A 45,952-nucleotide genomic window follows, 5' to 3' on the forward strand; every position below is an offset into this window, starting at 1 on the left:
GCGGTGATGTACGAGAACATCGACGCGAACGCCATCCCGCCGCACAGCATGTGCCCCCACGCGACCGGATCGGACAGGATGCGCCCGTACGACGCGAACGACGCGAGCACGGCCGTGCTCTTGCGCCGCTCCTTCGGCCAGGTTTCGGGCACGCGCAGGTACGCGGTCGCCGCGCACAGCGCGCCGAACGCGGCCAGCACGACGAACACGCCGCGCCAGCCGGCGAAGCGCAGGATCTGGCCGCCGATCAGCGGCGCGAGCAGCGGCCCGACCGCGGTGACGATCGCGACCATCGACAGCACCTTCGCCGCATCGGTCGGCTCGTGCGCGTCGCGCGCGATCGCACGGGCGAGCACCGACGCGGCGCCCGCGCCGAGCGCCTGCAGGAAGCGCACGAGGATCAGCATGTCGATCGAGCCCGACACGAAGCAGCCGACGCTCGCGAGCGTGAACAGCGCGATGCCGCCGAGCAGCACGGGCCGGCGGCCCCATGTGTCGGACAAGGGGCCGTACAGCAGCATGCCGATCGAGAAGCCGGCCATGAAGCTCGTCAGCGTGCGCTGCGCGGCGCCGGGGCTCACCGAGAAACCGTCGGCGATCGACGGCAGGCTCGGCAGGTACATGTCGGTGGCGATCGGCCCGCAAGCCGCGAGCGCGCCGAGCAACAGGATCAGCCGGGCATCGGGCCGGCGCCGGACGACGTGGGACATGGGTATCCGCAATGGAGGCCCGCGCGCATCGGGGCACGCGTGGCGGTGAAGACGGGAGGCTACGCCGCAAGCGGCGCGTTCAAGCACATGATTGTACGCGCAACTTTTTCGCGTGCCGCGCGCGGTCTGCCGCGCCAGGCTGGAACACGCGCGCATGACCGGCGTCGCGGCAGACCGCGCGCGGATTCGATTAAGCTTGCTGCTCCCCGCCTCTCTTGTCTGATCAATCCGACGCACGACCGACCCGATGACCGCCTTCCTGCTGATCTGGAGCCCCAAGAAATGGCCGTGGCTCGAGCTGCCCGACGTCGCCGCGCGCGTGAAGGCCGGCGATGCCGTGCACGACGTGTGGGGCTGCGGCTTCGCACGCGGCATCCTGCCGGGCGACCGTGTGTTCCTGCACCGCGTCGCGCAGGAGCCGAAGGGCGTGTTCGGCTCGGGCTACGTGACGCGCGCGCCCTACGAGGTGCCCGACCCGGCGACGAAGCGCGGCTACCGGCTGTGCATCGATTTCGTCTACGACTGGCTGGTCGACGCCCACCAGGACGTCGTGATCCCGCGCGACGCGCTGCGCGCGCATCCGTACTCGGTGCAGACCTGGGACGCGCAATCCTCCGGGACGTCGATCAAGCCGATGGTCGAAGGCCCGCTCGAGAAGCGCTGGGCCGCGCTGACCGGCAAGCGCCGGTCGCCACGATAAGCGGGCCGGATCGGCCGCGCGCCGTTCGCGCCGGCCAATCCCCCACGCGCGCAAAGGCCGCAGACCCGGCCGCAGGCCCGCCGGGCGCGTCTCCGGTACAATCAGACGATCGTTCCGCTCAGGCGCCGCGGCCCGTGCACAGGCCCCCGCGCCCTTCTCTCGCAGGTTTCGCACATGTCCAACAATCAGATCCTCTTCGAACGCGCCCAGAAGACCATCCCGGGCGGCGTCAACTCGCCGGTGCGCGCCTTCCGTTCGGTCGGCGGCACGCCGCGCTTCGTGTCGCGCGCGCAAGGCCCGTACTTCTGGGATGCCGACGGCAAGCAGTACATCGACTACATCGGCTCGTGGGGCCCGATGATCGTCGGCCACGTCCATCCGGAAGTGCTGTCGGCCGTGCAGAACGTGCTCGCCGACGGCTTCTCGTTCGGCGCGCCGACCGAAGCGGAAATCGAGATCGCCGAGGAAATCTGCAAGCTGGTGCCGTCGATCGAGCAGGTGCGGATGGTGTCGAGCGGCACCGAGGCCACGATGAGCGCGCTGCGTCTCGCGCGCGGCTTCACGGGCCGCAGCCGCATCGTCAAGTTCGAGGGCTGCTACCACGGCCACGCGGACAGCCTGCTGGTCAAGGCCGGCTCGGGCCTGCTGACGTTCGGCAACCCGACGTCGGCCGGCGTGCCGGCCGACATCGCGAAGCACACGACCGTCCTCGAATACAACAACGTCGCCGCGCTGGAAGAAGCGTTCGGCGCGTTCGGCGACGAGATCGCCGCGGTGATCGTCGAGCCCGTCGCGGGCAACATGAACCTCGTGCGCGGCACGCCCGAGTTCCTGAACGCGCTGCGCGCGCTGTGCACGAAGCACGGCGCCGTGCTGATCTTCGACGAGGTGATGTGCGGGTTCCGCGTCGCGCTCGGCGGCGCGCAGGCGTACTACGGGATCGCGGCCGACCTCACCTGCCTCGGCAAGGTGATCGGCGGCGGGATGCCGGCTGCCGCGTTCGGCGGCCGCCGCGACATCATGGCCCACCTCGCGCCGCTCGGCGGCGTGTACCAGGCCGGCACGCTGTCGGGCAACCCGATCGCGGTCGCCGCGGGCCTGAAGACGCTGCAGCTGATCCAGGCGCCCGGCTTCTACGACGCGCTCACCGCGCAGACGAAGCGCCTCGCCGACGGCCTCGCGGCCGAAGCGCGCGCGGCCGGCGTGCCGTTCGCGGCCGACTCGATCGGCGCGATGTTCGGCCTTTACTTCGCCGAGCGCGTGCCGACCAGCTTCGCGGAAGTCACGAAGAGCGACACCGAGCGCTTCAACCGCTTCTTCCACCTGATGCTGGACGAAGGCGTGTACTTCGCGCCGTCCGCGTACGAGGCCGGCTTCGTGTCGAGCACGCACGACGACGCGGTGATCGACGCGACGCTCGCGGCCGCGCGCCGCGCGTTCGCGGCGCTGGCCGCCTGACCCGGGTCCGCGCGCATGTTCTCGGATACCGATTTCGCCCACATGCAGCGCGCGCTGACGCTCGCGGCGCGCGGCATGTATACGACCGCACCGAACCCGCGCGTCGGCTGCGTGATCGTCAAGGACGGCGACGTGATCGGCGAAGGCTTCACGCAGCCGGCCGGCCAGGACCACGCGGAAGTGCAGGCGCTGAAGGACGCGCGCGCGCGCGGCCACGACGTCGCCGGCGCCACCGTGTACGTGACGCTCGAGCCGTGCAGCCACTTCGGCCGCACGCCGCCGTGCGCGAACGCGCTGATCGACGCGCGCGTCGCGAAGGTCGTCGCGGCGATGGAAGACCCGAATCCTCAGGTGTCCGGGCGCGGCCTCGGGATGCTGCGCGACGCGGGCATCGACGTGCGCTGCGGGCTGCTCGCGCATGAAGCGGGCGAACTGAACATCGGCTTCGTGTCGCGGATGACGCGCGGCCGCCCGTGGGTGCGGATGAAGACGGCCGCGTCGCTCGATGCACGCACCGCGCTGCCGTCCGGCGAAAGCCAGTGGATCACCGGCGAGGCCGCGCGCCTCGACGGCCACGCCTGGCGCGCGCGCGCGTGCGCGATCCTCACCGGGATCGGCACCGTACGCGAGGACAACCCGCTCCTGACCGTGCGCGGCATCGACACGCCGCGCCAGCCGCAGCGCGTGCTGGTCGACAGCCGCCTCGACCTGCCGCTCGATGCGCGCCTGCTCGAAGGCGCGCCGCTGCTGATCTTCTGCGGCCGGCTCGATGCCGCCGGCGAAGTGCGCGCGAACGTGCTGAAGTCGCGCGGCGCGGAAATCGTGCCGCTCGCGAATGCGCACGGCAAGGTCGACCTGCCCGCGATGCTGGCGGCGCTCGGCGCGCGCGGCGTCAACGAGCTGCACGTCGAGGCCGGCCACAAGCTGAACGGCTCGCTGCTGCGCGAGCAGTGCGTCGACGAGCTGCTGGTCTATCTCGCGCCGAGCCTGCTCGGCAGCGACGCGGCCGGCATGTTCGACCTCGCCGCGCCGGCGAGCCTCGACGCCCGCACGCGGCTCGCGTTCCACAGCGTCGAGCGGATCGGCGACGATCTGCGGATCCTGGCGCGTGTCGCGCCGCCCCCTGCCACGCATTGAACGGAGCCGTCACGATGTTTACCGGAATTGTCGCGGCCGTCGGCCGCATCGAATCGATCACCCCGCTCGGCGCGTCGCCCGACGCGGGCGTGCGGCTGACCGTACAGGCCGGCGGGCTCGACCTCGCCGATGTCGCGCTCGGCGACAGCATCGCGATCCAGGGTGCGTGCATGACGGTGATCGCCAAGACCGGCACCCGATTCGACGTCGACGTGTCGCGCGAAAGCCTGAACCGCACGGTCGGGCTCGCGCAACCCGGCGAAGTGAACCTCGAGAAGGCGCTGCGCGCGCACGACCGCCTCGGCGGGCACATCGTGTCGGGCCACGTCGACGGCCTCGGTACCGTGACGCGCTTCGCGCCGGTCGGCGAGTCGCACGAGCTGCGCATCGTCGCACCGCGCGAGCTCGGCCGCTATCTGGCGTACAAGGGCTCGATCACGGTCAACGGCGTGAGCCTGACCGTCAACACGGTCGACGATCGCGCCGACGGCTGCGAATTCTCGATCAACCTGATCCCGCATACGGTCGAGGTCACGACGCTGCGTCACGTGACGGCCGGCGACAAGGTCAATCTCGAAATCGACATGATCGCGCGGTATGTCGAGCGGATGATGTCGGCATCGCAGGGCGTGCATCAGGACTGATCGGGCGGTTCCGCCCCCTGGGCAGGGATTGGCGGCTGGCGGCTCGGCGCGGCACCTGGCCTGATGGCCAACGACGCGCACGCGCCATCCCGTCGCGCTAAGATGCAACGGCAGCGTTTTCGGCGCCGCGACGCACGGTGCGCCGCGTACCGGCTGCCCCTTTTCCTCCAGGAGTCGTCCCCATGTCCATCTCGATGTACCAGGCTTCGCTGCCCGTCCTGATCCGCGGCCTGACCAACCTGCAGCACATCCTCGGCAAGGCGCAGGCGCATGCGGCCGAGAAGCAGATCGACCCGTCGGTGTTCATCGGCGCACGCCTCTATCCGGACATGCTGCCGCTCGTCCGCCAGGTGTACATCGCGACCGACACGGCCAAGGGTTGCGCCGCCCGGCTCGCCGGCGTCGACATCCCGAGCTTCCCCGACGTCGAGCAGACGTTCGACGAACTGCATGCGCGCATCCAGAAGACGATCGACTACCTGAAAGGCTTCGACGCCGCGCAGATCGACGGCAGCGAAGAACGCCAGGTCGTGCTCAAGATGCGTGTCGGTCCGATCGAGTTCACCGGGCAGTCGTACCTGCTGAACTTCGTGCTGCCCAACTTCTTCTTCCACGTGACGACGGCGTACGACATCCTGCGTCACAGCGGCGTCGAACTCGGCAAGCTCGACTACCTCGGCGGCCGCAACGACCACGCGTGACGCACGGCGGGGCCCCGGCCAGCCTGCGGCTGCCTGACATCGGGCGGGCCGCGGCGGCCCGGGCAGGCCCGCCTCGCAGGCCGGTCGCGCCGCGTTTCGGCGCGCTCGCCGGCCGCGCGCAGCCGGTGCCAGCCGAAACGCGGCCCGGCTGGCGTAAAATACGCACTTTCCTCTTTCTCGCCCCCTTATGACGCTCGCCTCCACGCTCGACATCATCGCGGAGTTGAAAGCCGGCCGGATGGTGATCCTGGTCGACGAAGAAGACCGCGAAAACGAAGGCGACCTCGTGATCGCCGCCGAATTCGTCACGCCGGAAGCGATCAACTTCATGGCCAAGTACGGCCGCGGCCTGATTTGTCTGACGTTGACGCAGGAACGCTGCAAGCAGTTGCACCTGCCGCTGATGACCTACCGCAACGGCACCCAGTACGGCACCGCGTTCACGGTCAGCATCGAAGCGGCCGAAGGCGTGACGACCGGCATCTCGGCCGCCGACCGCGCGCATACGATCGCCACGGCGGTCGCGCACGACGTCCGTCCCGAGCACATCGTGCAGCCGGGCCACGTGTTCCCGATCATGGCGCAGCCGGGCGGCGTGCTGGTGCGCGCCGGCCACACCGAGGCCGGCTGCGACTTCACCGCGCTCGCCGGGCTCACGCCGGCCGCGGTGATCTGCGAGGTCATCAAGGACGACGGCACGATGGCGCGCCTGCCCGACCTGCTCGAGTTCGCGAAGGAACACGGCCTGAAGATCGGCACGATCGCCGACCTGATCCAGTACCGCAGCCGCACCGAATCGATCATCGAGCGAATCGCCGAGCGCACGATGCAGACCGCGCACGGCACGTTCCGCGCGGTGCTGTACCGCGACCAGCCGAGCGGCTCGCCGCACATCGCGCTGGTGCGCGGCACGCCGTCGCCCGACGTCGATACGCCCGTGCGCGTGCACGAGCCGCTGTCGGTCCTCGACCTGCTCGAGACGGGCGTCTCGACACACTCGTGGACGCTCGACGCGGCGATGCGCGACATCGCGGAACGCGACCTCGGCGTGATCGTGCTGCTCAACTGCGGCGACACGAAGGAACATCTGATCGACGTCTTCAAGGCGTTCGACGAGGAAGAAAAGGCCGCTGCGCTGAAGCGCCGGCCGGTCGATTTCAAGACGTTCGGCATCGGCGCGCAGATCCTGCGCGATGTCGGCGTCGCCAGGATGCAGGTGCTGTCGAATCCGCGCAAGCTGGGCAGCATGTCCGGCTACGGCCTCGAAGTCACGGGCTTCATTCCGATGCCCGGCGGCGAAGCCAAGTCCTGCCCGGCGTCCCACGCGTAACCCGCCACGACGCTTTCGCCCTATAACCGTTCATCCACACCACGGACCAGATCATGGAAATCGGACAATACCAACCGAATCTCGAAGGCGACGGCCTGCGTATCGGCATCGTGCAATCCCGCTTCAACGAACCCGTCTGCAACGGCCTCGCCGATGCGTGCGTCGAAGAACTCGAGCGCCTCGGCGTCTCCGGTGAAGACGTGCTGCTCGTGTCGGTGCCCGGCGCGCTGGAAATCCCGCTCGCGCTGCAGAAGCTCGCGGAAAGCGGCCAGTTCGACGCACTGATCGCGCTCGGCGCGGTGATCCGCGGCGAGACGTACCATTTCGAACTCGTGTCGAACGAAAGCGGCGCGGGCATCACCCGCATCGGCCTCGACTTCAACCTGCCGATCGCGAACGCGGTCCTGACGACCGAAAACGACGAGCAGGCCGTCGCGCGCATGACCGAAAAGGGTCGTGACGCCGCGCGCGTCGCGGTCGAGATGGCCAACCTGACGATGGCACTCGACCAGCTCGGCGACGATGAGGACGAGGACGAAGAAGACGAAGACGACGAAGAGGAGCGCGCATGAAGAAGAGCGCCCGCCGACAATCGCGCGAGCTGGCGACGCAGGGCCTGTATCAGTGGCTGCTGTCGAACGCGGCCCCCGGCGAGATCGACGCGCAACTGCGCGGCGCGCTCGGTTACGACAAGGCCGACAAGGAGCTGCTCGACGCGATCCTGCACGGCGTGATTCGCGAGCATGCGACGCTCGTCGAAGCCCTCACGCCGTCGCTGGACCGTCCGGTCGACCAGCTGTCGCCGGTCGAACGCGCCGTGCTGCTGATCGCGACGTTCGAGCTCACGCATCATGTCGAAACGCCGTACCGCGTGATCATCAACGAAGCAGTGGAACTCGCGAAGACGTTCGGCGGCTCCGACGGCTACAAGTACGTCAACGGCGTGCTCGACAAGCTCGCCGCGAAGCTGCGCCCCGCCGAAACGCAGGCGCGCCGCAACGGCTGATTCCGCAGGTAGACGGGCGCGCGAGCGCCCGTTTTTCGTTCTCCCTCCCCCTCCCCGCTCCGCCCGACCGATGAATACCACCGCCGATTCGCTCGTCACGCTCGCCGCACGCGTCGACGCGATCCAGCCCTTCTACGTGATGGAACTGATGAAGGAGGCACAGCGGCTCGAGTCCTCCGGGCGCGACGTTATCCACATGGGCATCGGCGAGCCGGACTTCACCGCACCGGAGCCCGTCGTCGAGGCGGCGGCGGCCGCGTTGCGCCGCGGCGTCACGCAGTACACGAGCGCGCTCGGCATCGCGCCGCTGCGCGAAGCGATCGCCGCGCACTACGCGCGCGCGTACGGCCTCACGATCAGCCCCGAGCGGATCGTCGTGACGGCCGGCGCGTCGGCCGCGCTGCTGCTCGCGTGCCTCGCGCTCGTGGGCCGCGACGACGAGGTGCTGATGCCCGACCCGTCGTACCCGTGCAACCGGCACTTCGTCGCGGCTGCCGAAGGCCGCCCGGTGCTCGTGCCGAGCGGCCCGGAAGCGCGCTTCCAGCTCACCGCGGACGACGTCCGCACGCGCTGGGGCAGCCGCACGCGCGGCGTGCTGCTCGCGTCGCCGTCGAACCCGACCGGCACGTCGCTCGAACCGGACGAACTGAAGCGGATCGTCGAAGCCGTGCGCGCACGCGGCGGCTTCACGATCGTCGACGAGATCTACCAGGGGCTCAGCTATGACGCGGCGCCCGTGTCGGCGCTGTCGTACGGCGATGATGTCGTCACCGTCAACAGCTTCTCGAAGTACTTCAGCATGACCGGCTGGCGGCTCGGCTGGCTGGTCGTACCGCCCGCGCTCGTGAGCACGTTCGAAAAGCTGTCGCAGAACCTGTTCATCTGCCCGTCCACGCTCGCGCAGCACGCTGCGCTCGCGTGCTTCGAACCGGCGGCGCTCGACATCTACGAGGCGCGCCGCCTCGAATTCAAGCGTCGCCGCGACTTCATCGCGCCGGCGCTCGAACGGCTCGGCTTCACGGTGCCCGTGATGCCGGACGGCGCGTTCTACGTCTATGCGCACTGCGGCGGCGTCGCCCATCCGGCGGCCGGCGACAGCACGGCGCTCACGCAGGCGATGCTGCACGACGCGGGCGTCGTGCTGGTGCCGGGCATGGATTTCGGCGTGCATGCGCCGCGCGACTATATCCGGCTGTCCTATGCGACCGCCTATTCGCGCCTCGAAGAGGCCGTCGAGCGGCTCGCGACGCTGTTCGGCCAGCACTGACGTCCGAGCGGCCCTCCCGGCCGGCGTGCCGGGCGCTACCGTCCACGCCAAAACGAAAAGGCACCCGAATCGGGTGCCTTTTTGCTTGAGTCCTGCCGGAACCGCGGGGCGTTGCGTGACTTACGCGCCGAGCTCCGAATGATCGCCGTGCGCCTGCTTCGCGGTGTCGACGCTTGCGTCGTCCTGCTGCGGCGCGCCCTTCGGCGCCGCGGCGGCCTTCGCGGCGATCGGCTGCGCGGCGTCGAGCGTCGCGTGCATGCGCTTCGTGTTGCCTGCCGCTGCCGTCACGGCCGCGGTGACGATCGGCTTCGACGGCTGGGCCGGCGCCTGCGGCGCATTCACCGGCACGCTGCGGCCGTGCGCGACGTCGCGCAGGCGGCCGCGCTCGGCCATGACCTTCGAGCCGTACACGGTGTCGTCCGGATTGGTCGAGCCGTTGTACAGACGCAGGCCGTTCGCAAGCGAGCCGCCGCGGGCGATGCAGTCCTTCAGCACGAGCGCGCCGACCTGCAGGTTCGCGAGCGGCTGCAGCGCGGTGTCGGTACCGCCGAAATATTCGAACTTGTCGGAATGGACCTTCGACATGACCTGCATCAGGCCTTGCGCGCCGACGCCGCTTTCCGCGTACGGGTTGAAGCCCGATTCGATCGCCATCACGGACAGCAGCAGCAGCGGATCGAGGCCGACGTCGTGGCCGGTCTGGAACGCGGCCTTGACGAGCTGGCCGAGCGGCTCCTGGGCGACCCGGTAACGGCGCGACAGGTAGGTGGCGACGAGCGCCTGCTGGCGGTTCGACGCGAGCGCACGGTCGTCGCGCGCATCGGCCGGGACCCGCTGGGACGGGATCAGTTTCGCGAGCGCGACAGGCGACGGGCCGTTGCGGGCCGGATCGGACGCATCGCTCTGCGCGGCGGTTTCCGGTGCCACGTCGAGACCGACGGCGAGCGCATCCGTCTCGGGAGCCTCTTCCTGCTGCGGCTGCGCGCCGGCGGGCGCGAAGTTCGGCAGCGGATGGCCGGTCAGCAGACGGGCCGGACCGGCCTGCACGGCCGCGGATACGACTGGCATCAGCTTCGCGGCGAGGTTCCCGCGCACGGTCGGCAGCAGCCACAGGGCCAGTGCGATCGCGACGGCGAAACAGCCGACGACGCTGAATAAATGGTGACTGACACGCGTCCCGCGACGCAGCATGTTGCGCACGATCTGTGCATGCTGCTCACTGGGACGCCACGATAACCAAGCGTTCATTCAGATCATCTCCCATGAACATGACTCGTGCGGCTCGCTCGGCTCGATGGCGAGACAGAAAACGCGCCGCGGAATCACGACGCCGCACGCCTTGGTCGGGGCATGCAGGCATCGGGGAAACGGTATAAGTACCGTTCGAGGCCACGGTATAAGACGGCCGGCACCTTCGCACATTGGGCGAGGCGGGCATACGCGGTGGCACCCACGCAAAAAACCAGCGTCTGGTGGCGCTGGCTGGGACTACGACAAAGGCCGTCGAATACGCCGTGCAGGTTTCGGCGGACGGTGACGCGCTGCGTCAAAGATCGGTGATTGGCGGCTCGAAGCCTTTTACCCTGCAGCCAATGTGAGCGGATTCTAGCAGGGTTTTATAGATCGTCAACACTATAAAAACTTCAAATTATAACAAAAAGTAATTTTGAACCGCCCTTCAGATCGCGAGCCCCCTGCCGTAGGGGCTCTCCGCGCGGTCCACTTTTTTCTCCGCCCGGGCGTGCGCGCGGCGGCCCGGGTAAAATCTGCGCTCGATTCGGGGCCGCAGCCGGCCGCTGCGCCCGCCCATCGCTGCCCGCCTTGCGGGCGGCCCGGACCTTGTTCATGAAATACAAAGACTTACGCGATTTCATCCAGCGCCTCGAGGCGCTCGGCGAACTGCGGCGCGTCACGCAACCCGTGTCGCCCGTGCTCGAAATGACCGAGCTGTGCGACCGCGTGCTGCGCGCCGGCGGCCCGGCGCTGCTGTTCGCCGCGCCGCCCGGCAATGCGTTCCCGGTACTCGGCAACCTGTTCGGCACACCGCGCCGCGTCGCGCTCGGGATGGGCGTCGATGCCGGCGACGACGCCGCGCTCGGCTCGCTGCGCGACCTCGGGCGGCTGCTGTCCGCGCTGAAGGAGCCGGATCCGCCGAAGAGCCTGAAGGACGCCGGCAAGCTGCTGTCGCTCGCGAAGGCCGTATGGGACATGGCGCCGAAATCGGTGTCGTCGCCGCCGTGCCAGGAGATCGTCTGGGAAGGTGCCGACGTCGACCTGCACAAGCTGCCGATCCAGACCTGCTGGCCCGGCGACGCGGGGCCGCTCGTCACGTGGGGCCTCACGGTCACGCGCGGGCCGAACAAGCCGCGCCAGAACCTCGGCATCTATCGCCAGCAGCTGATCGGCCGCAACAAGCTGATCATGCGCTGGCTCGCGCATCGCGGCGGCGCGCTCGACTTCCGCGAATTCGCGTTGAAGAACCCCGGCAAGCCGTATCCGGTCGCGGTCGTGCTCGGTGCGGATCCGGCCACGACGCTCGGCGCGGTGACGCCGGTGCCCGATTCGCTGTCCGAGTATCAGTTCGCCGGCCTGCTGCGCGGCAGCCGCACCGAGCTCGCGAAGTGCCTGACGCCCGGCGTCGACACGCTGCAGGTGCCCGCCCGCGCGGAGATCGTGCTCGAAGGTTTCATTTATCCGCAGGAAGGCGCGCCCGCCCCCGCCCCGGCCGGCGCACCGCCGCGGCCGGCCGGCAACGCGTCGGCCGCTTATGAGCACGCGCTCGAAGGCCCGTACGGCGACCACACCGGCTACTACAACGAACAGGAGTGGTTCCCGGTGTTCACCGTCGAGCGCATCACGATGCGTCGCGACGCGATCTATCACTCGACCTATACGGGCAAGCCGCCCGACGAGCCGGCCGTGCTCGGCGTCGCGCTCAACGAGGTGTTCGTGCCGCTGCTGCAGAAGCAGTTCACCGAGATCACCGACTTCTACCTGCCGCCGGAAGGCTGCAGCTACCGGATGGCGATCGTCCAGATGAAGAAGAGCTACGCCGGCCATGCGAAGCGCGTGATGTTCGGCGTGTGGAGCTTCCTGCGGCAGTTCATGTATACGAAGTTCATCGTGGTCGTCGACGAGGACGTGAACATCCGCGACTGGAACGAGGTGATCTGGGCGATCACGACGCGCGTCGACCCCGTGCGCGACACCGTGATGGTCGACAGCACGCCGATCGACTATCTGGATTTCGCGTCGCCCGTCGCGGGCCTCGGCTCGAAGATGGGGCTCGACGCGACCAACAAGTGGCCCGGCGAGACGAACCGCGAATGGGGCCGCCCGATCGAGATGGACGCCGCCGTGAAGGCGCGCGTCGACCGCCTCTGGCAGGAGATCGGACTGTAAGTCCGCGCGCTGAACGCACCCGACAAGAACGACGATGAGCTTTCCTCCCGCCTCGATGCTGTCCGACGGATTCTTCCTGTCGCTGTCGCTATGTCTCGACATCGGCCTCGTCAACGTCGCGATGCTGTCGCTGACGCTGTCGCACGGCTTCCGGCCCGGCTTCTGGCTCGGCGTCGGCTCGTGCGTCGGCGACCTCGTCTACGCGGCGCTCGCGCTCGCCGGCATGGCCGTGCTGCTGCAGTTCGAGACCGTGCGCTGGATCGTCTGGATCGGCGGCGGTGCGGTGCTGCTGTTCCTCACGTGGAAGATGGCGCGTGAAGCGCTCGCGCCGGCCGGCGGCACCGACGACGGCGATGCGGACGACACGCCGCAGCCGCGTGCCAGTGCGCGGCGCAGCTTCATGCGCGGGATGCTGCTCGCGATGTCGTCGCCGAGCGCGATCCTGTGGTTCGCGGCGGTCGGCGGCGCGCTGATCGCGAAAGCCGGCGCGACCACGCCGGCCACGGCGTCGGTGTTCCTGTCCGGCTTCTTCCTCGGCGGCCTCGCGTGGACGCTGTTCATGTGCACGCTCGCGAGCCAGGGCCGCAAGCGCGCGGGCGCGGGGCTGATGCGCGCATGCCACGTCGCGTCGGCGCTGCTGTTCGCGTATTTCTCGTACAGCGTGATCGTCGGCGGCTATCGCGACCTGATCGCGCACGCCGTGTCGTAACCGGCGCGCACCGGATCGCGCGCCCAATGAAAAACGGCGCAACGCCCCACGCGGGACGTTGCGCCGTTTTGCCGCGCGCGGTCAGGCCGCCGCGCGGAATGCGTCAACGACGCCAGTAGCCGTGGTGGCCCCAGCCGCCGTAACCGTGACGCCAGTACGGACGGCCGTAGTAGCCGCCGACGACCACGGGGGGCGGTGCATAGTAGGCCGGCGCCGGCGCGTAATACACGGGCGGGGGCGGCGGTGCGTAGTACACGGGCGGCGGCGCCGCATACACGGGATACGCAGGTGCGATCGGAACCCCGATGCCGACCCCGATCGACACGTGGGCCTGCGCGGCGCTCGCGGCACCCAGGCCCAGCGCGGCGGCGGCGATGAACGGAATGAGCTTTTTCACTTCGATTCTCCTGCTGGAGCGGTAATTTGTGCGCTCCTGTCGGCAACGGCGGGCATGCACGTCGCATGCAAGCAATGTAGCGAAAACCCGCCGCGCGCGTATCGCGCATTTGTTGCAAATTGCAATTCCATCCGGCTGCAAACACCGTGCGGCGTGGCCTTGCGGATCCTCGACATCGCTTGCCGGTCGCGTGATTCCGTCCGACCAGTGAAAGCGCGACACATTGTCCGGTCAGTCTTACCGGATCCGGCAAGCGCGGCGGGCACGCTTCCGTAATGAACGATTACAAATTTGAGACAAGACGCCGACAATTCAACGGGGATGTGGCCCCCGCGTGATTCGGGGCCGAATCACGCGATCGTCGCGGGCGGCGAAAACGGCCGCGCGAATTTACCGCTACCCCGTGTCGCACGCGGTCTTCCAGGCCGTCCTCGCCCGGCGCCGCCCTTGCGCGGCCGCCCCGTCATTCCTGCGATACTGGCGGCTGCTCCGTTTTCGCTTCGTGACCCGCCATGTCCCTTCCCGACACTCCTCGCCTCGGCTTCATCGGCGCCGGCCGCCTGGCGCGCTGCCTCGCCCTGCGTTTCGCGGCGGCCGGCTTTCCGGTCGTCGCGAGCGCGAGCCGCACGGCGGAATCGGCCACGGCACTCGCCGCGCGCATCGACGGCTGCCGCGCGCTCGACACGCCGCAGCAGGTCGTCGACGCCGCCGACCTGATCTTCCTCACCGTGCCCGACGACCATCTCGCGTCGACCGCCGCGGCGTTGCGGTTCGACGCGGCGCGCGCGGCGAGCCAGGCGCTCGTCCACTGCAGCGGCGCGTCGGCGGTCGAGCTGCTCGATCCGGCCAAGCGGCAAGGCGCGGCCACGGGCGGCTTCCATCCGCTCTACCTGTTCGGCGGCACCGACGCCGATCTCGCCCGCATCGACGGCTGCTCGGTCACGCTCGAAGCCGACGGCGCGCTGCACGCGACGCTGCTGCGACTTGCTGACGCACTCGGCTGCCATCCGCTGTCGATTCCGGCCGGCGGCCGGATGCTCTATCACGCGGCCGCCCATTACGCGGCGAGCTTCGCGCTGTGCGGGCTGTCGGAGGCGGTCGAGCTGTGGCGCGGCCTCGGCTTCGACGAGGAAGCGGCGCTGCGAGCGCTGCTGCCGATGCTCGCCGGCACGATCGAGACCGCGCGCGACAAGGGCCTCGCGAACGCACTCGCGGGCCCGGTATCGCGCGGCGACACCGGCATCGTCGAGCGTCAGCTCGCGCTGCTCGAGGCGCGCGGTGGCGATCACGCGACGCTGTACGCGCTGATGACCCGCCGCGCGGTCGCGCTCGCGGCGAAGCGCGCCGCGCCGCCGGCCGCGCTGCCGGCGCTCGCGCAGGCCGTCGAAACGTCGCTCGCGCGCACGACCGGGCACCCCTCCCCGCCGCGGGACGAGGCGTGATAAGGTGTCGGCCGATGCGCCGCCATCCGGCGTTGGCGGCCGCACGCTACTCGACTGTATAAAAAGGATGCCAACGATGTTCGGCGAGATCGCCCGTTTTCTGCTCAATACCGTCTTCACGCTGTTCGGCGCCGCGCTGATCCTGCGCGTCTGGATGCAGGCCGTCCGCGTGCCGCCGTACAACCCCGTCACGCAGGCCGTGCTGCAGGCGACCAACTGGCTCGTGCTGCCGCTGCGCCGCGTGATCGCGGGCGTGCGCGGCATCGACTGGGCAAGCGTCGTCGCAGCGCTGCTCACCGCGCTCGTCTATGTGGTGCTGATGGTCGTGATGGCCGGCTTCGACCCGGCCTCGGTGATCGCGACGCTCGTCGTGGTCGCGCTGCTCACCGTCGTGAAGTGGGCGCTCAATCTCGTGATCTGGATGACGATCCTGATGGCGCTGCTGTCGTGGCTCAATCCGCGCTCGCCGGCGATGCCGATCCTCTACCAGCTCACCGCACCGTTCCTGAACCCGCTGCGCCGCGTGATCCCGAACCTCGGCGGCATCGACCTGTCGCCGATCCTGCTGTTCGTGATCGTGCAGGTGCTGCTGATGATCGTCACGCGCGCCGCCGTGTCGCTGACGATCTTCGGCATCTGATCCGACGTGTCGCGCTACGCTGCCGGCCCCTGCGCCGGCGGCGCCTCGAGCGTGTCGATCACGCCGAAATTCGCCGGAATCATCGCGTAGCACACGCGCACTTTCTCGCGCGACACGCGCTCGAGCAGCCGCTTCGCCTCGTCCTCGGTGACGATGAACTCGACCTCGACCGCGAGCGAACCCTGCAGTTCGAAAAAGCGGTCCTCGTGCAGCACCCGATGCCGGCCGAAGCCGGCCATCGCGCGAAACGCCGAACCGCCCGCGACCCCCATCCGGTTTCCCTCCTCCAGCAACCACTCCCACAGCGGCTTCCAGTGCAGCCGGTGCTGCTCGTGCACGTAGAAGCGCAAGAAGACCCTGTCCATCGCGTCCTCCCGGTGCCGGCGCGCTCAGGCCGCCGCGAACCACGCGCGCGCGGTCCACATGCCGAGCGCCGTCAGCGTGAACGATCCAGTCAAGTGTAGGGCAGCCACCGCGAACGCCCATCCGAATTCGCCCTGCACCGCGTGCGTCATCACTTCGACCGAATAGGTCGAGAACGTCGTGAGGCCGCCGAGGAAGCCGGTGATCACGAACAGCCGCCACTCGGGCGGCAGCCCGACGCGGGTGGTAAAAACGACGGCGGCAACGCCGATCACGTAGCCGCCGATCAGGTTCGCAGCGAGCGTGCCGAGCGGCACGGCGGGAAAGAACGCGTTGAGCGCAAGGCTCAGGAACCAGCGCAGCAATGCGCCGAGTCCGGCGCCGACGAAGATCGCGACCATCGAATAGAACAAGGGAACTCCTCGCTGACGAGCCCGCATCGCGGATGCGGCCTACGCCGAACTGTATGCGCAATCGCGCCGCGACGGCAATGCTGGAGGACCGGCGGACGGGGCCCGGATCGCGTCGCACCGGTATCACGCATTTCATTATTCCGGCACCCGTGCCGCAATCGATGTTTTCCAATCGACTACGCCGGACATTACAAATCAAACCGGCGTCGATTATTTATCAGATTTTTAATACCGGAAAGATCAGCTTCATCGGGCGGCACGCCAGCGCTTGAACGCTGCATTCCATTGGTATTTCACGTATTTACCCTCATCAGATATTCCCGTATTCGTTCGATATCCGATGCAATTTACGCAGCCGATTTCGTAGAATTGTTTCGCCCCCCACTCCATCGACATGGAGACTCGAAGAATGAACAATATCCGCCTGTCTTCCATGTTGATACCGGCGCTGTGCGCGTCGCTGCTTGCGTCGAGCGTCGCGCTCGCCGGGGACAACGGGCCGCCGCCCTACGTCGAGGGCGCCCGTGCACCCAAGGGATTCGCCCGTCCGCCGTTCCATACGAAACCGCGCGCAAGCACGGCCACGGTGGCCGGCCTCACGCCGGCGCTCACCCGGCACGCGTACGGATTCGACACGATCGCCAACCAGGGCGACGGGATGGTCGTTGCGATCGTCGACGCATACGACGACCCGCGGATCGAGTCCGATCTCGGCGTGTTCAGCAACGCGTTCTCGTTGCCGGCCTGCACCACGGCGAACGGCTGCTTCACCAAGGTATATGCACGCGGCGCGCGGCCCAGGGCCGATTCGGGCTGGGCGCTCGAGATATCGCTCGACGTCGAATGGGTGCATGCGATCGCGCCGAAGGCGAGAATCGTGCTCGTCGAGGCCGCGTCGGCCAGCTTCAACGACCTGATGGCCGCGGTCGACGTCGCGGTCAAGCGCGGCGCGTCGGTCGTGTCGATGAGCTTCGGCGGCAACGAGTTCAACAGCGAAACCGGCTTCGACAGCCACTTCAACGTATCGGGTGTCACGTTCGTCGCGTCGTCCGGCGACAGCGGCACCGGCACCGAGTACCCGGCGGCGTCGCCGTACGTGGTGGCGGTGGGCGGCACGACGTTGTCCACCGACGCGTCCGGCGCCTACGTCGGCGAGGCCGCGTGGAGCGGCAGCGGCGGCGGCGTGAGTTCCGTCGAGGGCGAACCGGCCGGCCAGACCGCCTGGCCGGTGCCGGTCGCCGGCAAGCGCGGCGTGCCCGACGTCAGCTACGACGCGAACCCGTCCAGCGGTTTCGCGGTGTACGACTCGGTCACCTACCAGGGGCAGGCGGGCTGGTTCCAGGTCGGCGGCACCAGCGCAGGCGCGCCGCAATGGTCGGCACTCGTCGCGATCGCGAATTCGCTGCGCGCGGCGGCCGGCAAAAGCCCGTTGAGCGGTACCTACAACACGCTCTATACGGTCGGGAAAAACGCCTACGGCAGCGACTATCACGACGTCACGACCGGGTCCAACGGCAGCTGCGGCAGCATCTGCAACGCCGCGGGCGGCTACGACTACGTGACCGGCCTCGGTTCGCCGCAAGCACCGGCACTCGTGCAGGCGCTCGTCGGCCAGCCGTAACGGGAGAACGCAGGCCGTGCCGGGGTGCGGCGTTCAATCGCCGTGCCGTGCGACAAGCCCCGGCACTCGTGCAGGCGCTCGTCGGCCAACCGCAACGGGCGAACGCAGGCCGTGCCGGGGTGCGGCGTTCAACCGCCGTGCCACGCGCGGTCGAGCGCGGCGAGCGTCGCGAGCGCGCCGCCCTTCAGCCCGATCACGTCCGCGCGGCGCGCATGCGCTTCGCGCGCGTTGATGCGGATCACGTCGGCGCCGAGCCGTTCGCTCAGCAGCCGCACGGTCGGAATCGCGGTGCCCGCGCCGATCTCGACGACGCTCACCCGTCCTGCCTGCGCGATCCAGTCGTGCAGCGCCCGCTCCTGCGCGTCGTAGCGTTCGCCGAGCCAGCCGTGGTCGCCGAACATCAGGATGTTCGGCCGCGCGAGGCCGCCGCACCGCGGGCAGCGCGGCAACTCGCCGACCAGCCGGCACGCGGCCGCGTCGACGTCGGGCGTGAACGGCGCGGCGTCCCACGTGTCGTCCGAGCAGGGTCGCAGGCATTGCATCGAATGAATCGAACCGTGAATCTCGACGACACGCGCCGGATCGAAGCCGGCCTTCTGGAACTGGCCGTCGACATTGCTCGTCAGCACGAAGCCGCCGTTCGGCATCGCGTCCATCCAGCGCCGCAGGATCGCGAAGCCCGCGTGCGGCACCGTCCGACGGTAGAGTTCGAGACGATGCCCGTAGAAGCCCCATGCGAGCTGCGGATGCGCGCGGAACGCCTGCGGCGACGCGATCTCGTGGAATTCGAAACGCTCGTGGCGCAGCGCCGGATACGCGCGCCAGAAGCCGTCCGTGCCGCGGAAATCGGGCAGCCCCGAATCGACGCCGATGCCGGCGCCGGCCGTCACGAGCAGCGCATCGGCCCGCGCGAGCGCCTCGACGGCGGACGCGACCAGATGCGCCGGCAGTGGCGCGGCAGCGGCATTGGAATCGGCGGAACCGATGGAGTCGGGCGAATCGGAAATCGGCATGATGGCGCAGCGGTAGCGTCGAACGGTGTACGAATGGCGTCGCGCGATCATACGCCCGTTCGAGTGCCGCGCCGCGGCCTCATCCCGTCGTTGCGCGCCCGCCCGCGGGTTCACGCAGCGCGACGTACTGCAGCAGCATGATCGTCTTCGCGTCGACGATCTCGCCGCGCTCGACGGCATCCAGCGCCGCGTGCAGCGGCATCTCGACGACCTCGAGATCCTCGCCCTCCTCCGCGATCCCGCCGCCGTCGCCCGTGCGCAGCGACGCATCGTATTCGCCGACGAAGAAATGCAGCTTCTCCGTCACCGAGCCCGGGCTCATGAACGCCTCGAACACCTTGCGCACGCCGCGCACGCGATAGCCGGTTTCCTCTTCGGCCTCGGCACGGATGCGTGCGTCGGGCGTCGCGTCGTCGAGCAGGCCCGCGGCGGCTTCGAGCAGCATCCCGTCGTGTCCGTTGACGAACGCCGGCATCCGGAACTGCCGCGTGAGCAGCACGTCGCCCGTCGCCGCGTTGCGCAGCAGGATGGTCGCGCCGTTGCCGCGATCGTAGGTTTCGCGGCTGAGGCGCTGCCACGTGCCGTCGCGGCGCAGGAAATCGAACGTGACCTTCTTCAGCACATACCAGTCATCGGACAGCACCGTCGTATCGACGATGCGGACGCGGTCCCGCGTTGCGGCCATGGCGGCCTCCCATTCGACAAGTGATGGCACTCATGGTAACGTGCATATTCGTGCAATTTCAAGAAATTTCGTGCAAACACGATGCTGACGACCCAACGCAAGAAAGCGATCCTCGACGCGCTCGCCCGCGACGGCCAGGTGCTGGCTGTCGAACTGAGCGCGCAATTCGGCGTGTCCGAGGACACCGTGCGCCGCGACCTGCGCGAGCTGGCGGCCGAAGGCCTGCTGCAACGCGTGCACGGCGGCGCGCTGCCGGCGTCGCCGGCCGTCGCGCCGTTCGCGCAGCGCGAGACGCTCGACACGGCGGAAAAGCGGCGTATCGCACGCCGCGCCGCGCAGATGATCGCGCCGGGACAGGTCGTGATCGTCGACGGCGGCACGACGTCGGCCTTGCTCGTCAGCCAGTTGCCGCCCGACCTGCGCGCGACGATCGTCACGCACAGCCCGAGCGTCGCCGTCGCGCTGGCCGCGCATCCGTCGATCGACGTGATCCTGATCGGCGGACGGTTGTACAAGCATTCGATCGTCGCGGTGGGCGCCGCGGCGATGGAAGGCATCGCGCGCATCCACGCCGACCTGTATTTCATGGGCGTCACGGGCGTTCATCCGGTCGCGGGGCTCAGCACCGGCGACTTCGAGGAAGCGGCGATCAAGCGCGCGCTGGCCGCGCGAGCCGGCGAGACGATCGTGCTGGCGTCGCAATCCAAGCTGCGTGCGGCGTCGCAGTTCGTGATCGGCGAGCTCGCGCTCGCACAGGCCATCGTGGTCGAACGGGAAACCGATGCGGCGCTGACCGAGCCGATCGAGGCCGCGGGCGTGACGGTCGTGCGGGCCTAGCCGCGCGCCGGTTTCGGCGGCCACGCCGACGTCGTTGCGCAAGCATCCTCGCCGGCCGGATGTCAGCGTGCTGACAGGCACCGCTTGCTACCATGGGCGACTGCCCACCCGCCGCGCCTTGTCCGTCCGATGTCTTCGCCCGCCACCCCGATCGCACCCGCGCCGCCCGACGGCGCTGCCCCGCCCCCCGGCGTCCTCGCCCTGTTCATCGCGTTCGCGCAAATCGGCCTCACCAGCTTCGGCGGCGGGCTGAGCGGGCGCATGATGCGCGACTTCGTGCACGAGCGGCGCTGGCTCGACGAAGAGGCGTTCCTCAACGGCCTCGCGCTGTCGCAGGCGCTGCCGGGCGTCAACGTGAAGAATCTCGCGATCTGGATCGGCTACCGGCTGGCCGGATGGCGCGGCGCGGTGGCCGGCTTCACCGGCATCATCGCACCGCCGGCCGTGCTGATCGTGCTGTTCGGCGTCGCGTTCTCGACGCTCACGCGCTTTCCGCTCACGCATGTCGCACTCGCGGGCGCGGCCGCCGCGGCGATCGGGCTGTCGATCTCGATGGCGATCACCGCGGTGCGCCGGCTGCCGCGCCGCGCGCTGCCGTTTGCGGTGACGACACTCACGTTCGTGTCGGTGGCGGTGCTGCACTGGCCGCTCGTCTGGACCGTGCTGATCGGCGGCACGCTGAGCGTCGCGCTCGAATACCGCCGTGCGGGCGCCGCCACCGGCGGGAGCGCCGAACGATGACTGCCCCGTCACGCTATGCCGCCCTGTTCGGCGTATTCGCGCCGCTGTCGATCGCGACGATCGGCGGCGGACAGGCGATCATCGCCGACATCCAGCGGCAGGTCGTCGACGTGCATCACTGGATGACGGCCACGCAGTTCGTGAACGACTTCGCGATCGCGCGGATGGCACCCGGCCCCGGCTCGCTGCTCGCGACGCTGATCGGCTGGCAGGTGGCGGGCTTCTGGGGCGCGGTGATCGCGACGCTCGCGCTGTTCGGGCCGACCGCGTTCCTGATCTACGGCGTCGCGCATCTGTGGCGGCGGCACCAGGGCGCACGCTGGCAGATCGCACTCGAAGCCGGCCTGCGCCCGGTCGCGGCCGGCATGATCCTCGCGTCGGTCTGGGTGCTGCTGCGCGCGCTCGACGGCGGCGGGGCCGCGCGGGCGATCGCGGTCGGGTCGACCGTGTGCGTGATGGGCACGCGCATTCATGCGTTGCTGCTGATCGTCGTCGGCGCGTTGCTGCTGGTCGGCGTGCACGCGATCGGCTGACGGCGGCATCCGCGCCAAGCCGGCCCGCCAAAGCATGCACGGCCCGCTTCGCGATCGACGCGCGCTGACACCGGCGGCGCCGGTCAGCGGCCCGCGACCGAGCGAAACGCGCGACAGGCATCGGCATGCACCTCGAAACCGATGCCCGGCGCCTGCGGCACGGGCGTGTAGCCGGCGTCGACCGTTGCGCCGTCCGCCAGCCCGCTGAACGGATGGAACGCGAACGGGCTGACTTCCGCGCCGCCAAGCCCGAGCGCCGACACGACGTGCAGCGAGAACAGATGGCCGCCATGCGGCCAGAACGCATCGCGCCGCCAGCCGTTCGACACGAAATGGTCGACGATCTGCAGGTAGCCCGGCAGGCCATAGCAATGCACCGGATCGAACACGAGGACGTCGCGGTCCGGGCGCAGGCCGCCGTAGCGCTCGAGCAGCTTCGCTTCCGCGAGCGAGAACAACGCCTCGCCGGCCGCGACCGGCGGCGTGTATTGCGCAGGCAGGTCCGCGTGAAGCGGCAGGTCGAGCGGGTCGCACAGATCCTCGAACCACCAGAGTTCGAACGGGGCCAGCCGCGCGGCGGCAGCGGGGCCGCTCGTCGCGTCGTACGCGTTCATCGCGTCGACCGCGAGATGCGAGCTGTCGGCAAGGCAGGCCGCGGCGGTTTCGACGCGGCGTGTGTCCTGGTCGATATCCGGGCCGCCGATCTTGATCTTCGCGTGCGTGTAGCCGAGATCGGCGATGCGGCGCATCTCGTCCGACAGGTGCGGGAGATCGTCGTGCGGATAGCGGTAGCCGCCGCCCGCGTAGACGCGCACGCGGGGCGCCGCGTCGCGCGCGAGCCGGTCGGCGACGAAGCGATGGAGCGGCAGGCCCGCGATCTTCGCTGTGGCATCCCAGATCGCCATGTCGAGCACGCCGACCGCGACACAGCGTTCGCCGTGCCCGCCGGGCTTCTCGCCCGCCATCATCGCGCGCCATGCGCGAAACGGATCGAGGTTCGTGCCGGCGTCGTCGGCGATGGCGTGCGCGGCGGCCAGCAGACGCGGCGCGAACCGTTCGCGAATCAGCCCGCCCTGCGCATGGCGGCCGACCGACGCGTAGCCATAGCCCGTGACCGGCCGGCCATCGCGCACGACATCGGTGACGATCGCGACGACGCTCGTCGTCAGGCCGCCCGACGGAATCGCCGGATCGGCATAGCGGGAAACCGGGATCGCCTGCTCACGGATGTCGGTGATGCGCATGGTCGGGGTTCCGGGAAAACGTTCGGCGTTCGCGGGCCATGCACGCGCGGCAGCCGGCGTGACGGGCGGATCGCTGCATCATAGGCGCTTGCGCGATGCCCTGCATGCTCGCGATCGTCGCGATGCCGTGAAGTCATGCGACTTGATCGACAGGGTCCGAATCGTGCCGTACCGCATCGGTGCGCGCATGCGTGCTCCGTCATGCGCGAGGCGCGTGACACGTGCATTTGCGCGTCGGCCATGCGCGGCCTCGGCAACGCGCGCCGAGATCCAATGGCGCCCCCGCGATTTACGCTTATACCGCGGCACCGCCGCGCCGATCGGCATCGCACGCGAAACATGTCGCTGCCGGTGAGCAGGCGGGTGAACAGCGCGTCACCCGGCGCGATCCGCGCGATAGTGGAACCGGCCGGGCGTGCGACCACGCTCGGCGAGCTGCTTCCGACCCGGAACGCGTTTTATTTTGTTGGGCCGGGGTTCGCTGCTGGCGATCCCCGGCTGAATCCGCTGTTCGTCGGGATCGGCTGAAGGTGCGGCTCAACGCGTCGGTGCGACCGGCGCGTTGGCGCAGCCCGAACCGATCCACACGCTCAGGCGAAGACGAAGTACTTGCGCACCGTCTCCACCACTTCCCACGTTCCTTTCATGCCGGGTTCGATCACGAACACGTCGCCGGCCTTCAGGTGCACCGGCTCCTCGCCTTCCGGCGTGATGATGCAGTAGCCGTCGAGGAAGTGGCAGTACTCCCATTTCTCGTAGTTCACCTCGAACTTGCCCGGCGTGCAGATCCAGGTGCCCATGATCTTGCTGCCGTCCTTGGAGACGTAGGCGTTGAGGTTCACGGTGTGCGGATCGCCGCCGATGCGCTTCCACTTGGTCGCGTCGACGACCGGGGTCGGGCAGGTTTTGCGCAGAACGGTGATGAAATCGGACATGTCAGCTCCAGACTAACGATCGGGTAAGAGGTCTGTCACGTTAGTTCGAAAGCTGCACCGCAGCTTGTATGCGTCCGACACCGACTCGTCCATTTTCGACACGGGCCCGCATGCAGGCGCGCCGCCAGCGCATTTTCCGGACGGCCTTGCGTTGACGGACCGCTGCAGACCGATCCTTGACGCTCAATCGCACCGCCACCGGGCCATGCCGGTTTCAAGGCCGGCGGCCAAAACGCCTCAAAACGCCTTGCTTGCAACATCCGCGCCAAACCCTGTAGAATTACGCGTTCTGCGGGCGTCGTATAATGGCCATTACCTCAGCTTCCCAAGCTGATGACGTGGGTTCGATTCCCATCGCCCGCTCCACCTTCGGCTGCTCGGCAGCCTGCGCAAGAGCCGCCTCGTCGAAGGCGGCTTTTTTGTACCATCTGCCTGTCCATCCGGCAGCACCGCTGCGCGTAGCGGGCGTAACGGGCCCGCGCCCGAACCAAGCCTTTCTCTGTCACCGATGATGCACGACGATCCGAACGAAGCCGGCCTGCCGCCGGACGACGCCGCCCTTCCCGACGAAGCCGCCGACGGCGCCGACGAAGTCAATCCGCTGCACCGACGCCGCATCCGCAGCTTCGTGACGCGCGCCGGCCGCGTGTCGACCGGCCAGCGTCGCGCGCTCGACGATCTGGGCCCGCGCTTCGTCGTGCCGTACGCCGCTGAAATCCCCGACTGGGACGCCGTGTTCGGCCGCCGCGCGCCGCGCATCCTGGAAATCGGCTTCGGGATGGGCGCGTCGACCGCGGAAATCGCCGCGCATCGCCCGGGCGACGACTTCCTCGGCGTCGAGGTGCACGAGCCGGGCGTCGGCGCGCTGCTGAAGCTGATCGGCGAGCAGGACCTGCCGAACATCCGCATCATCCAGCACGACGCGGTCGAAGTGCTCGAGCACATGCTCGCGCCGGAAAGCCTCGACGGCGTGCACATCTTCTTCCCGGATCCGTGGCACAAGGCGCGTCACCACAAGCGCCGGCTGATCCAGCCGCCGCTCGTCGCGCACCTCGCATCACGCCTGAAACCGGGTGCGTACCTGCATTGCGCGACCGACTGGCAGAACTATGCGGAACAGATGCTGGAAGTACTCGGCGCCGAACCGACGCTCGAAAACACGGCCGCCGACTACGCGCCGCGCCCCGACTACCGCCCCGTCACGAAGTTCGAACGGCGCGGGCTGCGGCTCGGCCACGGCGTGTGGGACCTGGTGTTCCGCAAGCGCGCCGGCTGACCACGGCTCGCGGCAGCACGGCGCATGCTGCGCGCCGCGCCATGAAAATCGGCCCGACCGGCATCTTGCCGATCGGGCCGTTCTTCATCCATCTGTCGGGAGCACCTGTGCCCCGCACCGGCATCACGCCCAGTTCAGCCACCCGCTGTAGCCCACCAGCAACACGAACAGGCCGAACGCGATCCGGTACCACGCGAACACGGTGAAGTCGTGCGTCGCGACGAAGCGCAGCAGCCAGCGCACGCACACGAACGCGCTGACGAACGCGGCCACCAGCCCGAGCGCGAACAGGCCGAGCGAGTCGACCGTGAATGCCTGCCAGTCCTTGACGGTTTCATAGAGCGTCGCGCCGAAGATGATCGGAATCGCGAGGAAGAACGAGAATTCGGTCGCGACGCGCCGGTCGAGGCCGAACAGCATCCCGCCGATGATCGTCGAGCCGGAGCGCGACATGCCCGGCACCAGCGCGAAGCATTGCGCGAGGCCGACCTTCAGCGCATCGAGCGGCGTGAGCGCATCGACCGACTGCACGCGCGGCGGCTCGCTGCGTTCGCGCTGCCGCGCCTCGGCCCACAGGATGATCGCGCCGCCGACGACGAGCGCGAATGCGACCGGCACCGGCGAGAACAGCACGGCCTTGATCTTCTTCTCGAACAGCAGGCCGAGCGCGATCGCGGGAATGGTCGCGATCACGACGTTCAGCGTGAAGCGCTGCGCGTCGGGCCGGCTCGGCAGCCCGGACACGATGGACACGATCCGCTGCCGGTATTCCCAGCAGACCGCGAGAATCGCGCCGAACTGGATCACGACGTCGAAGGTCTTCGCGTGCGCATCGTTGAAATTCAGGAAACTGCCCGCGACGATCAGGTGGCCGGTGCTCGACACCGGGAGGAATTCCGTCAGCCCCTCGACGACGCCGAGGATCAATGCCTTGCAGATCAGGATCCAGTCCATCCGTGGCCCAACTCCGAAGTAGTCGAAAGAAAAGGCCGCGTCACCGCCGCGGCCCGCCCGGCCGCGCGCGGTGCGCCGTCACTTTTCGACGATCGCCACGCGTATGCCGTTTGTAAGAATCGTAATTGTACCGGGTTCGTAGTTCACGCCGGCAAATTGCAGTTGCTCGGGCTTGAACGTATAGATCGGATAGTTGGTCAGCACCTGCGTCGCGAGCAGGCCGGCGGCCGCGCCGACCTGTTGCGCGTACATCTGCGCGTTGCCGTCGAGCACGAGGCTGTCGACGGCCGGCGCCTTCAGCACGACCGAGCGGCTCGGCGCGTCGTAGGCCAGCTGGCCCGACACGGTGAACTTGCCGCTCACCGGTTCGCTCAGGAACGGACTCGCGAAATGCGCATCGAGCTGCACCGCGACGCGGTTCTGGTCGGGCAGCAGGTTGACGGCCGGATTCGCCAGCGACACGTCGACGACCTGCGCGACCGTCTTCTGGTACGGAAACTTGCGCGCGACGGCCTTCTGCACGTCGCCGCGCGAGAACGTGTAGTGATCGGGAATGAACGGAAACGTCGACGCGCAGGCGGCGAGCGATACCGACACGCCGATGGCGCCGGCGCAAGCGGCGAGGAAGCGGCGCCGGCCAGGCGTGCAAGATGCGGTCATGCTGAACAATCTCCTGTATCGGGCGAAGCGGCAGTCCGGTTATCGGCTCCGCCCCATGTGGCGCCGGGGACCGAAGTTAGTGCTTCGACGCGCGTCGCCGGTTCCATGCGCGTGCCGGCAAACGACAGCGCGGGCAGCGCGTCAGCGGGCCGCGCCGGGCGACGGCTGCGTCGCGATCTCGAGGCGCGTCAGCCACGCGAGCGCGTCGTCGCGCGACGCACCGCACATCTCGGCGGACGGCTGCAGCCCGGAACAGCACGCGGGCCGCTCGGGCCGGCCGAAGATCCGGCAGCGCAGGTCGTCGCCGAGCTGCACGCAGCGCACGCCGGCCGGCTTGCCGTCGGGCATCCCCGGAATCGGCGAGGAAATCGATGGCGCGATGCAGCATGCGCCGCACCCCTCGCGGCACGCATGCGGCGGCGGGACCTCGGCGGGCGCCGGACGGACAGGCATTTCGACGGACACTCGGCTCTCTCACGAACAACAAAAAACGGTGCGGCAACCGGACGCAGCGTGCGGCAGCCCACCGCGCATTGTGCCACCGCCGGCTGCGACGTTATTACACAATGCAGCCGGAACGCGCGTTCATATACTCCAAAGCATCCAAAAAGCGCGAGACCATCATGAGTTCCGGTTCTGCCGACACACTGTTCCGTCCCGATTTGCTCGCGAAGTACGGTGCGAACGGGCCGCGCTATACGTCCTACCCCACCGCGCTGCAGTTCCGCGACGAATTCGACCCGGCCGACTACGTGCGCGCCGCGGGCGATCCCGGCGCGTCGGCGAGCGACCTGTCGCTGTACTTTCACATCCCGTTCTGCAATACGGCCTGCTTCTATTGCGGCTGCAACAAGATCGCGACCAACAACCGCCGCCGCGCGCGCCCGTATCTCGAGCAACTGAAGCGCGAACTGGCGCTGCAGGCCGCGCTGTTCGATCCCGCGCGCCCAGTCACGCAGCTTCACTGGGGCGGCGGCACGCCGACCTTCCTGTCCGACGACGAAACGGCCGAGCTGATGGCGGCCACCCGCGAACATTTCGCGCTCGCGCCGGACGCCGGCGCCGAGTTCTCGATCGAGATCGACCCGCGCACGGTCACGCCCGCGACGCTCGTCCACCTGCGCAACATCGGCTTCAACCGGCTGAGCCTCGGCGTGCAGGATTTCGATCCGGTCGTGCAGCAGGCGATCAACCGGGTCCAGCCGCGCGCGATGACGGCCGACCTGCTGTCGGCCGCGCGCACGACGGGCTTCCAATCGGTCAGCGTCGACCTGATCTACGGGCTGCCGCACCAGACGGTCGCCGTGTTCGCGCGCACGCTCGAGACGATCATCGAGCTCGCGCCGGACCGCCTGTCGGTATTCGGCTACGCGCACATGCCGCACCTGTTCAAGATGCAGCGGCAGATCGACGACGCGACGCTGCCGCCGCCCGCAACGCGCATCGCACTGCTCGGCCTCGCGATCGACATGCTGACGCAGGCCGGCTACGTGTACATCGGGATGGACCACTTCGCGCGGCCTTCCGACGAACTCGTGCGCGCGCAGCGCAACGGCACGCTGCAACGCAATTTCCAGGGCTACAGCACGCGCGCGGATACCGACCTGATCGGCCTCGGCGTGTCGTCGATCGGCAAGGTCGGCGACGTCTACGCACAGAACGCGAAGGACCTGCCGGCCTATGGCGCCGCGCTCGACGCGGGCCGGCTGCCGATCGCGCGCGGCGTGCGGCTCACGCCCGACGACCGGCTGCGCCGCGACGTGATCACGCAGCTGATGTGCAACCTCGAACTGCCGTTCTCGCATATCGAGGCGGCGCACGGGATCCGCTTCGCCGATCACTTCGCGCGCGAGCTCGACGCGCTGCGCGGGTTCGAGCAGGACGGCCTGCTGACCGTCGCCGGCGACCGCCTGACGATCCATCCGGCCGGCCGGATGGTCGTGCGCAACATCGCGATGGCGTTCGACGCGTACCTCGGCCAGACGCCGCATCAGCGCTACTCGCGCACCGTCTGACACCGCACGGCCGCATGCGGGCGGCCGGTTTGATAAAGTAAGGGGCTCCACGCCCATGCAAGAACCCGCACGATGCGCACCACCAAAGCAACCCACGCGGTCGAACGCCTGAAGACCCGTTCCGGCAACCCGCAGTTCGCCGCCGTCGCGATGGCGGGCGGCCTGTTCTACCTGGTCGACCGCTCCGGCGGCACCGCCGAGAAACGCAGCGAGCCGCTGCCGCTCGACGAATTCGTCAGGTTCGTCGACGAATTCGGCCCCAAAAAGCCGCGCAAGGCGAGCAAGCTCGACCTCGCGTTCGAGGCGCAGATCAAGAAGAGCAAGGCGTAAAGGTCTGTTGCAGGCCGTCTGAAGGCTTCGCCGCCGCCCCGTTTGGTACAATCACGAAGTTTCTCTATCCCCGCTGACGGCCGACCTGGCTGCGTGACCACACCATGAATATCGAAAACGCGCGTTTCAACATGATCGAACAACAGATCCGGCCGTGGGACGTGCTGGATCTGGACGTCCTGGGCCTGCTGTCGATCGTCAAGCGTGAACACTACGTGTCGCCCGAACACCGCGATCTCGCGTTCGCCGACCTCGAGTTGCCGCTGCCCGGCGGCCGCAGCAAGATGCTGTTCCCGCGAGTCGAAGCGCGCGTGCTGCAGGAACTGGCGGTCAAGAAGCACGAGAACGTGCTCGTGATCGGTGCGGGTTCGGGCTACCTGGCCGCGCTGTTCGCGCATCGCGCGCAGCACGTGACGGCCGTCGAGATCGATCCGGCCATCGCGAAGTTCGCGGCCGACAACCTGCGCAACGACGGCGTGACGAACGCGGAAGTCGCGCTCGGCGACGGCTCGCTCGGCTGGCCCGACAAGGCGCCGTACGACGTGATCTGCGTCGCGGGCGGCCTGCCGGTCGTGCCGCAGCAGATGCTCGAACAGCTGAAGATCGGCGGCCGCCTGTCGGCGTTCGTCGGCGGCCGTCCGGTGATGAAGGCGCAGGTCATCACGCGCATCGACGAGAAGCAGTACCGCGTCGCCGACGTATTCGAAACCTACGTCGACCACCTCGTCAACGCGATCGAACCGTCGCGGTTCAAGTTCTGAGCGGCGGCCCCATGCAGATCCTGACGCCCGCGATGCTCGCGGAATGGCTTCGCGATCCGGCGCGCCCCGCGCCGGTCGTGCTCGACGTGCGCGAGCCGTGGGAAATCTCGACCGCGCAGATCGCCGGCAGCGTGTCGATCCCGATGCAGCAGATCCCCGCGCGCAGCGAGGAGCTCGACGACGAAACGGAAATCGTCTGCGTGTGCCATCACGGGATGCGCAGCGCGCAAGTCGCGATGTTCCTCGAATCGCGCGGCTTCACGAAGCTGTACAACCTGCAGGGCGGCATCGACGCGTGGTCGCGTGACGTCGATCCGTCCGTACCGCGTTACTGACCTTCCCGGCGGCGCATCGCGCGCCGCCACGGCGACCGGCGAGTAATAGCCGATCGCTCCAGTCCCGCCGAACGGGCGCGCATCGCGCGCCCGTTTGCGTTTCTGCTGCACCGTTCCATCCTCTTCCGTTTGTTTCAGCACGCCGGCCATCCGCGTCCGCTCGATGACGCGAGGCGGCGAGAACCCGGGCAACGCACCCGTCGAGCGGAGCGCCTCGCCCCTCCCCTGGCACTTCGTGACCAAGCCGTGTGCACGCGACGCCGACACGACACGACCGGATGCGTGCGCATCGATCCCGCGCCGCCCCCCCTTCGACGTGTGATGCACGCGCTCGAACCCGGGCCCCAGCCGTGCACCATTTGCGCCCGCACGAGCGCACCGCAACGGATCGCGCATGCTGCACGACGCGTCATGCGCACCGCGCCGGCGCCCCGCGCCGCCCCGCACAGGCACGCCCGGCGTGCATCGGCGCGACTGGCACATGCCTTGCGTTACTCCGATGCCGGCGCCGCCACGGCGCACGCACATCCAACATGACAAGGGGATCCCGATGAAACGTCGCAGTCTGTTGAAGTTCGGTTCGATGGCCGGTGCACTCGCGCTGGCAGGCAAGAGTCCGTTCGCTCACGCGGCCGATGCGGGCACGGGCCCGATCAAGGTCGGCATCCTGCATTCGCTGTCGGGCACGATGGCAATCTCCGAAACGTCGCTGAAGGACACGGCGCTGATGACGATCGCCGAGATCAACAAGAACGGCGGCGTGATGGGCCGCAAGCTCGAGCCGGTGGTCGTCGATCCCGCATCGAACTGGCCGCTGTTCGCGGAGAAGGCGCGCCAGCTGCTCACGCAGGACAAGGTCGCGTGCGTGTTCGGCTGCTGGACGTCGGTGTCGCGCAAGTCGGTGCTGCCGGTGTTCGAGGAACTGAACGGCCTGCTCTACTACCCGGTGCAATACGAAGGCGAGGAAATGTCGCGCAACGTGTTCTACACGGGCGCCGCGCCGAACCAGCAGGCGATCCCCGCCGTCGAGTACCTGATGAGCGCGGAAGGCGGCGGCGCGAAGCGCTTCTTCCTGCTCGGCACCGACTACGTGTATCCGCGCACGACCAACAAGATCCTGCGCGCGTTCCTGAAATCGAAGGGCGTGAAGGACGCCGACATTCAGGAGGTCTACACGCCGTTCGGCCACAGCGATTACCAGACGATCGTCGCGAACATCAAGAACTTCGCCCAGGGCGGCAAGACGACCGTGGTCTCGACGATCAACGGCGATTCGAACGTGCCGTTCTACAAGGAACTCGGCAACCAGGGGATCAAGGCGACCGACGTGCCGGTGGTCGCGTTCTCGGTCGGCGAGGAAGAGCTGCGCGGCATCGACACGAAGCCGCTCGTCGGCCATCTCGCCGCGTGGAACTACTTCATGTCGGTGAAGAACCCGACCAACACGAAGTTCAAGGACCAGTTTGCCGCGTGGGTGAAGGCGAACAACCTGCCGGGCGGCGCGAAGCGCGTGACGAACGATCCGATGGAGGCAACCTACGTGGGCATCCACATGTGGAAGCAGGCCGTCGAAAAGGCGAAGAGCACCGACGTCGACAAGGTGCGCGTCGCGATGATCGGCCAGACGGTTGCCGGCCCCTCGGGCTTCACGCTCTCGATGGACGGCAACCATCACCTGCACAAGCCGGTGATGATCGGCGAGATTCGCGGCGACGGGCAATTCAACGTCGTGTGGAAGACGAAGACCGCGGTGCGCGCGCAGCCGTGGAGCCCGTTCATCGCAGGCAACCAGGGCAAGCCGGACATCGTCAGCTCGATCCCGGCGTTCCTGCGCCGGCAGCGCGCGGCGCTGGCCTGATGCGATGCGGGGCGCTGCGCACCGGCGTGGCGCTCCGCTTGCAGGATGGTGCGCGAATGCCGGTACTCACCGTAACGCATCGCACGCGCACCGCCGCACGAACCCGCTTTCCCACGCCCGACAGGATCTCCCGATGCCTACACGCTTTCGCCGCGCCGCCGTCGCGGTCGTCGCCTGTGCCGCGCTGGCGGGCGCACTGCCGCGCGCCGCGTTCGCCCTGACGGCCGCCGATACCGCCGCGCTCGCCGGCGACGACTTCGACGCGAAGACGGCCGCGGTCGACCATCTCGCCGCCGATGCCGACCCGCGCGCCGTCGCGTTGCTCCATGCGCTGTCGAGCGGCGACGCGCTCGCGACCGGCGACGGCCGCCTGCTGATCCAGACCGGCGACACCGCGCACGACGCGCTCACGCAAGCCGCGACGCCGGCCGGCGACGCGCAGCCCGTGATGCTGAACAACCTGCTGCGCACGAAGATCGCCGGCGCGCTGTCGGGCCTCGCACTCGCGTCGCCCGACGTCGCCGCGCGCCGCGACGCGATCGATGCGCTGCTGAAGTCGCCCGACCCGGCGCTCAAGCCGATGATCGATCGCGCGCGCGCGAAGGAAACCGATCCCGCGCTGAAGCGCCGCCTCGACGCACTGTGGGCCATTGCCGCGCTGCACGACGCCGATCCGGCGAAGCGTCTGGAAGCCGTGCAGGTGGTGGCCGCGCGCCGCGACCTCGACATGATCGAGCAGTTGCGCCCGCTCGTCGCGAAGAATGCCGACGGCAGCTACACGGAACCCGACGCGCGCGTGCGCGACGCCGCGCAGCAAGGCCTCGACGCATTGCACGCGCTGCAGCGCCGCGGCGAAATCGCCGGCACCGTGTTCGCGGGCCTGTCGCTCGGCAGCGTGCTGCTGCTCGCGGCGCTCGGCCTCGCGATCACGTACGGGCTGATCGGCGTGATCAACATGGCGCACGGTGAATTCCTGATGATCGGTGCGTACGCAACCTATGTCGTGCAGACGCTGATCCAGCGCTACGCGCCGGCCGCGTTCGACTGGTATCCGCTCGTCGCGGTGCCCGTCTCGTTCGCGGCGGCCGCGCTGGTCGGCGTCGTGCTGGAGCGGCTCGTGCTGCGGCACCTGTACGGCCGCCCGCTCGAGACGCTGCTCGCGACCTTCGGCGTGAGCCTGATCCTGATCCAGGCGACGCGCATGCTGTTCGGCGCGCAGAACGTGCAGGTCGTGAACCCGTCGTGGATGAGCGGCGGCGTCACCGTGATGCAGAACCTGATCCTGCCGTACAACCGGCTCGCGATCCTCGCGTTCGCGCTCGCGGTCGTGTGCGTCGCGTGGGGCGTGCTGACGAAGACGCGGCTCGGCCTGTTCGTGCGCGCGGTCACGCAGAACCGCCGGATGGCCGCGTGCGTCGGCGTGAAGACCGCGCGCGTCGACGCGTATGCGTTCGCGTTCGGCGCGGGCATCGCGGGCCTCGGCGGCTGCGCGCTGTCGCAGATCGGCAACGTGGGCCCCGACCTCGGGCAGAACTACATCATCGATTCGTTCATGGCGGTCGTGCTCGGCGGGGTCGGCCAGATCGCCGGCACCGTGCTCGGCGGCTTCGGGCTCGGCCTCGTCAGCAAGGCGATCGAGCCGTTCTGGGGCGCCGTGCTCGCGAAGATCGCAGTGCTCGTGATGATCGTCCTGTTCATCCAGAAACGTCCGCAGGGCATGTTCGCCCCGAAGGGACGCAGCGCGGAGGCCTGACATGACTTCAATCACCGATTCGTTGTCGAAGCCGATCGCCGACGCGCCGAAGCCCGCTGCCGCCGCGCGTGCGGAAGAAAAATTCGCGCTCGGCCTGCCGCCCCGCCCCGCGCTGCTGTCGCGTTGCGCATGGCTCGCGCTCGTCGCGCTGTGCGTCGCGATCGGCATCGGCGTGCCGCTCGCCGCGCTGGTCGCGCCCGAGTCGAGCACGTTCCATCTGTCCGCGTATGCGATGACGCTCGCCGGCAAGCTGATGTGCTACGCGATCGCCGCGCTCGCTCTCGATCTCGTGTGGGGCTACTGCGGCATTCTCAGCCTCGGCCACGGCCTCTTCTTCGCGCTCGGCGGTTATGCGATCGGCATGTACCTGATGCGCGAGATCGGCCGCGACGGCAAGTACGGCAGCGACCTGCCCGACTTCATGGTGTTTCTCGACTGGCATCAACTGCCGTGGTACTGGAGCGGCACGCAGCATCTCGCGTGGGCGCTCGCGCTGGTCGTGCTCGTGCCGGCCGTGCTCGCGTGGGTGTTCGGCTTCTTCACGTTCCGCTCGCGCGTGAAGGGCGTGTACCTGTCGATCATCACGCAGGCGCTGACGTTCGCGGCGATGCTGCTGTTCTTTCGCAACGAGACGGGCTTCGGCGGCAACAACGGCTTCACCGACTTCAAGCGCATCGCCGGGTTTCCGATCACGTCGCCCGGCACGCGCACGGTGCTGCTACTGCTGACCTTCGCGACGCTCGTGCTCGCGTTCATCGTCGCGCGCGCAATCGTCACCAGCAAGCTCGGGCGGGTGGTCACCGCGGTGCGCGACGGCGAGACGCGGCTGATGTTCCTCGGCTACAGCCCACTCGCGTACAAGCTGTTCGTGTGGACGCTGTCGGCCGTGCTGTGCGGGATCGCGGGCGCGTTGTACGTGCCGCAGGTCGGCATCATCAACCCCGGCGAGATGTCGCCCGGCAACTCGATCGAAATGGCGATCTGGGTCGCGGTGGGCGGGCGCGGCACGCTGATCGGGCCGATCGTCGGCGCATTCGCGGTGAACGGCGCGAAGAGCCTCTTTACCGCGTACTTCGCCGAATACTGGCTGTTCTTTCTCGGCCTGATCTTCGTGCTCGTGCCGCTTCTGCTGCCGCGCGGCATCATGGGCCTCGTCGACACGCTGCTCGCAAAGGGGAAACGCGGATGAACGGCACCGCCCTCTACCAGTTCACGCCACCGCCCGAGGACGAGCTGCTGGCCGTCAGCGGCAGCGCATCGATGGGCCGCGTGGCACCGCCCGGCATCGACACGTCGCACGGCACGATCCTCTACCTCGAGGACATCGAGGTAAGCTTCGACGGCTTTCGCGCGCTGAACAAGCTGTCGCTCGCGATCGACGCGGGCGAGCTGCGCTGCGTGATCGGCCCGAACGGCGCGGGCAAGACGACGATGATGGACGTGATCACCGGCAAGACGCGGCCCGATGCCGGCAAGGTGTTTCTCGGCCAGACCATCGACCTCGCGCGGATGAACGAACCCGCGATCGCGCGCGCGGGGATCGGCCGCAAATTCCAGAAGCCGACCGTGTTCGAACAGCATCCGGTGTGGGAAAACCTCGAACTCGCGATGCAGACCGACAAGGGCTGGCTCGCGTCGCTGCGCGCGCGGCTCGACCGCGCGGCGCAGGCGAAGATCGAGGAGACGCTCGCGCTGATCGGCCTCGAAAGCGACGCGTATCGCGCGGCCGGCGAGTTGTCGCACGGGCAGAAGCAGCGGCTCGAGATCGGCATGCTGCTGATGCAGCGCCCCGCCCTGCTGCTGCTCGACGAGCCGGCGGCCGGGATGACCGACCACGAGACGATGGAACTCGCGAAGCTGCTGAACACGCTGCGCGGCACCTGCTCGATGATGGTCGTCGAGCACGACATGGAGTTCGTTGCGGCGCTCGCGGGCGACACGGGCCGCGTGACGGTGATGGCCGAAGGCGCGGTGCTCGCGCAAGGCACGCTCGACCAGGTCAAGCGCGACGACGCGGTGATCGAGTCTTACCTCGGACGGTGACGCAATGCTGAAGATCGATGCACTGAACCAGTACTACGGCGGCAGCCACATCCTGCGCAACGTGACGCTGGCCGCCGACGACGGCAAGCTCACCGTGCTGCTCGGCCGCAACGGCGTCGGCAAGAGCACGCTGCTGCGCTGCCTGATGGGCGTCGTCGCCGCGAAGAGCGGCAGCGTGTCGTGGCGCGGCACCGCGCTCGGCGCACTGCCGCCGTATGCGCGCGTCGCGGCCGGTCTCGCGTACGTGCCGCAGGGCCGCGACATCTTTCCGCGGCTCACCGTCGAGGAGAACCTGCTCGTCGGCGCGGCAAGCCGCAAGACGCCATCGAAAGTGCCCGACCGCATCTACGACCTGTTCCCGGTGCTGAAGGACATGCGCGCCCGGCGCGGCGGCGACCTGTCGGGCGGCCAGCAGCAGCAGCTCGCGATCGGCCGCGCGCTGATGAGCGAGCCGCAGTTGCTGATCCTCGACGAGCCGACCGAGGGCATCCAGCCGTCGATCATCCAGGACATCGGCCGCACGCTGCGCCAGCTCGTCGACGAATCGAAGATGACCGTGCTGCTCGTCGAGCAGTATTACGACTTCGCGCGCTCGATCGCAGACCATTACTGGGTGATGAGCCGCGGCGAGGTCATCGCCGGCGGCGATGCGCGGGACATGGAAACGAACGGCGTGCGCGAGCTGATCGCGGTGTAGCGCGCCACGCAGCGCAGGATTGCGCCGACGCGTTGCGCCGACGGTCGACGCATGTCACGCGATGGCCGGTGCCGTCGCCGCTCCCCTACGCCACGTTCGGCAACCCGAACACCCAAGCGTATAGTGTTGCGGTAGCATCCTCGATCACCGCGCCCGTTCCCTGCTTCCCGCCGATGTCCGCCCTCGATTCCCACGCCCCGCTGTCCCGCCCCGCCGTCGCCAAGTCGTGGCGCGGCCGTCTCGAACTCGGCTTCGAACGGCACGGCGCGCGCACGACGCTCGTCCATCGGCTGCACGACGGCCCGCTGCGCGTGCAGCGGCCGCTGTATCCGGAAGGCGACGCGATCTGCCACGCGGTCATCGTCCACCCGCCGGGCGGTGTCGCGGGCGGCGACCGGCTCGACATCGACATCGCGCTCGGCGACGGCACGCACGCGGTGCTGACGACGCCCGGCGCGACCAAGTGGTACAAGTCGAACGGCCTCGACGCGACGCAACGCATCGGCATCACGGTCGGCGCGCACGCGAAGCTCGACTGGCTGCCGCAGAACAACCTGTTCTTCGACGCGGCCCACGCCGCGCTGGACTTCACGGTGACGCTCGGCGCGGGCGCGAGCGCGATCGGCTGGGACGCGACGCAGCTCGGCCGGCAGGCGGCCGGCGAAACGTGGTCGGCGGGCCGCATCGTGTCGGGTTCGGCACTCGTCGATGCCGACGGCCGGCCGCTGTGGACCGAGCGCGCGCTGCTCGACGCGCACGATCCGCTGCGCGGCGCGCTGCAGGGCCTCGCCGGCTTTCCCGTGTACGGCACGCTGTGGGCGGCCGGCGCCGCGTGCGATGCCGCGCTCGCCGAAATGCTTGGCGCGCGGATGCCGTTCGACGACACGCTGCGCGCGGGCGCGACCTGCGTGACGCCGGGCGTCGTGCTGGTGCGCGCGGTGTCGACGTCGATGGAAGCGCTGCAGCGTCACTTCGCCGGCTGCTGGCTCCACCTGCGCCCGCTCGTGCACGGTGTCGACGCGCGACCGCTGCGCCTCTGGCAGACCTGAGCACGCGGCCCGGCACGCACCGTTTCGGCGCAGCAGCGCCGCCCGTGCTGCCCACGATCCATGCATCGCGCACCACGATCGCGCATCGCCGCACGCCGCACCGACATGGCACGCACCTTGCTGCTTACATATCGGATACACGACGCAGGAACAACGGCACGGTGCTACGATGAACCGCGCCCCCGCCGGCATCCCGCGCACCGATAAAAATTACGTTTTCCTGAACGACTGCCTTCATGAAACTGACTCCCCGAGAAAAGGACAAGCTGCTGATCTTCACGGCAGCGCTGCTGGCCGAGCGCCGCCGCGCGCGCGGGCTGAAGCTCAACTATCCGGAAGCGGTCGCGTTCATCACCGCCGCGCTGATGGAAGCCGCGCGCGACGGCAAGACCGTCGCCGAGGTGATGCACTACGGCACGACGCTGCTCACGCGCGACGACGTGATGGACGGCGTGCCGGAGATGATCCCCGACATCCAGGTCGAGGCGACCTTCCCGGACGGCACCAAGCTCGTCACCGTCCACCACCCGATTCCGTGACCGAGGTAGCACGCATGATCCCCGGCGAAATCCTCACCGACGACGGCGAGCACGAACTGAACGCGGGCCGCGCGACGATCTCGCTCGTCGTCGCGAACACCGGCGACCGCCCGGTGCAGGTCGGCTCGCACTACCACTTCTTCGAAGTCAACGACGCGCTGTCGTTCGATCGCGCGGCCGCGCGCGGCTTCCGGCTCAACATCGCGGCCGGCACGGCCGTGCGCTTCGAGCCGGGCCAGACGCGCACCGTCGAGCTCGTCGAGCTGGCCGGCGAACGCGCCGTCTATGGTTTTCAGGGCAAGGTGATGGGGCCGCTGTAAGCCGCGCCCCGCTCTTCAGGAACAGCACATGACACTACGCTTGAGCCGCCGCGCGTACGCGGAAATGTTCGGGCCGACGACGGGCGACCGCGTGCGGCTCGCCGATACCGAATTGCTGATCGAGATCGAACGCGACTTCACGACCTACGGCGAGGAGGTGAAATTCGGCGGCGGGAAGGTGATCCGCGACGGGATGGGCCAGTCGCAGCGCGTGGCCGCCGACGTGCCCGACACGATCATCACGAACGCGGTGATCCTCGATCACTGGGGCATCGTGAAGGCCGACATCGCGATCAAGCACGGCCGGATCGCCGCGATCGGCAAGGCCGGCAATCCCGACATCCAGCCCGGCGTGACGATCGCGATCGGCGCGGCGACCGAAGTGATCGCCGGCGAAGGGCTGATCGTGACGGCCGGCGGCATCGATACGCACATCCACTTCATCAGCCCGCAGCAGATCGACGAAGCGCTCGCGTCGGGCGTCACGACGATGCTCGGCGGCGGCACGGGGCCCGCCACCGGCACCAACGCAACGACCTGCACGCCGGGCCCGTGGCACATGGAGCGGATGCTGCAGGCGGCCGACGGCTGGCCGATCAACCTCGGCTTCCTCGGCAAGGGCAACGCGAGCCTGCCGCAGCCGCTCGTCGAGCAGATCGCGGCCGGCGCGATCGGCCTGAAGCTGCATGAAGACTGGGGCACGACGCCCGCCGCGATCGACAACTGCCTGTCGGTCGCCGACGACACCGACACGCAGGTCGCGATCCACACCGACACGCTGAACGAAGGCGGCTTCGTCGAATCGACCGTCGCCGCGTTCAAGGGCCGCACGATCCACACGTACCACACCGAAGGCGCGGGCGGCGGCCATGCGCCGGACATCCTGAAGGTGTGCGGCGAAGCGAACGTGCTGCCGTCGTCGACCAACCCGACGCGCCCGTACACGATCAACACGCTCGACGAGCATCTCGACATGCTGATGGTGTGTCACCACCTCGATCCGTCGATCGCCGAGGATCTCGCGTTCGCCGAATCGCGGATCCGCCGCGAGACGATCGCGGCCGAAGATATCCTGCACGATCTCGGCGCGCTGTCGATGCTGTCGTCCGACTCGCAGGCGATGGGCCGCGTCGGCGAAGTGATCATCCGCACCTGGCAGACCGCGCACAAGATGAAGGTGCAGCGCGGCGCGCTGCCCGAGGACGGCGCGCGCAACGACAACTTCCGCGCGAAACGCTACGTCGCGAAGTACACGATCAACCCGGCGATCACGCACGGCATCGCGCACGAAGTCGGTTCGATCGAACCCGGCAAGTGGGCCGACCTCGTGCTGTGGGAGCCCGCATTCTTCGGGATCAAGCCGTCGATGATCCTGAAGGGCGGGATGATCGCGATGGCGCAGATGGGCGACCCGAACGCGTCGATCCCGACGCCGCAGCCGGTCCACTACCGCGAGATGTTCGCCACGCGCGGCGGTGCGCTCGCGCGCACGTCGCTGACCTTCGTGTCGCAAATGGCGGCCGACGCGGGCATCGCCGAACGCTACGGGCTCGCGAAGCGCGTCGTGCCCGTGCGCAACTGCCGCAACGTGACGAAGGCCGACATGATCCACAACGCATGGCGCCCGTCGATCAGCGTCGATCCCGAAACCTACGACGTGATCGCCGACGGCCAGTTGCTCACCTGCGAGCCGGCGACGGTGCTGCCGATGGCGCAACGCTATTTCCTGTTCTGATTTCCGGTTTTCCGTTCCATGCGCACCCTCGACAAACGCATTGCCCCGAACGTGAAGCTCGCCGCGTCGCTCGTCGCGCGCGCGCCGACGCTCACGCTCGCCTATGACGCCCGCTGCAAGAGCCGCCTCGCGGCCACGCTCGACACCGGCGAGGACGTCGCGGTCCTGCTGCCGCGCGGCACCGTGCTGCGCGACGGCGACGTGCTCGTCGCCGACGACGGCGCGCTCGTGCGCGTCGCCGCTGCCTCCGAGACCGTGCTGCTGGTGCGCGCGGCCGACCCGCTCACGCTGATGCGCGCCGCGTATCACCTCGGCAACCGTCACACGCCGGTCGAGATCGGCGACGGTTACCTGAAGCTCGAAGCCGATCCGGTGCTCGCGGACATGCTGCGCCGGCTCGACACGCAGGTCGAGGAAACGAGCGCACCGTTCCAGCCGGAAGCCGGCGCGTACGGCGGCGGCCACAAGCACGGGCACGATGCGACGTTCGCCGAGGACTACGCGCTCGCGCAGCAGGTCTTCGGCGAACACCACGGCCACTCGCACTCGCACTCGCACGATCACGATCACGATCACGATCACGATCATCAGCATGGTCCCGGCCGCTCGCACGACCACCACGGTCATGACCACCACTGAGCTCGTCGCGCTGCTGCATCTCGCGTCGCCCGCATTGCCGATCGGCGCGTTCAGCTATTCGCAGGGACTCGAAGCCGCGCTCGACGCGAACCTGATCCGCGACGCCGACACCGCGCGCGACTGGATCGCGAGCGGGCTGACCGACGTGCTCGCACACGGCGAGCTGCCGTTCCTCGCGCACCAGCTCGCGCGCTGGCACGCGCACGACGCCGACGCGCTGGCGCGCGAGAACGCATGGTTCGTCGCGAGCCGCGAATCGGCGGAGCTGCGCCGCGAGACCGAGCAGATGGGCTGGTCGCTCGCGCAACTGTGCGCGTCGCTCGAATGGGGCGATGCCGCACGCCGCGCGACGCTCGCATCGCTCACGCCGATCGCGCTGCCGACCGCATTCGCATACGCGGCGGCCGCACACGGTGCCGGCGCCGACGCCACGCTCGCCGCATACGCGTTCGGCTGGGTCGAGAACCAGACGTCGGCCGCGCTGAAAGCGGTGCCGCTCGGCCAGCTCGCCGGCCAGCGCATCATCGTCGCGCTGCGCGGCGCGATCGACGCGGCCGTGCGCCGCGCGCTCGCGACGCCGCCCGACTCCATCAACACGTTCGCGCCGCAGCTCGGCATCCTGTCCGCACGGCACGAAACCCAGTATTCGCGGTTGTTCCGCTCCTGAACCCGATCCACGCCATGAACGCACCCGCAACCTCCTCCGCCCGCCGCACCAAGAAACTGCCGCCGCTGCGCGTCGGCATCGGCGGCCCGGTCGGCTCCGGCAAGACCACGCTGCTCGAAATGCTGTGCAAGGCGATGCGCGAGCGCTACGACCTCGTCGCGATCACGAACGACATCTATACGAAGGAAGACCAGCGCCTGCTGACGGTCGCGGGCGCGCTACCCGAGGAACGCATCATGGGCGTCGAGACGGGCGGCTGCCCGCACACGGCGATCCGCGAGGATGCGTCGATCAACCTGGAGGCCGTCGACCGCATGCTGTCGCGCTTCCCCGACGCCGACATCGTGTTCATCGAATCGGGCGGCGACAATCTCGCGGCGACCTTCAGCCCCGAGCTGTCGGACCTGACGATCTACGTGATCGACGTGGCCGGCGGCGAGAAGATTCCGCGCAAGGGCGGGCCCGGTATCACGAAGTCCGACCTGCTCGTGATCAACAAGACGGATCTCGCGCCGCTCGTCGGCGCGAACCTCGACGTGATGGCGTCCGACACGAAGAAGATGCGCGGCGAGCGGCCTTACGTGATGACGAACCTGAAAGCGCTCGAGGGCGTCGCCGATGTCGTCGCGTTCATCGAAAGGAAAGGATTGCTGACGGTGTGAGCGACGCGGCGGCGACATGCCGCCGCCACGTCGGCCCGGGGGACGGCCTTGCGCCGCCCGCTCAGTCGTCGGATGCGTCGGCCGCGCCGTGCATCGCACGCCCGCCGCGCTCGACGGGCGGCAGCAGCGCCGCGAGCACGTCCACCGAGCGCGCGGTCGCGCCGCGATGGCGCGACGCGAACGCGGCGCCGGCCGCGCCCATCGCGACACGCCGCGCGTGGTCGGCGAACAGCGCATCGAGCACGTGCGCGAGATCGAGCGGATCCGCGACCTGCATCGCCGCGCCGGCCGCGACCGCATCGGCGGTCGCCTGCGTGAAGTTGAACACGTGCGGGCCGATCAGCACCGGCACGCCGACCGCACACGCCTCGATCAGGTTCTGCCCGCCGAGCGGCAGCAGGCTGCCGCCGATGAACGCGACGTCGGCGGCCGCATAGTACGCGCCGAGTTCCCCCATCGAATCGCCGAGCAGCACCGTCACATCGGCCGGCAACGGTTCGGCGGCCGGCCGGCCGGCCGCGAGCGCCGCGGCGTCGGCGGCCCACACCGAACGCCGCACGCACTTGAACCCATTGCGCGCGACCAGCGCTTCCACTTCGGCGAAGCGCTGCGGATGACGCGGCACGAGAATCAGCAGCGCACCGGCCGTCTTCATCGCGGCGAACGCCTGCAGCACCAGCGCCTCCTCGTTCTCGCGCGTGCTGGCCGCGACCCACACCGGCCGCGTGCCGATCGCGTCGCGCCATGCGTGGCCGCGCGCCGCCAGCTCCGGCGGCGTCGTCATGTCGAACTTCAGGTTGCCGAGCACCGCCACGTTGCGTGCACCGAGCGACGTCAGCCGCTCCGCGTCGGCCGGGCTCTGCGCGAGCACGCGCGAGAATCCGCCGAACACGTCGCGCGTCGCCGCGCCGAACTTCGCCGCGCGCCGGTGCGAGCGCGCGGACATCCGCGCATTGGTCAGCACGAGCGGCACGTCCGCGCGGCGGCACTCGTCGATCAGCGTCGGCCACACCTCGGTTTCCATCACGAGGCCGAGCGTCGGCCGCCAGGCGCGCAGGAAGCGCCGCACCGCGCCCGGCATGTCGTACGGCAGGTAGCAGCGCAGCACGCGCTCGCCGAAGATCTGCTCGCCGGTCGCGCGGCCGCTCGGCGTCATGTGCGTGAGCAGGATGCGCGCGTCGGGCCGCGCGCGCATCAGCGCGTCGATCAGCGGCTGCGCGGCGCGCGTCTCGCCGACCGACACCGCATGCACCCAGATCAGCGGCGCGCGATCGTCCGGCGAACGGCCGGCGACGTGGCCGAAGCGCTCGCCGATGTGCTCGCGATAGCCGCGCTCCTTGCGCGAGCGCACGAGGAGCCGGATCACCGCGATCGGCGCGACGAGCCACCACAGCGTGCGATAGATCGCCCTCAGCATGCAGCAGCCCTCGTATTGCGTCGGTGAAAAGGCGCGCTCAAACCAGCGCCCTGCCCTGCAGGCGCTCGAGAATCCCGAGCGGCGCGCATTCGCGACGCACCATCGCGTCGACCGGCAGGAAGAAGGTCTGCTCGAGCATGAACTGGCCGGACATCACAGCGTGCGAAGTCTGATCCGAGAAACATATCCACACGCTGCCCGGCGGAAACGGCATCGTCTGCTGTGGACAAGTCTTCTGGTAGTCGAGATCGGCCTTCATCCCGTCGTGCAGGTTCAGCATCAGGTGGTCGTACGCGCTGCGTGGCGACTTCGTCACGTGCAGCAGGTTCAACAGCCACGCCGAGCCCGGCAACTGCGGCCGGATCTTCGGCAGGAAGCGCTTCGCGACGTCCTCGAACGGCTCGCCGACACGCCACACGCGCGGCACGCCGGCCGGGTTCACGTTCGTGAACACGCGCAGGATCCGCTCGCCGTAGTTCGGCCGCGACGGGAACGCGTCGACGTGCAGCCGGCTGTCGTCCTTGCGCCAGGATGTCTGGCGCGTCTCGACCTGCATCAGCCGCAGGCTCGTCGGCGCGACGCGCAGCTTGCCGCGGTATTCGGGAAACAGGCCGTCGACGAGCGTGCCGGCCTGCTGCTGGAAGCGCGCGACCAGCGCGCGCACGGCCGATTGCGTGACGCTGTCGCCTAGCACGCCGACGAGCGCGCCGCCGTTCGGCGCGAGGCTGATGTTCTTGCGTTTCGGGTCGGCGAGCGCCGGATCGAGCAACGCTTCCTCGCCGCCTTCGATCGCGAAGCGCAGGTGCGGGAAATACAGCACCTTGCCTTCCTCGACCGCGGCGAGCAGCTGCTCGCGCGGCGTCGACAGGTTGTGTCCGCTCCAGTCGGCGGACGGGACTTCGATGATCTGGGATTCGCTCATGATCGGTTCGCGTGCGTGACAGGCAAGGCAGGCAGGACAGGCATGACGGGCATCACAGCAGGCCGAAGCCCGCGAGTGCCGCCTTCACCTGCGCGATCGACGGCGGCTGCCCCGCCGTGCCGAGATTGACGACGTTCGGCGACCAGTATCCGCCGGTGCGCCAGGCCGTCGCGAAATTGTACAGTTCGACCGTCGGACGCTTCAGCGCGGCCGCGATGTGAACCAGACCTGTATCAACCCCGACCGTCGCGGCCGCGCCGTCGATCAGGCCGACGACGGCCGGCAGCGACAGCTTCGGCGGCACGATCGCCGCCGCGCCGAACGACTGAGCGAGCCGCTCGCTGGTCGCGCGCTCCGCGTCGTTGCCCCACGGCAGCACGAGCGACGCGCCGCGCCGCACGAGCGCCTGGCCGAGCTCGATCCAAGCGGCATCCGGCCACTGCTTGTCGGCGCGCGACGTCGCATGCACGAACACCACGTACGGCACCGGCAGGTTCAGGCCGAGCGTCGCGACCGCGCGCGCCGCCGCGCGCGTATCGAGGCCGAAGTCGACCGGATCGGCCGGCGTCGGCGCCGGGTCGCCCAGCGCGGCCGCGACCAGCTGGCGCGAACGCTCGACCACGTGCGTGCGCGGCGCGATCGGCACGCGCTTGCGATAGAAGAAGCGCACCGGCCATTCGTAGCCGGCGCCGTCGGTGCGATTGCCGAGGCCGGCGAGCGGGCCGCGCGCCCAGCTCGCGACCCAGGCCGTCTTGATGAGCCCCTGGCAGTCGATCACGAGGTCGTACTGCTCGGCCGCGAGGCGCTTGCGGAACGCGCGGATCTCGCGCCACGTCGCGCCCGAGAACGGCTTCTTGCGCCAGCGGCGCAACGAGAACGGCAGCACGTCGCGCACGCCGTCGACGAGCCGCACGAGGTCGACGAAGCTCTCCTCGACGAGCCAGTCGATCTGCGCGTCGGGATGGCGACGCCGGATATCGGCGATCACCGGCATGTTGTGCACGACGTCGCCCAGCGACGACACGCGCACGATCAGGATCTTTTGCACGCTGAAAAAACGCCGGCGGACAGCCGGCGACAGGCATAAAGACGCGATTTTATCGCGCCCGGGGAGGCACACAGGCAAAAAGCGGCCGCACGCCGTCAGCGTGCGCCGCTTTTCGGGAATGGCGCGACGATCCTTCTACCGTCGTCGCACCGGCGGGGGCCCGCAGGCCGCCGGGGTTCAGAACGGCAGCTCGACGTCCGGCTTCGCGGCCGTCAGCACGCGGCGGAAGTCCGCCTGGATGCGCTCGAGCCCTTCCTTGGTCTCCGCTTCAAAGCGCAGCACGACCACCGGCGTCGTGTTCGACGAACGCGCGAGGCCGAAGCCGTCTGGGTACTCGACGCGCA

General features: G+C 68.9%; 51 protein-coding genes, 1 tRNA gene and 1 pseudogene (1 of these 53 running past the window's edge). 37 read left to right on the forward strand and 16 right to left on the reverse strand.

The window, feature by feature from the left end:
* On the reverse strand, window positions 1–710 hold the 5' portion of the coding sequence (locus DID98_RS16580; protein WP_124487771.1) for a Bcr/CflA family multidrug efflux MFS transporter. The gene continues 508 nt to the left of window position 1, outside the view; the window shows 710 of its 1,218 coding nt (coding positions 1–710); its start codon is at window positions 708–710; its stop codon lies beyond the left edge, outside the window.
* A gap of 247 nt (window positions 711–957) precedes the next feature.
* Here DID98_RS16580 and DID98_RS16585 point away from each other — a divergent pair, with 247 nt between their 5' ends.
* From DID98_RS16585 to DID98_RS16625, 9 genes are all read left to right on the forward strand, one after another.
* Window positions 958–1,410 (forward strand): hypothetical protein, encoded by a 453-nt coding sequence (locus DID98_RS16585; RefSeq protein WP_124571032.1) that lies wholly within the window; start codon window positions 958–960, stop codon window positions 1,408–1,410.
* 174 nt (window positions 1,411–1,584) lie between these two features.
* Window positions 1,585–2,868, forward strand: a complete 1,284-nt coding sequence (gene hemL, locus DID98_RS16590; RefSeq protein ID WP_059680798.1) for a glutamate-1-semialdehyde 2,1-aminomutase — start codon at window positions 1,585–1,587, stop codon at window positions 2,866–2,868.
* A gap of 15 nt (window positions 2,869–2,883) precedes the next feature.
* The gene (gene ribD / locus DID98_RS16595) at window positions 2,884–4,005 is read left to right on the forward strand and encodes a bifunctional diaminohydroxyphosphoribosylaminopyrimidine deaminase/5-amino-6-(5-phosphoribosylamino)uracil reductase RibD (protein WP_124487768.1); all 1,122 of its coding nucleotides are present in this window, start codon (window positions 2,884–2,886) and stop codon (window positions 4,003–4,005) included.
* A 14-nt stretch (window positions 4,006–4,019) separates the two neighbouring features.
* Window positions 4,020–4,649, forward strand: coding sequence for a riboflavin synthase (locus DID98_RS16600; protein WP_124571033.1), 630 nt, complete (start codon window positions 4,020–4,022; stop codon window positions 4,647–4,649).
* A gap of 182 nt (window positions 4,650–4,831) precedes the next feature.
* Window positions 4,832–5,350 carry a DUF1993 family protein gene (locus DID98_RS16605; RefSeq protein WP_124487766.1) on the forward strand — a complete coding sequence of 173 codons (519 nt, stop codon included), beginning with the start codon at window positions 4,832–4,834 and terminating at the stop codon, window positions 5,348–5,350.
* 187 nt (window positions 5,351–5,537) lie between these two features.
* On the forward strand, window positions 5,538–6,680 hold the full coding sequence (gene ribBA, locus DID98_RS16610; RefSeq protein ID WP_044846224.1) for a bifunctional 3,4-dihydroxy-2-butanone-4-phosphate synthase/GTP cyclohydrolase II: 1,143 nt from the start codon (window positions 5,538–5,540) through the stop codon (window positions 6,678–6,680).
* A 53-nt stretch (window positions 6,681–6,733) separates the two neighbouring features.
* Window positions 6,734–7,252, forward strand: coding sequence for a 6,7-dimethyl-8-ribityllumazine synthase (gene ribH, locus DID98_RS16615; RefSeq protein WP_124521635.1), 519 nt, complete (start codon window positions 6,734–6,736; stop codon window positions 7,250–7,252).
* Complete coding sequence (gene nusB, locus DID98_RS16620; protein ID WP_044846225.1) at window positions 7,249–7,686, forward strand: transcription antitermination factor NusB; 438 nt, start codon at window positions 7,249–7,251, stop codon at window positions 7,684–7,686. The genes ribH and nusB overlap by 4 nt, the downstream gene beginning before the upstream one ends.
* A 70-nt stretch (window positions 7,687–7,756) precedes the next feature.
* Window positions 7,757–8,953: a pyridoxal phosphate-dependent aminotransferase gene (locus DID98_RS16625; protein WP_124571034.1), complete on the forward strand. Its 1,197-nt coding sequence runs from the start codon at window positions 7,757–7,759 to the stop codon at window positions 8,951–8,953.
* A 120-nt stretch (window positions 8,954–9,073) separates the two neighbouring features.
* Here the strand turns inward: DID98_RS16625 and DID98_RS16630 are convergent, their stop codons facing one another.
* Window positions 9,074–10,201, reverse strand: a complete 1,128-nt coding sequence (locus tag DID98_RS16630; protein ID WP_124571035.1) for a lytic transglycosylase domain-containing protein — start codon at window positions 10,199–10,201, stop codon at window positions 9,074–9,076.
* Between the two features lie 597 nt (window positions 10,202–10,798).
* On the opposite strand from DID98_RS16630, the gene DID98_RS16635 reads away from it, so the two are divergent.
* Both DID98_RS16635 and DID98_RS16640 read left to right on the forward strand, forming a co-directional pair.
* Window positions 10,799–12,355 carry a UbiD family decarboxylase gene (locus tag DID98_RS16635; protein WP_124487762.1) on the forward strand — a complete coding sequence of 519 codons (1,557 nt, stop codon included), beginning with the start codon at window positions 10,799–10,801 and terminating at the stop codon, window positions 12,353–12,355.
* Between the two features lie 34 nt (window positions 12,356–12,389).
* Window positions 12,390–13,064: a LysE family translocator gene (locus tag DID98_RS16640; RefSeq protein WP_124487761.1), complete on the forward strand. Its 675-nt coding sequence runs from the start codon at window positions 12,390–12,392 to the stop codon at window positions 13,062–13,064.
* A gap of 103 nt (window positions 13,065–13,167) precedes the next feature.
* On the opposite strand, the gene DID98_RS16645 is transcribed toward DID98_RS16640, so the two are convergent.
* Window positions 13,168–13,461, reverse strand: coding sequence for a hypothetical protein (locus DID98_RS16645; protein ID WP_044846230.1), 294 nt, complete (start codon window positions 13,459–13,461; stop codon window positions 13,168–13,170).
* Window positions 13,462–13,973: 512 nt separating this feature from the next.
* Between DID98_RS16645 and DID98_RS16655 the strand changes: the two genes are divergently transcribed.
* Window positions 13,974–14,903 (forward strand): Rossmann-like and DUF2520 domain-containing protein, encoded by a 930-nt coding sequence (locus DID98_RS16655; protein ID WP_124571037.1) that lies wholly within the window; start codon window positions 13,974–13,976, stop codon window positions 14,901–14,903.
* A 76-nt stretch (window positions 14,904–14,979) separates the two neighbouring features.
* Window positions 14,980–15,543, forward strand: a complete 564-nt coding sequence (locus DID98_RS16660) for a YggT family protein (RefSeq protein ID WP_044846232.1) — start codon at window positions 14,980–14,982, stop codon at window positions 15,541–15,543.
* 14 nt (window positions 15,544–15,557) lie between these two features.
* Here the strand turns inward: DID98_RS16660 and DID98_RS16665 are convergent, their stop codons facing one another.
* A complete protein-coding gene (locus tag DID98_RS16665) occupies window positions 15,558–15,908 on the reverse strand; it encodes a DUF190 domain-containing protein (RefSeq protein ID WP_124487758.1) in 351 nt (116 codons plus the stop codon).
* A 24-nt stretch (window positions 15,909–15,932) separates the two neighbouring features.
* Complete coding sequence (gene crcB / locus DID98_RS16670; RefSeq protein WP_044846234.1) at window positions 15,933–16,319, reverse strand: fluoride efflux transporter CrcB; 387 nt, start codon at window positions 16,317–16,319, stop codon at window positions 15,933–15,935.
* A gap of 53 nt (window positions 16,320–16,372) precedes the next feature.
* Between crcB and DID98_RS16675 the strand changes: the two genes are divergently transcribed.
* Window positions 16,373–16,591, forward strand: a complete 219-nt coding sequence (locus DID98_RS16675) for a hypothetical protein (RefSeq protein ID WP_124571038.1) — start codon at window positions 16,373–16,375, stop codon at window positions 16,589–16,591.
* A 137-nt stretch (window positions 16,592–16,728) separates the two neighbouring features.
* Complete coding sequence (locus DID98_RS16680) at window positions 16,729–17,940, forward strand: S53 family peptidase (protein WP_124571039.1); 1,212 nt, start codon at window positions 16,729–16,731, stop codon at window positions 17,938–17,940.
* A gap of 128 nt (window positions 17,941–18,068) precedes the next feature.
* On the opposite strand, the gene DID98_RS16685 is transcribed toward DID98_RS16680, so the two are convergent.
* On the reverse strand, window positions 18,069–18,953 hold the full coding sequence (locus DID98_RS16685) for a Sir2 family NAD-dependent protein deacetylase (protein ID WP_124521621.1): 885 nt from the start codon (window positions 18,951–18,953) through the stop codon (window positions 18,069–18,071).
* Between the two features lie 79 nt (window positions 18,954–19,032).
* Window positions 19,033–19,638 (reverse strand): NUDIX domain-containing protein, encoded by a 606-nt coding sequence (locus tag DID98_RS16690; protein WP_044846237.1) that lies wholly within the window; start codon window positions 19,636–19,638, stop codon window positions 19,033–19,035.
* Window positions 19,639–19,719: 81 nt separating this feature from the next.
* Between DID98_RS16690 and DID98_RS16695 the strand changes: the two genes are divergently transcribed.
* The 3 genes from DID98_RS16695 (at window position 19,720) to DID98_RS16705 (ending at window position 21,749) form a co-directional block, all read left to right on the forward strand.
* On the forward strand, window positions 19,720–20,475 hold the full coding sequence (locus tag DID98_RS16695) for a DeoR/GlpR family DNA-binding transcription regulator (protein WP_044846306.1): 756 nt from the start codon (window positions 19,720–19,722) through the stop codon (window positions 20,473–20,475).
* Window positions 20,476–20,604: 129 nt separating this feature from the next.
* Window positions 20,605–21,216 (forward strand): chromate transporter, encoded by a 612-nt coding sequence (locus DID98_RS16700; RefSeq protein ID WP_124571040.1) that lies wholly within the window; start codon window positions 20,605–20,607, stop codon window positions 21,214–21,216.
* Entirely contained in the window at window positions 21,213–21,749 is a 537-nt protein-coding gene (locus tag DID98_RS16705) for a chromate transporter (RefSeq protein ID WP_124571041.1), read from the forward strand. Before DID98_RS16700 ends, DID98_RS16705 begins: the two co-directional genes overlap by 4 nt.
* Before the next feature lie 83 nt (window positions 21,750–21,832).
* Here DID98_RS16705 and DID98_RS16710 read toward each other — a convergent pair whose 3' ends face one another.
* A complete protein-coding gene (locus DID98_RS16710; RefSeq protein ID WP_124571042.1) occupies window positions 21,833–22,993 on the reverse strand; it encodes an enolase C-terminal domain-like protein in 1,161 nt (386 codons plus the stop codon).
* 339 nt (window positions 22,994–23,332) lie between these two features.
* Between DID98_RS16710 and DID98_RS16715 the strand changes: the two genes are divergently transcribed.
* Entirely contained in the window at window positions 23,333–23,521 is a 189-nt protein-coding gene (locus tag DID98_RS16715; protein WP_124571043.1) for a hypothetical protein, read from the forward strand.
* 62 nt (window positions 23,522–23,583) lie between these two features.
* Here DID98_RS16715 and DID98_RS16720 read toward each other — a convergent pair whose 3' ends face one another.
* On the reverse strand, window positions 23,584–23,928 hold the full coding sequence (locus tag DID98_RS16720) for a cupin domain-containing protein (protein ID WP_059448122.1): 345 nt from the start codon (window positions 23,926–23,928) through the stop codon (window positions 23,584–23,586).
* A 291-nt stretch (window positions 23,929–24,219) separates the two neighbouring features.
* On the opposite strand from DID98_RS16720, the gene DID98_RS16725 reads away from it, so the two are divergent.
* Both DID98_RS16725 and trmB read left to right on the forward strand, forming a co-directional pair.
* Window positions 24,220–24,294, forward strand: a tRNA-Gly gene (locus DID98_RS16725).
* 142 nt (window positions 24,295–24,436) lie between these two features.
* Window positions 24,437–25,204, forward strand: a complete 768-nt coding sequence (gene trmB / locus DID98_RS16730) for a tRNA (guanosine(46)-N7)-methyltransferase TrmB (RefSeq protein ID WP_059605632.1) — start codon at window positions 24,437–24,439, stop codon at window positions 25,202–25,204.
* A gap of 123 nt (window positions 25,205–25,327) precedes the next feature.
* Here the strand turns inward: trmB and DID98_RS16735 are convergent, their stop codons facing one another.
* The 3 genes from DID98_RS16735 to DID98_RS16745 form a co-directional block, all read right to left on the reverse strand.
* The gene (locus DID98_RS16735; protein WP_044846253.1) at window positions 25,328–26,158 is read right to left on the reverse strand and encodes an undecaprenyl-diphosphate phosphatase; all 831 of its coding nucleotides are present in this window, start codon (window positions 26,156–26,158) and stop codon (window positions 25,328–25,330) included.
* Window positions 26,159–26,236: 78 nt separating this feature from the next.
* A complete protein-coding gene (locus DID98_RS16740) occupies window positions 26,237–26,818 on the reverse strand; it encodes a DUF1439 domain-containing protein (protein ID WP_044846254.1) in 582 nt (193 codons plus the stop codon).
* 141 nt (window positions 26,819–26,959) lie between these two features.
* Window positions 26,960–27,271 carry a YkgJ family cysteine cluster protein gene (locus DID98_RS16745; RefSeq protein ID WP_044846310.1) on the reverse strand — a complete coding sequence of 104 codons (312 nt, stop codon included), beginning with the start codon at window positions 27,269–27,271 and terminating at the stop codon, window positions 26,960–26,962.
* A 170-nt stretch (window positions 27,272–27,441) separates the two neighbouring features.
* Between DID98_RS16745 and hemN the strand changes: the two genes are divergently transcribed.
* The 16 genes from hemN (at window position 27,442) to ureG (ending at window position 42,221) form a co-directional block, all read left to right on the forward strand.
* Window positions 27,442–28,833 carry an oxygen-independent coproporphyrinogen III oxidase gene (gene hemN, locus DID98_RS16750; RefSeq protein WP_124571044.1) on the forward strand — a complete coding sequence of 464 codons (1,392 nt, stop codon included), beginning with the start codon at window positions 27,442–27,444 and terminating at the stop codon, window positions 28,831–28,833.
* A gap of 72 nt (window positions 28,834–28,905) precedes the next feature.
* Entirely contained in the window at window positions 28,906–29,163 is a 258-nt protein-coding gene (locus DID98_RS16755; RefSeq protein ID WP_044846256.1) for a hypothetical protein, read from the forward strand.
* 104 nt (window positions 29,164–29,267) lie between these two features.
* Entirely contained in the window at window positions 29,268–29,924 is a 657-nt protein-coding gene (locus DID98_RS16760) for a protein-L-isoaspartate O-methyltransferase (protein ID WP_124487749.1), read from the forward strand.
* An 11-nt stretch (window positions 29,925–29,935) separates the two neighbouring features.
* Window positions 29,936–30,259, forward strand: coding sequence for a rhodanese-like domain-containing protein (locus DID98_RS16765; RefSeq protein WP_124571045.1), 324 nt, complete (start codon window positions 29,936–29,938; stop codon window positions 30,257–30,259).
* A 550-nt stretch (window positions 30,260–30,809) separates the two neighbouring features.
* On the forward strand, window positions 30,810–32,117 hold the full coding sequence (urtA, locus tag DID98_RS16770; RefSeq protein ID WP_124571046.1) for an urea ABC transporter substrate-binding protein: 1,308 nt from the start codon (window positions 30,810–30,812) through the stop codon (window positions 32,115–32,117).
* Between the two features lie 133 nt (window positions 32,118–32,250).
* The gene (gene urtB, locus DID98_RS16775; RefSeq protein ID WP_124571047.1) at window positions 32,251–33,870 is read left to right on the forward strand and encodes an urea ABC transporter permease subunit UrtB; all 1,620 of its coding nucleotides are present in this window, start codon (window positions 32,251–32,253) and stop codon (window positions 33,868–33,870) included.
* 1 nt (window position 33,871) lies between these two features.
* Window positions 33,872–35,059, forward strand: a complete 1,188-nt coding sequence (urtC, locus tag DID98_RS16780; RefSeq protein ID WP_124571048.1) for an urea ABC transporter permease subunit UrtC — start codon at window positions 33,872–33,874, stop codon at window positions 35,057–35,059.
* Window positions 35,056–35,913, forward strand: coding sequence for an urea ABC transporter ATP-binding protein UrtD (gene urtD, locus DID98_RS16785; RefSeq protein ID WP_044846261.1), 858 nt, complete (start codon window positions 35,056–35,058; stop codon window positions 35,911–35,913). Before urtC ends, urtD begins: the two co-directional genes overlap by 4 nt.
* Before the next feature lie 4 nt (window positions 35,914–35,917).
* Window positions 35,918–36,610: an urea ABC transporter ATP-binding subunit UrtE gene (gene urtE, locus DID98_RS16790; RefSeq protein ID WP_124487746.1), complete on the forward strand. Its 693-nt coding sequence runs from the start codon at window positions 35,918–35,920 to the stop codon at window positions 36,608–36,610.
* A gap of 173 nt (window positions 36,611–36,783) precedes the next feature.
* Entirely contained in the window at window positions 36,784–37,659 is an 876-nt protein-coding gene (locus DID98_RS16795) for an urease accessory protein UreD (RefSeq protein WP_124487745.1), read from the forward strand.
* A gap of 236 nt (window positions 37,660–37,895) precedes the next feature.
* Window positions 37,896–38,198, forward strand: a complete 303-nt coding sequence (gene ureA / locus DID98_RS16800; RefSeq protein WP_006406310.1) for an urease subunit gamma — start codon at window positions 37,896–37,898, stop codon at window positions 38,196–38,198.
* A gap of 14 nt (window positions 38,199–38,212) precedes the next feature.
* Complete coding sequence (locus tag DID98_RS16805) at window positions 38,213–38,518, forward strand: urease subunit beta (protein ID WP_044846264.1); 306 nt, start codon at window positions 38,213–38,215, stop codon at window positions 38,516–38,518.
* 28 nt (window positions 38,519–38,546) lie between these two features.
* On the forward strand, window positions 38,547–40,253 hold the full coding sequence (gene ureC, locus DID98_RS16810) for an urease subunit alpha (RefSeq protein ID WP_044846265.1): 1,707 nt from the start codon (window positions 38,547–38,549) through the stop codon (window positions 40,251–40,253).
* Window positions 40,254–40,271: 18 nt separating this feature from the next.
* The gene (ureE, locus tag DID98_RS16815; RefSeq protein WP_124571049.1) at window positions 40,272–40,892 is read left to right on the forward strand and encodes an urease accessory protein UreE; all 621 of its coding nucleotides are present in this window, start codon (window positions 40,272–40,274) and stop codon (window positions 40,890–40,892) included.
* Window positions 40,879–41,559: an urease accessory protein UreF gene (locus DID98_RS16820; protein WP_124487743.1), complete on the forward strand. Its 681-nt coding sequence runs from the start codon at window positions 40,879–40,881 to the stop codon at window positions 41,557–41,559. The genes ureE and DID98_RS16820 overlap by 14 nt, the downstream gene beginning before the upstream one ends.
* A 14-nt stretch (window positions 41,560–41,573) precedes the next feature.
* Window positions 41,574–42,221, forward strand: coding sequence for an urease accessory protein UreG (gene ureG / locus DID98_RS16825; protein ID WP_044846268.1), 648 nt, complete (start codon window positions 41,574–41,576; stop codon window positions 42,219–42,221).
* Window positions 42,222–42,282: 61 nt separating this feature from the next.
* On the opposite strand, the gene waaA is transcribed toward ureG, so the two are convergent.
* From waaA to DID98_RS16845, 4 genes and pseudogenes are all read right to left on the reverse strand, one after another.
* A complete protein-coding gene (waaA, locus tag DID98_RS16830) occupies window positions 42,283–43,638 on the reverse strand; it encodes a lipid IV(A) 3-deoxy-D-manno-octulosonic acid transferase (protein ID WP_124571050.1) in 1,356 nt (451 codons plus the stop codon).
* Window positions 43,639–43,675: 37 nt separating this feature from the next.
* Window positions 43,676–44,560, reverse strand: a complete 885-nt coding sequence (locus tag DID98_RS16835; protein WP_124521586.1) for a Kdo hydroxylase family protein — start codon at window positions 44,558–44,560, stop codon at window positions 43,676–43,678.
* 52 nt (window positions 44,561–44,612) lie between these two features.
* Window positions 44,613–45,608: a lipopolysaccharide heptosyltransferase I gene (gene waaC / locus DID98_RS16840; RefSeq protein ID WP_124487740.1), complete on the reverse strand. Its 996-nt coding sequence runs from the start codon at window positions 45,606–45,608 to the stop codon at window positions 44,613–44,615.
* Between the two features lie 177 nt (window positions 45,609–45,785).
* Window positions 45,786–45,952 (reverse strand): annotated as a pseudogene (locus DID98_RS16845) (phosphomannomutase/phosphoglucomutase); the annotation flags it as partial.

The sequence above is a fragment of the Burkholderia sp. Bp8984 genome, from assembly GCF_003853755.1.
In the GTDB taxonomy this organism is placed as follows: domain Bacteria; phylum Pseudomonadota; class Gammaproteobacteria; order Burkholderiales; family Burkholderiaceae; genus Burkholderia.

What these genes read in the sequence shown, in the direction of transcription:
- DID98_RS16585 (WP_124571032.1), top strand. Translation starts at nt 958, where the DNA reads ATGACCGCCTTCCTGCTGATCTGGAGCCCCAAGAAATGGCCGTGGCTC.
- hemL (WP_059680798.1), top strand. Translation starts at nt 1,585, where the DNA reads ATGTCCAACAATCAGATCCTCTTCGAACGCGCCCAGAAGACCATCCCG.
- ribD (WP_124487768.1), top strand. Translation starts at nt 2,884, where the DNA reads ATGTTCTCGGATACCGATTTCGCCCACATGCAGCGCGCGCTGACGCTC.
- DID98_RS16600 (WP_124571033.1), top strand. Translation starts at nt 4,020, where the DNA reads ATGTTTACCGGAATTGTCGCGGCCGTCGGCCGCATCGAATCGATCACC.
- DID98_RS16605 (WP_124487766.1), top strand. Translation starts at nt 4,832, where the DNA reads ATGTCCATCTCGATGTACCAGGCTTCGCTGCCCGTCCTGATCCGCGGC.
- ribBA (WP_044846224.1), top strand. Translation starts at nt 5,538, where the DNA reads ATGACGCTCGCCTCCACGCTCGACATCATCGCGGAGTTGAAAGCCGGC.
- ribH (WP_124521635.1), top strand. Translation starts at nt 6,734, where the DNA reads ATGGAAATCGGACAATACCAACCGAATCTCGAAGGCGACGGCCTGCGT.
- nusB (WP_044846225.1), top strand. Translation starts at nt 7,249, where the DNA reads ATGAAGAAGAGCGCCCGCCGACAATCGCGCGAGCTGGCGACGCAGGGC.
- DID98_RS16625 (WP_124571034.1), top strand. Translation starts at nt 7,757, where the DNA reads ATGAATACCACCGCCGATTCGCTCGTCACGCTCGCCGCACGCGTCGAC.
- DID98_RS16630 (WP_124571035.1), bottom strand. Translation starts at nt 10,201, where the DNA reads ATGAACGCTTGGTTATCGTGGCGTCCCAGTGAGCAGCATGCACAGATC.
- DID98_RS16635 (WP_124487762.1), top strand. Translation starts at nt 10,799, where the DNA reads ATGAAATACAAAGACTTACGCGATTTCATCCAGCGCCTCGAGGCGCTC.
- DID98_RS16640 (WP_124487761.1), top strand. Translation starts at nt 12,390, where the DNA reads ATGAGCTTTCCTCCCGCCTCGATGCTGTCCGACGGATTCTTCCTGTCG.
- DID98_RS16655 (WP_124571037.1), top strand. Translation starts at nt 13,974, where the DNA reads ATGTCCCTTCCCGACACTCCTCGCCTCGGCTTCATCGGCGCCGGCCGC.
- DID98_RS16660 (WP_044846232.1), top strand. Translation starts at nt 14,980, where the DNA reads ATGTTCGGCGAGATCGCCCGTTTTCTGCTCAATACCGTCTTCACGCTG.
- DID98_RS16665 (WP_124487758.1), bottom strand. Translation starts at nt 15,908, where the DNA reads ATGGACAGGGTCTTCTTGCGCTTCTACGTGCACGAGCAGCACCGGCTG.
- DID98_RS16675 (WP_124571038.1), top strand. Translation starts at nt 16,373, where the DNA reads ATGCGCAATCGCGCCGCGACGGCAATGCTGGAGGACCGGCGGACGGGG.
- DID98_RS16680 (WP_124571039.1), top strand. Translation starts at nt 16,729, where the DNA reads ATGAACAATATCCGCCTGTCTTCCATGTTGATACCGGCGCTGTGCGCG.
- DID98_RS16685 (WP_124521621.1), bottom strand. Translation starts at nt 18,953, where the DNA reads ATGCCGATTTCCGATTCGCCCGACTCCATCGGTTCCGCCGATTCCAAT.
- DID98_RS16690 (WP_044846237.1), bottom strand. Translation starts at nt 19,638, where the DNA reads ATGGCCGCAACGCGGGACCGCGTCCGCATCGTCGATACGACGGTGCTG.
- DID98_RS16695 (WP_044846306.1), top strand. Translation starts at nt 19,720, where the DNA reads ATGCTGACGACCCAACGCAAGAAAGCGATCCTCGACGCGCTCGCCCGC.
- DID98_RS16700 (WP_124571040.1), top strand. Translation starts at nt 20,605, where the DNA reads ATGTCTTCGCCCGCCACCCCGATCGCACCCGCGCCGCCCGACGGCGCT.
- DID98_RS16705 (WP_124571041.1), top strand. Translation starts at nt 21,213, where the DNA reads ATGACTGCCCCGTCACGCTATGCCGCCCTGTTCGGCGTATTCGCGCCG.
- DID98_RS16710 (WP_124571042.1), bottom strand. Translation starts at nt 22,993, where the DNA reads ATGCGCATCACCGACATCCGTGAGCAGGCGATCCCGGTTTCCCGCTAT.
- DID98_RS16715 (WP_124571043.1), top strand. Translation starts at nt 23,333, where the DNA reads ATGTCGCTGCCGGTGAGCAGGCGGGTGAACAGCGCGTCACCCGGCGCG.
- DID98_RS16720 (WP_059448122.1), bottom strand. Translation starts at nt 23,928, where the DNA reads ATGTCCGATTTCATCACCGTTCTGCGCAAAACCTGCCCGACCCCGGTC.
- trmB (WP_059605632.1), top strand. Translation starts at nt 24,437, where the DNA reads ATGATGCACGACGATCCGAACGAAGCCGGCCTGCCGCCGGACGACGCC.
- DID98_RS16735 (WP_044846253.1), bottom strand. Translation starts at nt 26,158, where the DNA reads ATGGACTGGATCCTGATCTGCAAGGCATTGATCCTCGGCGTCGTCGAG.
- DID98_RS16740 (WP_044846254.1), bottom strand. Translation starts at nt 26,818, where the DNA reads ATGACCGCATCTTGCACGCCTGGCCGGCGCCGCTTCCTCGCCGCTTGC.
- DID98_RS16745 (WP_044846310.1), bottom strand. Translation starts at nt 27,271, where the DNA reads ATGCCTGTCCGTCCGGCGCCCGCCGAGGTCCCGCCGCCGCATGCGTGC.
- hemN (WP_124571044.1), top strand. Translation starts at nt 27,442, where the DNA reads ATGAGTTCCGGTTCTGCCGACACACTGTTCCGTCCCGATTTGCTCGCG.
- DID98_RS16755 (WP_044846256.1), top strand. Translation starts at nt 28,906, where the DNA reads ATGCGCACCACCAAAGCAACCCACGCGGTCGAACGCCTGAAGACCCGT.
- DID98_RS16760 (WP_124487749.1), top strand. Translation starts at nt 29,268, where the DNA reads ATGAATATCGAAAACGCGCGTTTCAACATGATCGAACAACAGATCCGG.
- DID98_RS16765 (WP_124571045.1), top strand. Translation starts at nt 29,936, where the DNA reads ATGCAGATCCTGACGCCCGCGATGCTCGCGGAATGGCTTCGCGATCCG.
- urtA (WP_124571046.1), top strand. Translation starts at nt 30,810, where the DNA reads ATGAAACGTCGCAGTCTGTTGAAGTTCGGTTCGATGGCCGGTGCACTC.
- urtB (WP_124571047.1), top strand. Translation starts at nt 32,251, where the DNA reads ATGCCTACACGCTTTCGCCGCGCCGCCGTCGCGGTCGTCGCCTGTGCC.
- urtC (WP_124571048.1), top strand. Translation starts at nt 33,872, where the DNA reads ATGACTTCAATCACCGATTCGTTGTCGAAGCCGATCGCCGACGCGCCG.
- urtD (WP_044846261.1), top strand. Translation starts at nt 35,056, where the DNA reads ATGAACGGCACCGCCCTCTACCAGTTCACGCCACCGCCCGAGGACGAG.
- urtE (WP_124487746.1), top strand. Translation starts at nt 35,918, where the DNA reads ATGCTGAAGATCGATGCACTGAACCAGTACTACGGCGGCAGCCACATC.
- DID98_RS16795 (WP_124487745.1), top strand. Translation starts at nt 36,784, where the DNA reads ATGTCCGCCCTCGATTCCCACGCCCCGCTGTCCCGCCCCGCCGTCGCC.
- ureA (WP_006406310.1), top strand. Translation starts at nt 37,896, where the DNA reads ATGAAACTGACTCCCCGAGAAAAGGACAAGCTGCTGATCTTCACGGCA.
- DID98_RS16805 (WP_044846264.1), top strand. Translation starts at nt 38,213, where the DNA reads ATGATCCCCGGCGAAATCCTCACCGACGACGGCGAGCACGAACTGAAC.
- ureC (WP_044846265.1), top strand. Translation starts at nt 38,547, where the DNA reads ATGACACTACGCTTGAGCCGCCGCGCGTACGCGGAAATGTTCGGGCCG.
- ureE (WP_124571049.1), top strand. Translation starts at nt 40,272, where the DNA reads ATGCGCACCCTCGACAAACGCATTGCCCCGAACGTGAAGCTCGCCGCG.
- DID98_RS16820 (WP_124487743.1), top strand. Translation starts at nt 40,879, where the DNA reads ATGACCACCACTGAGCTCGTCGCGCTGCTGCATCTCGCGTCGCCCGCA.
- ureG (WP_044846268.1), top strand. Translation starts at nt 41,574, where the DNA reads ATGAACGCACCCGCAACCTCCTCCGCCCGCCGCACCAAGAAACTGCCG.
- waaA (WP_124571050.1), bottom strand. Translation starts at nt 43,638, where the DNA reads ATGCTGAGGGCGATCTATCGCACGCTGTGGTGGCTCGTCGCGCCGATC.
- DID98_RS16835 (WP_124521586.1), bottom strand. Translation starts at nt 44,560, where the DNA reads ATGAGCGAATCCCAGATCATCGAAGTCCCGTCCGCCGACTGGAGCGGA.